Below are 57,671 nucleotides of genomic sequence, written 5' to 3'. Positions count from 1 at the left end.
TGAACAGCATATAATTACAAATTAGATTTTTCTATTATGGCCAAAGCCAAAACAGCATACTTCTGCCAGGAATGCGGGTATAATTCACCCAAATGGGTTGGAAGATGTCCATCTTGTGGAGAGTGGAATACTTTTGTTCAGGAGGTGATCGAAAAAGAGGACCCTAAGACAACTGTTGCCTGGAAATCTGTCAACCTCGCCAGCCGGCCGAGGGCAATCGCTGAAATTGAATACCAGAATGAGCCCAGGATAAAGACTTCCGATCATGAACTCAACCGTGTTTTAGGGGGCGGCATAGTACAGGGTTCTCTGGTTTTGATAGGTGGGGAGCCAGGGATAGGCAAGTCCACACTCATGCTGCAAATCGCATTGACGCTCTCTAATAAGAAAGTACTTTACGTTTCCGGCGAAGAATCCGACCAGCAAATAAAAATGCGCGCTGAGAGGATGTCAGCGAAAAGTGATAAATGTTTCATTTTAACCGAAACGCATACCCAGAATATCTTTCGTCAGATTGATGATTTTAAGCCAGACGTCCTGATCATCGATTCAATACAAACTATGCAATCGGCTTTTATCGAATCGGGGGCAGGCAGTGTTTCGCAGGTTCGGGAATGTACGGCCGAATTCATGAAGTATGCGAAGGAAATGGGTGTTCCTGTGTTCTTGATCGGACATATTACGAAAGACGGCTCAATTGCCGGACCGAAAGTGCTGGAACATATGGTCGACACCGTATTGCAGTTCGAGGGCGACAGACACAATACTTACCGTATTTTACGGACAGCCAAAAACCGTTTTGGAAGTACCTCGGAGCTCGGCATTTATGAAATGCACGGATCCGGTCTTCGCCAGGTGAGTAACCCCTCTGAAATATTGATCTCGCAGCGGGACGAGCCCGTTAGCGGCATTGCAATCGGTTCTATGATGGAAGGGAACCGGCCGCTTCTAATTGAAATACAATCACTTGTAAGCGTGGCAACATATGGAACTCCCCAGCGTAGCAGTACGGGCTATGATGCTAAAAGGCTTCAAATGCTACTAGCGGTGCTCGAAAAACGTGGTGGTTTCAGGTTGGGCACGCAGGATGTATTTTTGAATGTAGCAGGTGGACTGAAGGTAGAAGATCCGGCCATTGATCTCGCTGTGGTCGCGTCTATCGTTTCGTCCTATGAAGATAAATATATTCCACCATCCATATGTTTTGCAGCCGAAGTCGGTTTAGGAGGAGAGGTCCGGGCTGTGAACCGCATTGAAAACCGGATTTCAGAAGCGGAAAAACTAGGTTTTCGAAAAATTTATATTTCCAAGTACAATAGCAAAGGACTGGAACTTAACAGGAGCAGCATGGAAGTAATCCCGGTGGCACATTTAGATCAGCTGTTTATTTCACTTTTCCTGAATCAGGCTTAATATTTAGCATAGAAACTTTGCAGTTTGCTGGTTAACCTTTCATAAATCGGTTTACTAAACTCGATAAAAAGCTGTTGGGGGGGAGGAGGGAACAGCTCCTGACTTTTGCATTTGCGCAACTGCGCGGAAGTTAGGGCCCTTTCATCGCCGGTGAAACTGGCCCACTCGCAAGTCCAGTTATATTCTCCGTTAAACTTCTCCTCATTTGCTGTTTGTCTGGTGTTGAAATCTGTGATCCGCATATTCAGCAAGCCAGCTGAAAGTACCGTTTTGCGAACTTCTGTGAGTTTTGCAGATACCTTTCCATAGACCGGGACACGTGTCCGGCCGACCACTTTTTCTCCCGTTTTTACTGTGTCCTTACTTATAAAAGTCTCCGTAGTTTTCACTATCATAGTCTGCCCTACCACGAAATCGTCAAATTGGAGCGAAATGACCTGATCAGGTCTGATGCGATTTTTGACAGCCTCCTCCGGCATATAAAAACGGACAAATTTGTTAAGCCGCCCGCTTGTTTGAAGAAATTCATTTACTCTCTCCTGAAAATACGCGTTGCTGAGCTGATATTTTCCGGAGTTCACCAACACTTGCTCCACAATTACTTTGAAAGAGGCCAGCTCATAAGCAATTTCCAGCTTCTTTTTATTATCGTTAAAATCAGGAATGAGTGCTTCTACTTTTTCGAAATGCTGGTAGGCTTGTCTGGCATTCGTGCGATCACCAATGCTTAGGAAATTTGTACCTTCCTTATATCTGACGCTGGCAGCATTGTGCCTGGCCAGCTTTTCTTCCTTTTCAAATCCTTTTGGCGTCACTATTGTTATACACGCCTCACAGGAGTTGATTTCTTTAAAAAGCCGGTTGAGCTTCAAGTACGTTTCCAATAGAGCCTCCCACCGAAACAGGTCTTCTGAATGCTTTTTAGCTTCGATTTCGTTCAAATGCTGGTCAAGTGCGAGGGGATAGGCTTGCCTGAGTACGTCGAGGGAAGCAGCGTGCGTAGGATAGCTTTTTAATTTGACAGCTGCTCGGAGGACGGAGTCGTCAAAATCGCCTTCTTTGAACGATTTTTCTGCTGATTTACAGCCAAGTAGAATAGGGAGTAATATAGCTACAAGATAGCCGGCAGCCAATTTTCTTTTCATAAGGAGATAGCGGAACCGAGGAGCGTAATTTGCTATCAAATTATAAAAAAATCACCTCATTTTTGAGTGTTTCACCAAATAGGCCATCAGGATAGGATCGAAGCCTTTTGCAATATCTGCTTCTATGAAATCGATCTTATACTGACCGCATTTCAGTTTTAATTTGGTGTAAAAATCGCGCACAAACTCCTTGTAGGATTCCCGCACTTGCTCCGGCTGTACCTTGATCTTTTCACCCGTTTCCAGGTCAATAAATTCGTAAGGGCGGTTTTCAAAGGCAAAATCTTCTTCCGTTTTCCGATCGGTAACATGGAAGAGAAGTACCTCGTGCAGGTTGTGGCGTAAGTGCTGTAGTGCAGAGAAAATTTTGTCGGCATTTTCCAGATTGTCAAACATATCGCTGAAAATAACTACAAGCGAGCGTTTATGTATCTTTTCCGCAATCTGATGCAGCACTTCGGAAACGGAGGTTTTCAGAAGTGGCCGTTTCGCTGCCAGCTGGTTCTCCAGATCCAGCATGATCTTATGCACGTGTGAAGGTGTGGATTTGACCGCGGTCTGGATCTCTATATTTTCAGAAAATGTGCAAAGACTAACTGCATCTTTCTGTCTTTGAAGTAAATAGGTAAGACTTGCTGCGGCCATCACGCTGAAAGTCATTTTACCGTAGCTGTCTTCCGGGTAATACATGGAAGAAGAGGTGTCGAGCAAAATATGGCAGCGTAGATTGGTTTCTTCTTCATACCGCTTGACGTACAACCGGTCGGTTTTGGCAAATACTTTCCAATCTATATTGCGGGTAGATTCTCCTGTATTATACAGCTGGTGTTCCGCGAATTCGACTGAGAAACCGTGAAAAGGGGATTTATGTAAACCGGTGATAAATCCTTCAACAAGTTGTTTGGCCAGGAATTCAAGATTTCCAAATTCTCTGATTTTGGATAAATCAAGCTGCCGGTTACTCATTGAGGAAAGTCAGATTTTAAGGTTTGCTGCGCATCGCGATCACTTTGCCGGATTTTGGATCGATCTGTTCGTAAGATTCAAGCAATATCATGCCTTCCATCCCTACAACTCTTACCGAAACATTGGCGACTCCCTGGGCAACTATACCTAGTAGTCTGGCTGCCTCCTTACTTAAATCAATGATCCTGTTTTTGGCAAATGGGCCCCGGTCATTAACCCTTACTATTACTTTTTCGTCATTATTCAGATTCGTCACTTCCAGCATTGTATTAAGCGGATAACTTCTGTGGGCGGCAAGCAGTTCGGTACTTTTGTGTACTTCTCCGAAAGAAGTTTTCCTTCCGTTGAACCGGCTTGCGTAATAAGAGGCATTTCCGGTTTCTGTTTTGCCTAGCTTTACCTGGGCTATTGTTTCAGGCGCAGCAGCTGCAAGAGCTAACAAGATGAGAATCAGAATCCGACGATAAGTCATATCTCAGGATTTAAGTGAAACATAATAAGGAAAACCTTCCTTATGCGATACTCGTTACCGGGTTATTCGTGGGAATTGAAAACCACGGAATTTCAAAAGTAATATAAAATTTGAAGAACAGAACAATTGCTCTGGTGAAAGTGCAAACGAAATACAAAATAGTCTAAATCCGGGCGCGGCATCGCTAATATATTTGTGTTTTTTTGTTCGCAGCAATAAACTTTATATTTTAGCGTTTGAAAACCTATTTAAAACTAAACATAGTGGAAGACAGAGAGCAAATCTACTCCAAAAGGGTTAGGGCAGGAAAACGGACTTACTTCTTCGATGTTCGCTCTACGCGATCTAACGATTATTATCTCACCATTACAGAAAGCCGCCGGCACCCACAGGGAGACGGTTTTACGTACGAAAAACACAAGATGTTTTTGTACAAAGAAGATTTTGATAAGTTCGTAGATGCTTTGAAAGAAGCCGTTGACCATGTGAAAACAGAGCTGATGCCGGAAGTTGACTTCTCTCAGTTTGAAGCCAAGGCCGATGAGGTGGATGTAGTAGGGGAGTCGGATCTTAAGTGGGACTAACAAATTTACTTTAATAGAAAAAGCCTTCGGAAGCAATTACGAAGGCTTTTGGTTTTTGTATCAGCTAAATGGTAATTTTGCAAAAAATTTAATTTAGCAGCCAGGAATTCTTTGCATTTCCATAAGAAGAATGCCTGCTATTCACTGCATACTTCTAATATATGAGTCTTCAATGCGGGATCGTTGGATTGCCAAACGTTGGGAAATCCACTCTCTTTAATGCCATTTCTACCGGAAAAGCCGAAGCAGCAAACTATCCATTTTGTACGATTGAGCCTAATGTGGGAGTCGTAACTGTTCCGGATGAGCGCCTGGAAATTCTGACCGGCCTTGTTAAACCTCAGAAAGTGATTCCTACTATTATTGAGTTTGTCGATATAGCAGGCCTAGTAAAAGGGGCGAGTCAGGGTGCCGGACTAGGTAATAAGTTTTTGGCCAATATCCGTGAAGTTGACGCTATCGTGCATGTTGTCCGCTGTTTTCAGGACGAGAACGTAGTGCACGTGGAAGGGCGTGTTGACCCCGTTTTTGATAAAGAAATTATCGATGCGGAGCTTCAACTGAAAGATCTTGAGTCAGTTGATAAAAAAATCCAGCGTACTGAAAAAGGTGCTCGTGCCGGTGATGCCAAAGCGAAAGCAGAGCTGGAGTGGTTGAAAAAATATAAATCGACGCTAGAAGCCGGAAACAATGCACGAAGCCTCGAAATCGATGAAGAAACCAGGGAGGCTGTGATCGGCGACCTGCAATTGCTCACTGCCAAGCCGGTACTGTACGTAGCCAATGTGGACGAAGGTTCGATGCTGACTGGCAATGAATATTCTGAAAAGCTAAGAGAAACTGTTAAGAAAGAAGGCGCAGAAGTGATTGTGCTTTGCGCTGCTATTGAATCTCAGATTTCAGAAATTGAAGATCCCGAGGAGCATGAGATGTTTTTGGGTGAGTATGGTTTGAAGGAGTCAGGTTTAAGTAAGCTAATTAAGGCTTCTTATTCTTTGTTGAATCTCATTACCTACTTCACTGCGGGCGTAAAAGAAGTGCGGGCCTGGACGATCGAGAAGGGCTGGAAGGCGCCTCAGGCTGCAGGAGTGATCCATAGTGATTTTGAAAAGGGTTTTATTCGTGCAGAGGTGATTAAGATAGCCGATTATCAGCAGTATAAAACGGAAGCTGGTGTAAAGGAAGTTGGTAAAATGGCAGTAGAAGGGAAAGAATATGTGGTTGCCGACGGTGATATCATGCATTTCCGCTTTAATGTCTGACAAAGCGAATTTCAGTTATAAAGTAAGAAAAGCAGCCTTCTGGCTGCTTTTCTTACTTTATAACTGATCAATTTCGACATTATCTGCGCCGGTTCCACTCCACAGTCCGGTATCCGATCAGCAGATCAGCGCGGCCTGCCGGCGGGCGGTGATAGATCAGAATGTCATAATCATTTTCCGTCGCTGCATAATTTCCTTCGATCATTGATTCGTCTGCCTTATTGTCAACTTTGGAAACCGCGGTATAATCGTAATCGATCACTCCCTGTTTGATCAGGATTTCCACTTCGTAAGCCTGCCTGTCAGGATTATAGGTCATTCGGTTACGGTCGTTCAACTGCCAGAGATTGAATGCGCCATTAACGTAAAATGTAACATCCGGATTTTCTGCGGTCTTCAGAGTGAAAAGTACGGGAGTATAATCCGCCTCCACACTACCTCGTCCCGACTCGCGCTGGTCAACAATATATTGCCCGTTAAAATCGTCGACCTGAATATACGCGCCGACCGCCCGGGATTTGTCTGGGAAAAGCGAAAGGCTGGTATATTCATCCGAACGCTGGATTTCATTGACCCCATATCCTCGCCCGGTTAACGATCGGCTGTCGAAATAGCGAAATTCATTGCCTCCTGGAAAAGTATTTTCGAGATTAAAAAAGGTATACTCCAGAAGCTGATCAAATGGTCTCACGTTCGTAGGTTTGAAGCCTGATTTCATCTGATCAAACCTGAAATTTTTTCGGATGAAAACTTTCAGGTCGGTTTGCGGCGCGTTGAGCGGATAACCTTTGTACTCCACTGAGAAGTCGATTTGCTGGTCGGAAAACTGTTGCTGGATTCCCTGCGAAAAGCGCGCCTCGGCTTTCAGATTTATTCTCGACTCAAATAACATAAAGCGTCTGCTCAGAACCGGTTTCCTGTCCTTGTCGGAATAAACATACACCACATAATTCCCGGAGAGTTTCAGCTTCGGTAATTCAAGCCGATAGTGAAAATAAGGAACTTTGGTACTAAATGCCTGCTCCGAGGTAGTAATAGGGTATTCATTGAATTCGTACGTAAACTCAATATCGTTAAGGCCCGACTTGGTCCAGTCTGCATTGCAATGGATGATTTTAGCACGGTAACCCTCAAATTCACCCGACATATCATCGAATTCAAGCACAAGCGGCGAAGTACTGGCGAGCGGCTTTACGGGCGGGGTGAGTAACCTGGTCGGATTTTCAGGATTTTCAAGCGCCGGATAAAGCAGCACCGTCCTGATCTTTTCATTATAGATGTAATCTTCCAGCCGGATATTCTGAATCTGGGCCCGGGCGGCAAAAATGCAGAGCAAAAGACAAATGGAGAGGATAAAGCGCATCAGAAAAATTTTAAAACAATAACGTTACTTATCGAACCAAGGTACGTCTAAACAGGAAAAGGTCATTTGAAGATTATTAACTATTTTGTTTACACAACTATGACAGCACAACCTATCAAAATGTATTCAGCAGAAGCGTATCTCGAATTAGAAAGAGCCGCGGACTACAAAAGCGAATACTACGGTGGCGAAATTTTCGCAATGGCCAGTGTCGGACTAAATCATAACCGTATCAAGGAAAATTTGTCGGGAGAAATAGGTTTTTTTCTGAAAGGCAAATCGTGCCAAGGTTTTTCAAGTGATATGCGGGTGCATATTCCTGAAAATGCTTTTTACACATATCCTGATTTACTGATTTTGTGCGGCAAGCCGGAATTCCTGGATCGTAAGACGGATACCATACTTAATCCGTCCGTGATCATCGAGGTGCTGTCTCCAAGTATTGGTGAATACGATCGAGGTCAGAAATTTCACCTTTATAGAAGCATTTCCTCACTTGTCGAGTATGTATTAATCGATTCCCGCAAATTAATGGCAGAAGTATACCGAAAAGCAGATAACGGCTTGTGGGTACTCGCTTCCGAGGCATACGCAATTGACGGAGCCATTGAAATCGGTCATTCGGCATGCATTTGGAAATGCGTGACATCTATGCGCAAAACGAAGAGATTATTTAGCAGACAGCTCTTCGACTTCCATCATCAGATTTTCCCAATCCTCTGTTGTTTTTTCGAGCTTTTGCTTGATATCGGTATAGAAGCGGTTCATCTCCGCCAGTGCCACAGAATCATTATAAATCTTCGGGTCGCCCAACTTCGTTTCCGTCTCTGCCTTGCGTATTTCCAGATTGTTAATGGTTGATTCCAGTTCCTCAATCTGTTTTTGCGCTTTTTTCAGCTTGGCTGAATCTTCGCTCGAATGTGGCTTTGATACATTTTTTGCGGGACCCGAATTTTGCTGGCTTGCTTTCTGAGGCGGTGCGCTGCTCACTGTTACTTTCTCACTTACAGCAGATTGTAATCCTCTTTCCTCCACCCAAATTTCATATTCCTCGTAAGTTCCGGGATATTCTTTAATCTGATGATCTTCAATATACCAGATCTTGTTAGCAATGTTTTCAACAAAATACCGGTCGTGGGAAACCACAATGTAGCTGCCTTCATATTGCTGCAATGCCTGGATCAGGATATTGACAGACTGCATGTCCAGGTGGTTGGTAGGCTCATCGAGCAGCAGAAAGTTTGCTTGTGAAAGCAATACTTTTGCCAATGCAACCCGCGATTTTTCACCTCCGGACAGTACCTTAATCTTCTTGAAAACATCATCACCTGTAAACAAAAAGCATCCTAATACAGTCCTGAGTTCGGTTTCTGTTTTATTCGGATTCGCATATTTGAGCTCCTCAATCAGGTTATGGGCCACATTCAGGGATTCAAGCTGATGCTGTGCATAGAATGTGAAGGATACATTGTGTCCCAGCCTTCTTTTTCCCTCAATAGGCTCAGTACCAGCAACTACACGAAGTACGGTTGATTTTCCGCGTCCATTGGCGCCGATCAGCGCAATTTTATCTCCGCGTTCCATACTGATATTGGTACTATCGAGGATCACTTTTTCTCCGTAAGCTTTGGAAGCGTCTTCCAGCTGAAAAACGTGCCTTCCCGGCTGCGTAGTGAATTGAAATCGGAAATGGACCTTGGCATTTTCGTCAATTACAGCGTCCACTACATCCATTCTGTCCAGCGCTTTCACCCGGCTCTGTACCTGTCGGGATTTGGTAGCTTTTGCTTTAAAACGTTCGATAAAACGTTCGGTCTGCCGGATTTTCGCCTGCTGGTTTTCGTAAGCACCACGCTGGATTTCGTTGCGTTCTTCTTTTTCTTCGAGATAGTAGGAATAGTTTCCTGCGTAATAATTCAGTTTTCCACCAGATACTTCTACCGTCGTATCTATCGTGTTATCAAGGAACTGCCTGTCGTGGGAAACCACAATCACGGCGCCTTCGTACGATTGTACATATTTCTCAACCCATTGAATGGAAGGTAAGTCGAGGTGGTTGGTAGGCTCATCGAGCATGAGAAGTGAAGGTTTTTGCAGCAGCAATTTGGCCAGCATTACCCGCATTCTCCATCCTCCTGAAAACAGACGCAAAGGCTGCTGCAGATCGGCGGTTGAGAAACCCAGACCTTCCAGAATCGCCTCGGCTTTGGATTGTACGGTGTACCCGTCGAGCGCCTCAAATTCATCCTGCACTTTTGCGAGCTTGTCAACCAGCGCGTCGGTATAGTTGTGTTCCATGTCATGCAGGATCTTGTCGATCTGCACTTGCAGCATATTTTGTCTTTCAAATGCCTGCATTGCCACTGAAAGAATGGAATCATCGCTTTGGTAGGAGAGCAAATCCTGGTTCAGAAAGCCAATGGTACAGTCTCCTGCTTTGGAAATATTGCCGCCGTCGGGCTGGAATTCTCCGTTGATCATTCTCAGAAGCGTAGATTTTCCTGTTCCATTCAGGCCGATCAGCCCGATCTTTTGTTTAGGCTTTATATGAAGCGATGCACCGTCGTAAAGTGCCCGGTCGCCAAGAAAATAACTGAGGTTGGTAATTGCGATCATATTACAAAGTTACACGGAAGAAGCAGATAGTAAAAGTCCGATTGTTGGAATAGTTATAAATGAAACCTGACAGGCAGAATCAAAACATATTTTCTTGTAAATTTGATTATAAAGTTTTCATCTCAAACCTGCACAGTGAACAACCTCTTTCCAATTTTCATCAAACTTGAAAAACTGCACACGCTGATTGTTGGGGGCGGATATGTAGGCCTTGAAAAGATCACGGCGGTGCTTGATAATTCACCAGAAGCCAACATTACCCTGGTATCGCCGGAGATCAGGCAGGAAATTCTGGATCTGGCCCAACAAACCCCCCGCATTGTTTTGATTAAAAGAAAATTCAGTGACGAAGACCTGATTGCAAAGGACCTGGTGATCGTCGCCACGAATGATAAAGAAGAGAACAAGCGGATTTCTGTCGTTGCAAGGGCAAAGCATATTTTAACCAACGTGGCTGACACACCTGCTATTTGCGATTTTTACCTGTCTTCTGTTGTCAGAAAAGGGAATTTGAAAGTTGCGATCTCGACCAACGGAATGTCGCCCACACTGGCGAAACGTTTAAAGGAAGTACTTGGAGAAGCACTGCCCGACAATCTCGAAACCGCAATGGAACAGCTTAAAGCTGTCAGGGATATGTTAAAGGGTGATTTTGCATATAAAGTGGAGGAATTGAACCGCATTACTTCCGTGCTGACAACCGCGGGCAGACAACCTGAAAACGATCAGATTGAGGATTAAAAATCACAGGTAAATCTTACAATAAATTGCAGTGTAAATTGTTTTAATAAAGATATTTGCAACATATCACCCGCACCCCTCCACATCAGTCATTACTTCGGCTAATCCAGGCGATTGACCTTGAAACCTAAAATTCCTTTTAGCAATTGTGCTATGTAACCGGTAGCAATAAATTGTGTTCGCTTTTTATAGCTTTAATACGTATTATTGAAATAAGTATTAACCAAACCGATAACTCGGAAACCTATTCATTTTTGAGATAGACTTATACGTAAGCATATGGATCTTTTTTACCGGAACGGTGGCCAGTGTAGGCTTTCTTTGTTGTGTCTTGGTGCTGTTTTTCTTGCTTTCTCCATTTTTTCTGTTCCTTCCTTTTCCAGTAGCATTGCCATTGATATAAAGGGTGTCGTCAAAAGCAGCACCGGGGAAATATTGATCGGGTCAACTGTGCGGGTAAAGGGAACGCAGAAGGGGACTGTTACCAATGAAAAAGGCGAGTTTTTACTGACCGATGTCAACGAAGGCGCGACGCTGGTAGTGACAATGATCGGTTTTCTGGCAAAGGAAGTTCCTGCCGCGAAAAGTATGAGCATCGAGCTCGCCGAGGACGCGGTTGGTTTACAGGATGTGGTGGTAACTGGCTTTCAGAATATTGACAAGGATAAATTCACGGGTTCGGCTGTTACGCTAAAAACCGACGATGTCAAAATCGACGGCCTACCGGATGTAAGCAGGATGCTCGAAGGCCGTGCCGCCGGGGTTTCCATTCAAAACGTGTCAGGTACTTTCGGGGCAGCGCCCAAAATTCGTATTCGCGGAGCCACTTCTTTAAATGGTGATAATAAGCCACTTTGGGTGATCGACGGTGTTGTTCAGGAGGATATTGTCAATATTTCAAATGATCAGCTGTCGAGCGGCGACCCTACTACGCTACTGGGCTCGGCAGTCGCCGGACTCAACCCAAACGATATTGAAACTTTCGATATTCTGAAAGATGCCGCTGCGGCTGCATTATACGGTGCCCGCGCTATGAACGGTGTAATCGTGATTACGACCAAAAAAGGTAAAAGCGGAAAGCCTGTCATCACTTATTCGGGTAATTTCAGTACGCAGCTTACACCGTCTTACCGCAACTTCAACATTATGAACTCCGCCCAGCAAATGTCTGTGCTGGGAGAGCTGGAACGCAAGGGTTATCTGAATTCAGACATTTTGTCAAAGCCGGATTTTGGTGTTTACGGTAAATATTACAACTCGCTGAATGGTGACAATGAAGGTAATTTTCCACTTCCCAATACACAGGAGGCCAAGAGAAACTACCTGCTCAGATACGCAGGAGCAAATACGGACTGGTTTGATGTGCTTTTCAAACAAAACTTCATTCATGAGCATTCATTGAGTGTCTCGTTCGGAAGTGAAAAGTCAAGCTCCTATGCGTCTGTAAGTTACCTGGACGACAATGGATGGACGATCGCAGATAAAGTGAAGCGTTACACACTGAATTTTAACAATACCTACCAACTCTCAGACAAACTGAGCATAGGTTTGACCACCCTGGCGTCCGTTCGCAGGCAGCAGGCGCCCGGTTCGCTCAGTCGCCGCAGCAATCCGGTAGAAGGGAAATTTGACAGGGATTTTGATATTAACCCGTTCAGCTATGCCCTGAACACCAGCCGCACTTTAACCGCCTACGATGAAAATGGCGATCTTGAATATTTCAGGAGAAATTTTGCGCCATTCAATATCGTCTCGGAACTGGCTAATAACCGTATCAATCTTAACCTGGCGGACATTAAGTTGCAGGGAAATCTTTCCTACAAGATCACCGATCACATTACTTACGACTTTTTGGGCGCGCTGAGGTATATTCAAACCGGCCGTGAGCACATTATCACGGAGCACAGCAATATGGCCAACGCCTACCGCGCAGCCGACAATTCGACGATTGCTTTGGCCAATAAATACCTGTACACCGATCCCGACGTTCCCAATGCATATCCCGTTATAGTGCTGCCCAGCGGTGGTTTTTACAATACAAATGAGGATCAGATGCTTTTTTATAACATCCGTAATAACCTCAGATACAACAGGAAATTTGCCGACAGGCACCAGATTGATATCCTGGCTGGACAGGAAATCAAGTATACCAACCGCAAAAATTCCAACAATACCGGCTACGGATTTCAATATGACCAGGGCGGGACACCGTTTGTCGATTACCGGATCCTGAAGCAGACCATAGAAACCAACTTCCAGTATTATGGGATGCGAATGGACTACGAGCGGTTTGCGGCATTTTACGGAAGTGCAGGATATACACTGGACGATAAATATAATTTTACCGCTTACATCCGCTACGACGGATCGAATAGTTTCGGTAAATCCGCCATTGCCCGTTGGCTGCCGACGTATACAGTCGCGGGATCCTGGAATTTCGACAGGGAAAATTTTCTGAAAAACTCCAAATGGCTTAGCATGGGACGGCTTCGCGCGAGTTACGGACTTTCGGCCGATACAGGGCCGGCGACCAATTCTGCGGTTTTGTTCCAGAGTATTATTACCAGAAGACCATTTGCCGATGAAAAAGAATCTGCAATCGCATTGGCTTCACTTCAAAATACACAGTTGACCTGGGAGAAACTGTACAGCGGAAACCTTGGGCTCGACTTGGGATTATTTGCGAACCGGATCAATCTGACCGTCGACGGCTACATCAGAAATAGCTTCGATCTGATCGACGAAATCAAAACTTCAGGAATCGGTGGGCAGATATACAAAGTGGCCAATTATGCCGATATGCAGTCTTATGGAGTTGATTTCTCGATCGATGGTGTATTGTTTAAAAACAAAGACTGGGATTTCCGGTCACGCATTACGGTGGGCTATGCACAGACCCGCATTACCAATGTGGATAATAATCCGGGAATATTTGATCTCGTAAAAGCAGAAGGGGCAAATGTGACGGGACGGCCGGTCAGGAGCCTTTTTTCAATAGATTATCGTGCTTTAAATCCCAAAACGGGCGTCCCTATATTCCTGAACGAAAATGGAGAAGTGAGCTCTGATGTTTATTTACAAGATCAGAATGTATCCTATCTCAAATATGAAGGGCCGGTTGATCCGCCTGTAACAGGAGGTTTTAATAATACGCTGACTTACAAAGATCTTTCACTGAATGTGTTCTTTACCTATCAATATGGTAACAAGATCCGCCTTAATCCACTTTACAAAGGTGCATTCAGTGATTTGGACGCACTTCCGCGTGAGTTTCTGGACAGATGGGTGATTCCGGGTGAAGAAGCGGTTACGCCAGTGGCCTCTATTGCCGACAAGCTCGAAGCCCAGTACCTGGCTGGTACATATCCTTACAGTATTTACAATTATTCAACTGAAAGGGTAGCAAAAGGTGATTTTGTCAGGTTGAAATCGGTTTCGCTGTCTTACAGAGTGCCGCTAGCATTTTCGGGCAAATATGGTTTTAAAGCAGCGAGTATCCAGCTTTCTTCTATTAATCCCTGGCTGATTTATGCGGACAAAAAACTGAAAGGGCAGGACCCTGAGTTTTTCAACTCCGGCGGTGTTGCGCAGCCTATTCAAAAGCAATTCACAGTTGCGATCAAGCTGACTTTATAAATGTACGCTGAGACAAAGACATTGATCCAGAATAAACATGACAAGACTAAGTAACATAAAAAGCCTTCTGATTATCCCGCTGCTCCTGGTACTGGCTGGCTGTGAGGATTTTCTTTCCACCGAACCCGATAGTACCCGGGCAACGATCAATACACCCGGAAAGGTATCCCAGTTACTCACCACTGCTTATCCGCAGGGAAGCTACGTGCTGTTTGCCGAGTCTATGAGCGACAATGTTGCGGACAAAGGAATTGGGGAAGATGATAAGACCAACCGTTTTTCCTATCTGTTTGAAGAAGTCGAGGCGACGGTGGATGAGCAGGACTCGCCGGATCAATACTGGGCGGAATGCTACCGGGCGATTTCGGTTGCCAATGAGGCGCTTGACATTATCAGCAAAGTGGCCAATCCGGAAGAATATTCGGCGCAAAAAGGGGAGGCTTTGCTCGCGCGCGCCTATGCCCATTTTATGCTTGTCAACTTTTTCAGCAAATTTTTTGACGCTACACAAGCTAATCCAAGCCCGGGAATTCCTTATGTAACTGTTCCGGAAAAGGTGGTTTTGAAACAGTATGACCGCCGGACAGTCGATTTTGTTTACAGTATGATCGAAAAGGATTTGCTGGAAGGGCTTCCGTTGATTGCCGACGGCAGCTATACCGTACCTAAGTACCACTTCAATCGTGCCGCCGCGAATGCATTTGCCTGCCGGTTTTATCTGGTGAAAAGGGATTATGCAAAAGTGCTGCAATACGCGAATGCAGTGTTTCCCGGAGCGAATATAGGCGACAACCTTCGCCCCTGGAACACAACTTACGAAAGCTTGTCGCCTCAGGAATTGTACAATACCTATTCCCGCGCCAGTCAGAATGCCAATTTGCTCCTTGCTGAAACCTCTTCGACCTACGGCAGATATGTAGCGCAATACCGGTACGGAATGAATTACGGAAAATGGCTGGAAGTTTCGGAAGGCGAGGGGATCATCGCAGGTAACGCCAGTTGGGCCTATCCTTTGTATACCCAAGGCGATAATAACTATTTGATCCCGAAATTGAACGAATATTTTGTCAGGGAATCTGTAAATGCGGAAATTGGATTTCCGTATGTAATGGTGCCGCTGTTCACAGCTGAGGAGGTTTTGTTCAATAAAATTGAAGCAAATGCGTATCTGAATAATACGGCTGCGGCTATTGAAGATCTTAACTTGTTTGCCAGCAAGCGCGTTTCTAATTATAATCCTTCTACGCACAGGATTACTTCAAGCAGGATCACCAGCTTTTTTAATGGGATGAACCTCCGGTCGGGAATCGTGAATACGGTGTTGCTTTTTAAAAGAGTCGAATTTGTGCAGGAGGGAATGAGATGGTTTGATATGCAGCGTTACGGTATTCCTGTTCAGCACCAGACTTCCTCGGGACAGGTGATCTCGGTACCGGCGACCGACCCCCGCAGGGTTTTACAAATACCGCAAACGGCAACCTTGGCAGGGATTGAGCAAAACAGCAGATAATTGAAATGAATATGATAGCGAAATCAATTTCAAAAACCTTATTACTCGGAATGCTTGCTGCCAGCATGCTTTTGAGTTCATGTACGGAAGAAAAAATTGGCAAGGTGGAAGACATTCCAGGACTGGGCGGAGACACGTGGGTGCCCGGGCCGGTCGATAAATGGATCCTCGACAGCCTGACTACGCCGTACAATATTTCGGCGAAGTACAAATGGGACCAGTTTGAGTTTGGCAATATTACGAAAACACTGGTGCCGCCAGACGAAGCCCAGGTTATTCCATTGCTGAGCACAATCAAAAAAGCCTGGACAGTACCCTACGTACAGGAAGCCGGGAAAGTCTTTTACAATAAATTCTCTCCCAAGTTCTTTATTCTTTCCGGAAGCAATGAATACAATGCGGAAGGTTCAATTACGCTTGGTACTGCTGAGGGAGGTCGGAAAGTAGTTTTGTTCGGTGTTAATTTGTTTAAGATTAAGGGAATGCAGGGCTACGATGCGGCGAGAGATTCGGCCTTTGTAAAAGATTGGTTCCTGCATACGATACACCACGAATTCGGGCACATCCTGCACCAGACGGAGTTATATCCTGTTGAATACCGGAACATTACCAAGTCGCTTTATCAGGGAGGAAACTGGATCAACTGGTCGGATGCAGATGCCCGCCGCGATGGTTTCGTAACTGCATATAGTTCGCTGAACTTTGATGAAGACTTTGTGGAAATGATCGCCATGATGCTGACCGAAGGAAAAGCGGGATTCGACAAAATCGTAAATTCGATCCCGGAAGGTACCAGCCCAAGAGGCGTCACCAAAGCACAGGCGCAGTCGTCGCTCCGGCAAAAAGAGGCTATTGTGGTCGCCTATTATAAAAATACGTGGGATATAGATTTTTATAGCCTGCAAAAACGGGTTAGGGGATCGATGAACAAACTTTTTTAATTAAATGAAAAAAATCTTTCTCTATTTCCTGTTCGCTTCTTCCGCTTTTTTTTCCTGCGAGAATAGCGATGATACTTTGTTTGAAGAATCTGCGGATACCCGTTTGAATGCTGCATTGGCATCCTATGAAAAGCTGCTTGTTGAGGCCCCGCACGGCTGGAATGCAATCATTTACCCAAAAGGCGGCGGCAGCTATGGTTTTCACTTCAAATTCAATGATCAGAACAGGGTCGTCATGTACTCGGACTTTACAGCAGAGTCTGCAGCCAAACCGAAGGAAAGCAGCTACCGGTTGAAAGCCATGCAGACCCCTTCGCTGATATTCGATACCTATTCATACTTACACGTGTTGTCTGACCCGGACAATGAGGTAAATGGGGGCGTATTAGGGGAAGGGCTTCAATCGGATTTTGAGTTCAGTATTTTTCCCGACTCACTGAAAGAAGAAACGGTCACCTTCGTCGGCAGAAAAAACCAGAGCAGGCTTGTGCTCACCAAAGCAACGCAGGCACAGGCAGCGGCTTACGCCAGCGGAGATCTTGCAAAGGCGGTTCTCTTCAACAATATTTCCAAGTATCAGACCTATTTCAGGCGGATTACCCTCGGCAACGTTACTTATGAGATTACGCCCAACCAGTTGAATAGAACTATTAAACTAACCTGGCTGGAAGGCAATGTGCCCAAGACATTTACGACAGGGTATTATTTTGCGGGGGCGAGCCTCGTTTTCCTCAAACCGTTGGTAAATGGTTCACAAACCATCAATGGTTTTACCAACTTTACGTGGAATGCAAATTCAATGCAACTGAGGTTTTCGGGAGGAGGGGCCAATACTGTGGTGCAGGAAGCGATCAAACCAATTTCCGTTGATCTTGCAGCTGCAAGGAGATGGTGGCGAGAGCCCGTCGAATCGGGTGGCTACTGGCGCTCTCTCAACGGGTTTCACGTTAAGGGCGTCGATGATGCATTTGGAGTAAAAGATCTCAGTTACGAAGGAAACCCCTACTATCGTTATTTGTACCAGCCGGGAGGAGACACGAGTTATGAGATTTTTGCGCCCCTTTTTGTGGTCGATGACGCTTTGTCGCTTATCTACGGGCACCTTGGCGAGCCTCCTGTATTCACCGCCGATGGCAGGATCATATATACGGCCTACGCCACCACAGGTCCTGTCCCTATGAATGGCCCGGCAGTGAACTCGGCAAATCTGCTGTACGATAAAAGCGGGTTTTATCTGATCCAGACGTCAGAAACAACGTACGATATGGTGAGTGCCAAAGACGCGAAAGCCTGGATTTCCTGGCAATAGTTGCGTGCATTTTCTAAAGCAAAAAAACACTCCTGGCAAAAGGAGTGTTTTTTTGTAGGGGTTAAAATCATTGATAACCCTCATTTTGCACCAGGCTCTTGTTTACATCGATCTCGCGTTGTGGAATAGGCATGATCAGCTTCGGAGAATTGTAGGGGAATGTTCCTACATTCTTTTTGTTCCGCTTGATATCGTGCAACATGTGGCCTTCAAATGCAAGTTCGAGATGCCGCTCTTTGAGGATCGATTCCAGATTCACTGTTGTGACTGCTGTCAGGCCGGCCCGTGTGCGAATCCGGTTAATATCTGCAACAGGAGTAGCGCCCACTGACGTGCTGAGACGAAAATTGGCCTCTGCTCTCGTCAAATACATTTCGGCAGACCTGAACTGAAGCACGTTACCAAAAGTGTCCAGATGTTTTTGCGTATAGGTATTGAGCGTAGTAATAAAGAAATTCCCGCGTTCATCACCAGTTTCGTACAGGCTTCTGTGTTTGGGAAGTATGCGAACATCCCCTCTTCCTGAAGTCCCTGTGATATCCTCGATAGTCGCTCCGAAATAGGTGTTCATATCGTTCGCTCCGTCTTGCTGCGTTACGACCATCGAAAAAATGTATTCAGCCGGATTAGCTCCGTTGTTGCGCAGGAAAGTATAGTATAGTGAAGAAAAGTCAGCCACCAGCGGATACTTAGCTGACTGGATAACTTCATTAGCCTCATCCCTTGCAAGTGCAAAATTGGACTGCATCAGGTATACACGCGATAATTGGGCAGATGCAGCAAACTTATTAGCGTAAATAGCATTAACCTCCGGCAAAAGTGTTTTGGCTGCAGTCAAATCAGCCAGGACCTGTGTATATACCTCGGCTACCGAATTACGGGGGATATTATTGGCTTCAGTCACAACCCGCGTCGGCGTTAAAATGAGCGGAACGCCCGGATTTGCATTGTTATCCCCATCGCCCCAGGTTTTTGCATACATTCTGACCAGGTCAAAATAAATAGAACCCCTGATAAACCGCGCCTCACCTTCCACACGTTCCCTTTTATCCTCTTCCACGATATCCAGCGCTGACAATACATTATTACAGCGGTTGATTGCAACATACGAATCGCGCCAGGTCGCCAGGGCTGTTACATTCTGTGTGGTAATTTCTTTATTGTACATTTCGAGTAGGTTTTGGAAAGTCCCTCCAAAGCCCAGCTCGTCGCTGTTTCCCAATAATTCGGAGGTGTACTGGAATGCACCTCCATAAACGTCCACATCCTGTAATCCATCATAAGCACCTATCAGGGTTACCTCCACATCGCGCGAAGTGCTCAGCGCGGTGCTTTCTTCAATGCTTTGGGTAGGCGCAACATCCAGCTTGCTTGCACAGCCATTCACCATGAGCAGACCTGTCAACAGAGCCAGGGAGTGTATATATGTTCTCTTTTTCATATTTTTTTTCAATTAATGAGCTGAAATGAAATCAAAAACCTACGTTAATACCAACCAGTATTGTACGTGGCTGAGGTGGGGTATAAAAATCAGTTCCGGTTGCGAATTTGAGATCCCTCGCACTCAGGTCATCTGTGTTTACCTCGGGATCCCACCCTTTGTAGTTGGTGAAAGTTGCCAGGTTCAGTCCGGAAACATAAAGCCTCACGCGATCCATTTTGATTTTGCTGGTAATGTTTGATGGTAAATTGTAGCCCAGCGTCACAGTACGAAGGCGCAAATACGACCCGTCCATGATATACCGGCTCGATGCCTGATTTCCATTCCCGCGGTAAAACCGGGCCTCCGGAACATTTGTATTCGGATTTTCAGGAGTCCACGCATTGAGCTGATCGGTAGTCTGATTGTCTTCATAGATACCATTGGCAGATGCATATTGGCCTACCCCGTAGAAATTGATCTTATTGCCGGCGACTCCGTTGAAGAACACATTGAGGTCGAATCCTTTGAATGAAAAGGTATTGGTAATACCCCCTACAAGTTTAGGGTTCGGGTTGCCCGACACCACGCGCTGTGCACTGTTATATCCGCTGTTGGTGACCGTAGTCCTGCCTTCTGTCGGCGTATTTTTATAAAAAAGTGCATTCCCATTTGCAGGGTCAACTCCCGCGTATTCAACGGTATAGAAAACACCAACCGGCTGTCCTTCCATCACGCGGCTCATATTTGCGAGACCACCTTCGATAATCTGGTCCTGAATATCGGTAACCTTATTTCTGTTTGCAGCCAGGTTAAGAGAAGTGCTCCACTTGAATTTTCCGATCAGGTTTTGCGTATTCAGTACAAATTCGAAGCCTTTGTTTTCGAGCTTGCCTACATTGGCGACTTTGATCGAAAATCCTGTGGTGGCCGGTACATTTACTTCCAAAAGCAAACCGTCGGTCTTTTTCTCGTAATAGTCAATTTCACCATTGATCCGGTTGTTGAACAAACCAAAGTCAATTCCAAAATCTGCTTGTTTTGTCGTTTCCCATTTCAGGTCCGGGTTGGCTAGCTGGGAAGGCCGCTGGCCTGCTGCTCCCGCATAGCCCGCGTCTCCTGAGAACAAGCCAAGCTGCGGGAAATCGCCGATTTCGGAGTTGCCTGTCGAACCATAGCTTCCTCTTAGTTTAAGGAAGCTAAGCACATTGTTGTCTTTCAGGAAATTCTCTTCCGTGAGTACCCAACCCGCTGATACCGACGGAAAAAATCCATAACGGGAATTAACACCAAAACGCGACGATCCGTCGATCCTTGCACTGGCAGAAATCAGGTATTTCTCTGAAAACTTATAGTTAAACCTCAGGAAATAGGAGAGGAAGCGGAAATTGGTTTCCGACGAACTCCCGCCCGATTTCGTAGCAGCACTCGCGATCTTTTTGTATGAATTGGACGGGAACTGGGATCCTTCAATGAAACTTAGTTTGTTTTGAGATTGCTGGTACGACATCCCCAGCGTGGCACCGATACTGTGGTTGCCCATTGTCTTGTCGTAAGAAAAAAAGTTGTTTGTATTGTAATTTGTAATAAATGTGGCAAAATTCTCTCCCAGGCCACTACTTGCCGTGCTCACATTCCGTACGTTCTGCGTTTGGTAGTAGCTTTCTTCATTCTGATTGAGGAGATCAATGCCAAGCTCACTCCGGAACTTCAGTTCAGGTGTGAAGCTGATCTGCGCGTAAGCATTGGTCAGGTTCCTGAATGAAGTGGCTATAAAGCTGGCATACTTACTCGTGATCATCGGGTTGAAATAAAGCGGTACACCCACTTCTCCCGGCGGTGTTCCTGTGGGCAAGCCAGTTGAAGGATCGGTAAATGGGGTGAGTGGGGTAAGGGCGGCCATTTGTAATGGGTTGGAAAATGCATTATCACCTGGCAAACGCCTGTTAATGGTTCTCGCCAGTCCCATCGATAGCCCTACCTGCAACCACTTATAAGCCTGATGATCCAGGTTCATTCGGGCCGAAAGTCTGTTCAGCTTATTTCCTATTATTACTCCTTTTTGGTCCAGATATTGGCCGGAGATAAAGAATTTTGTCTTGTCACTTCCTCCGTTCAGCTGAAAATCCAGTTGTTGCATAGGCGCTTTCTGGAAAGCCTGGTCCTGCCACAAATATTCTTTCTGATCGGGTGTGCCAAACGTGCCAAGGCTGTAATCGTCCAGAAACCCTCCTTCTCCCAACAGGTACTGGGTGTAAGAGTCTGGATCACTCGGGTCTACATCGTCAATACGGTCGCGGTTGTTGGCCGCCATGGTATAAAATTTCACATATTGGTCTGCATTAAGGAAATCTACCCGACGGGTCGCTTCTGACGAGCCGAGCTGGTAGTTGATGCTGACATTGGTTTTGCCCGCTTTTCCGCGCTTGGTTGTGATCAAAACCACGCCATTTGCGGCGCGTGACCCATAAATTGCCCCCGCGGAAGCATCTTTCAGGATTTCGATGGATTCAATATCATTGGAATTAATATCCGCAAGCGGGTTGGTAGCGCCCCCTGTGCTGTTACTTACGTCCGCCGTCGTGATCGGCATTCCGTCAACGACATAAAGGGGCTGACTGCTCGCGCTGATCGAGGAATTTCCCCTGATCCGGACATTGATTGCCTGCCCGAGCTTGCCGCTGCCGCTGTTCACATACACGCCGGCTGCTCTTCCCTGTAAAGCCGCATCGACGCTCGCCACAGGCATATTCTGGATTTCGGTACCTTTTACCTGTGCGATATTGCCAGTCAGATCGCGCTTAATCTGAGAGCCGAAGCCAGTTACTACCACTTCGCTGAGGTTACGTGTGTCGCTTTTTAACTGCACATCGATGACACTCTGGCTACCCACCGTCAGTTCCTGGCTTGTCATCCCAACGAAACTGAAAATGAGTACGGATTCGGGGCCGGAAATATTGATAGTATAGTTTCCGTCTGCGTCTGTCTGCGTTCCTGTAGTTGTTCCTTTTAGTTGTACTGAGGCGCCGGGAAGGGGAGAGCCATCGTCACTTGATACTTTTCCAGTAATTCCTACTGCTTGTCCGTGTACAGACATCCAGGCAGCGACACTGAAAATAAATGCCAGAAGCAAAGTTTTTTTCATAGCTATTAGGTTTGGTTATTGTGCAATCTTTCAAAACAAAGATATGTTTATCCGAAATATAGCCAAATTTTATTGCGAACAAATTAGGAGTTGTATAGTATAATTTGTGGCATTTATGTAGGAGAGAAGATGTGTCAGATGTTACCTGATTTCCGCCATAGGAGTGTGCCTACCAGTATTTACCCCGCTGAGCCGCAAACAAGATGCCGCGCCAGACGATTTTCAGGTGACTGATCATCGTTGGAAGTAAGCCGAAATGTTTTTTTAGAACCTTGAACCTGTCTGCAAGGGAGCGACGGTGTTTTTTAACGGAAGTTCCTCCCAACAGATAACGGCAGAGCACAAACGGAATAAGCCGGATTGATCCTGCTCTTTTAAGACAATTGATTTCCCAGTCAATATCGGCGCTAAGATTAGTGATATCGTAGAAAGGCGCAATGTCTTTTTTCGCGATAAATGCCTGATGACATATTTTCATGCCAAGATTAAAATCTTTCCAGCTGATATTTTCGGATAAGGAATGTGGCGTAAACTGGCTCCTTAATCCCTGTTCTGCACCCGATTCATCGACCATCATCGCATCGCTGTAATGCACATCTGCTCCGCTTTCGAGGATTCCAAGCAGGTTTTTCATGACGTTTGGGGCGTATATTTCGTCGCCCGCATTCAGAAACCAAAGATATTTCCCGCGAGCCAGCGCAATTCCCTTGTTCATGGCGTCGTAAATACCTTTGTCTTTTTCGGAAATGATACGCGAAATCAGATCGGAATAACGTTCGCAAATCTCTATTGTACCATCTTTCGATTCTCCGTCAACAATCAGATATTCGACCAGCGCCGGATTTTCGACTGCTTCCATCGCTGCCCGGACACTTTTGAGCGTGCGCTCCACAAAGCGTTCTGCATTATAAGTAACGGTAATAATAGTGAGCCTCGGCTGATTATCCATTCAAAAGAGACTGATATAATTGTTGGTACTGATCTGCGATTATCTTTTCAGAATAACTTACCAAAACCTTCTCGCGTGCGCGGGCCGAGATTTCACCGTTTTGATTGTTTTCCAAAATCCACCTGATACCTTCAGTTAATGATATAGCCGACCGGGATCCGGCCACATAGCCATTCACTTTATGATCGATCATTTCCGGGATTCCGCCCGTTTCAAAACCCACGGCTGGCGTACCGCATGCCATTGCTTCCATGATCGTGTTTGGAAGATTGTCCTCCAGAGACGGAACAGCGATCAGGTCAGCCGCATTATATGCATCGACCATACCATCAGGTTCCGTAATTTTTCCAAGGTAATGGACCGTTACCGGAAAATCGCGCAGGTTGTTTTTATGAGCTTTTCCAAAAATCATCGCCTCAATATCCGGAAACTGTTTTTGCAATAACACCAGTGCTTCCTGAAAATATATAAACCCTTTCCGGATATCCTGAATATTTGCACCGGTAAAAAGCACCAGCTTTTTATCCGCAGGTAACCCGAGGGTTTTTCTGACCAAATGCTGCTCGCGCGGCTTAAAAAAAAGCGTATCGATACAATTTGGAATGCTTCCGGAAGTTTTCGCGGCCGTAAGAGGGGCTTGCTTCACCATTTGGTCGAGCCACTTGCTGGGAGAAATCAGTGCAAGTCTGGGCTGTGCATACAGCGCTTCTTTCAGCTCAAACTGAGAAAAAGAAATGTCGTACTGATCTGGTTTAGCGAGGTAAGGGCAATAGGAGCAGTGTGTTAAAAAACGATCGCAGCCGCGACTGTAATGGCAGCCGCCCGTAAATGTCCACATATCATGCAGGGTCCATACAATGGGTTTTCCAAGTTTAAACAGCTTTTGCAGCGAGCTGAGTGATAAAAAACCGAAATTTATCCAATGTATGTGGATTATGCCGGCCTGACGGACGAGTGGGTGTTCGGAGATATCGATACCGGCATCGGCTGGTGAAAAGGCAAATCGAACGGATGCATCTTTTTCGTGGGGGTAAAAGGCGAGACGCTCGGCGATAAAATGTCCCCAAATCCTGCGTTTTTGCCATTTGGTATGGGCTATTCCGGTCACATTTTGTTCTTCCCGGCTCAAAAACGGTGTTAATAAATGCGATTCAATCCCGGATTTCAGCAATGCCCTATGGAGCCTTACTGCCGCCACTCCTGCGCCTCCTTCCAAATGAAATGTACTTAAATGAAGTACCATGTAAATGTTTTGTGCTGATCCGGTTCCGCCGGCAATCGTTATAAGTGGTAAATTTAAACAGTTCCGGGGTTAAAAATTTTATTCGTTAATCTATCTTTATCGGGAAATAAGTAAACTGACGATCATGTCTAATGAAAAGCGCAGCCACGAGGCGCATTCGGAGTGGTACGATGTTCAGTATGCAACGAAGGAAGCGAAGGACCGTGCGATTGAGCTGTGGGAATATGATAACAAGCATAAAACCATCAATCACTGGATCCATCATCGCATGCTGGCGTTGGCAAATCCTTTCATGAACGAAAAGAAATCCTGGCTGACAGTTGGCGATGGGTATGGTTTCGATGCCAATTATTTTCACGAGCACGGCCTCGAAGTGACCGCGACGGACATTTCAGAAGCTTTTTTGCCGCTATCCAAATCAAGGGGATTTATTAATAATTACGCGGTTGAAAATGTAGAAAAGCTGACTTTCGCGGACCATAGTTTTGACTATGTTTTTTGCAAAGAAGCTTACCATCACTTTCCACGGCCGTATTTGGGCGTATACGAAATGCTGCGCGTTGCCAGAGAAGGTATTATTCTGATCGAGCCGCACGATCCTATTTCAAAAATGCCTTTTTTACTTGCACTAAGGAACATTTTTGACCGCTTTGATACGACTTTGTTACAGAAATACTGGAAAAACAGGTATTCGTTTGAAGAAGTCGGGAATTACGTTTTTAAGCTGTCTGAGCGCGAAATGGACAAACTTGCAAATGGAATGGGCCTTCCGATGGTCGCTTTCAAAGGCATTAACAACAATTATTATCATCCTTCATACAGTCAGGAAAAAGCGGACGATTCCTCATTGGCTTTTCGGAAAATAAAGCGCAAACTCGCATTTCACGACTTTTTGACAAGAGCTTCCTTAATGCCTTCACAGGTATTGTGCGCGGTGATTTTCAAGAAGGTACCTTCTCAGCAAACCCTGGAAGCTATGCGAAAAGACGGTTTCCAGATCCACACTTTCCCGCCCAATCCCTACGCGCGCTGATCACTCACCCGGCCGGAACCCGATCGGCGACCTGTCCTGATTTGGCGGATTGAGCAGATAAGTAAGTGCTTCATGAATGTCTTTGAATTTGATCTCCATTTCATTTTCAAGTGCATCAATTCTGACTTTCAACTCTTTGGAATCGAGGTAAAATTGCCGCATCGTCACGAAGGCGCGCATAATGGTAATATTCACCTGCAATGCTTTCTTACTTTTCAGGACACTGGATAACATAGCCACACCTTGCTCGGTGAATGCAAATGGGAGGTATCTATTGCCGCCCCATGATGAGGTCACATTTTGTGACCTCAAAATTGCCAATTCTGCCTGTGTCATCTCAAACATGAAATCAGCCGGGAAGCGATCTGCATTTCTTCTGACGGCCTGCTTTAATGCTTTTGTCTCAACTCCATACATTTCTGCCAGATCAAAATCCAGAATCACTTTGAACCCGCGCAGATTGAAAACCTTGTTTTGAATGATATCCAGTTCCATAAAATCTTTTGAATGTTTGTTGTCCATTTGTATCAATACGCGGCGATTCGACTTTGGTAACAGGTAAAACTGAAATTTTTTGGTAGGTTGAAATATGCATAGTTTTATGCCCTGTAAATAATCAAGAGTTAATGCTTCCGGACTTAAAAGAGAAAATCGCCGTGATTGGCCTGGGGTATGTGGGGCTACCGCTGGCAGTGGCGTTTAGTGATAAGTACGATGTTTTAGGATTCGATATTAACCGGCAGCGCATTTCGGAATTGCTTCGACACGTGGATGCAACCCGGGAAATTTCCCGGCAGGAGCTTGAAGCAGCAGCGAGTCTCCGCTTTTCCGATAAAGAATCTGATCTGGAATCTGCCAATATTTACATTGTCACGGTACCCACTCCCGTAGATCATCGCAAGAAGCCCAACCTGATTCCGTTGCTTGATGCCAGCAGAATGATCGGGAAATACCTGCGAAAAGGTGATATCGTGATCTACGAATCAACAGTTTATCCCGGTTGTACGGAGGAAGATTGCGTGCCGGTACTGGAAGAAGCCAGCGGGCTGAAATACAATGTAGATTTCTTCTGCGGCTATTCCCCGGAGCGCATTAATCCGGGAGACAAAGTGCGCACTTTTACTAAAATCAAAAAGGTAACTTCCGGCTCTACACCTGAGATTGCAGCTTTCGTCGACAGGCTGTATGCTTCAATTATTACCGCCGGAACGCATTTGGCGCCCAGCATTAAAGTAGCAGAAGCATCCAAAGCGATAGAAAATGCGCAGCGCGACGTGAATATCTCCTTTATCAATGAACTGGCGCTGATTTTTGACAGAATGGGGATTGACACCACGGAGGTACTCGAAGCCGCAGGCACCAAATGGAATTTCCTTCAATACAAACCCGGGCTTGTGGGTGGGCATTGTATCGGCGTAGACCCTTATTATCTCGCTTATAAGGCGGAGTCACTGGGTTACTATCCGCAGGTTATCCTGTCGGGGCGGGATGTGAATGATACGATGGGTATTTTCGTAGCGAATAAGCTGGCCAAGTTGCTGACCGGAAAAGGGCACAGACTGGATCAAAGCCGCGTTTTAATTCTCGGAATTACATTTAAGGAAAATTGCGCAGATATGCGGAATACAAGGGTAGTTGATGTGTACCGGGAGCTGTGTGACTTCGGCTTGCAGGTGGATATTTATGATCCATGGGCATCACCTGAGCTCGCGTTGGCAGAATATGGAATTAAATTGGTTTCCAATCCGAACCGGCAATATGAAGGAGTTGTATTAACTGTGGCGCACGATCTGTTCAGAAAGCTGGATTTTAAAGACTTTACGCGTCCCGAATCTGTGATTTATGATCTTAAATCGGTATTACCGAGGGAGATGGTCGATGCCAGGTTGTGAGGGTTACTCGCGCCAGCCGAATATATTGAGTTGCAGGTCCATCACATCATTACCACGATAGCGGCGATTAGTAAATGGTCTTTGCCGGTGCTGATTGGTATCTACATAATATCTGAAACCATTTTCTTCGAATATCCGGATCACGTCGGCAAGTCCCTGGGGATTGTTAAAGTAGGAGTGGAATTCTACAAAAAAGTTGCTGACGTGCTGCAAATCGTACCGGCAATCGTCCAATACTTCTTTTTCCGCACCTTCAATATCCATTTTCAGGAAATCAATGTGCTTTTCCGCCAGGATGAAATCTTTCAAACGAACTGAGGCGATCTTCTTTTTTTCGGACTGGGAGTAAATAGAAGAAGAGTCAGCGGATTCGCTGCCAAACCAGATCCCTTCCGAATCTTTCCAAACAGCTTTATCAATTACCTCGACACCCTGTACTGCATTCGCAGTCAAATTCTTTTTCAGCAGTGAAGCAATTTCAGGTTCCGCCTCAAATGCGACTATCCGCGCATTTGGATACAGGTTTTTAAAATACAAAACACTCATCCCCACATTCGCCCCGCAATCAAAAATGACGGGCTGCGGATTCTTAGTTTCGAAATGATAGAACTCATCTGCAAAAATCTCCTTATGCTGCCAGAGAAAAGACATCGCGTCGGGAACCGTCAGTTTATATTTTCCGAAAGCTACGTCCGTCAATTTGTAGCGCGGGCTATTGCCGTATTTCAATAATAAACCCACAAATTCGCGCCCCGCGGCAGTGTTCAGCGCATTGTATGGTTCTTTAAGCAGGTATCGCAGCCAGTACATAGTGTCGGGGATCAGATTCGGTACTTGACCCAGTTTTTTATTTTTACAGAAAATGGTAAGTCGTAATATTCCCGGAAATGCCGGATAACGTGCTCGTCAGGTTTCAGATCGTGGCGCATTTCAACCGTCCCGGTATTCATTTCCTGACCATAATCGCCAGATTTGAAAGTAAAATTAGTGCCGCTTCCGTCTGTTCCTATGTTTTTTATTTTGGAATGAACAGGATATAAACCAAAAGCCTGATGCTGCGACTGAGTATAGGTCCAGCGGATCGCCCAGGAATCTATTACGCCGCGCTGCTGCTTGACCAGCATGGGCCAAAGGTCGCTACCACCTTTTTCCAGGGTTGCACGGGCCTGGGCGACATCTTTTGAATCCGTGAGATTTGTCGCATTCCAATCGGCTTTTCGCCATTTATCAACCCAGGTACCCCAGCCCCAGGAGCTTGCCCGAGGCGCGAGGTAAACATCATGTTTATAGTTTTTAGGGACAGAAATCGGGGGCGTATAGGCAGTTACAGAGAAGATATCACTTCGTGAACTGTACACATTCAATGCCTCATTCATGTAATCCAGAAAATCCGGCGTAGTAAGCATATCGTCTTCCAGCACGATCACTTTACGATATTGAGAAATCACTTGGCTTACTCCTTTTATCACAGAAGCCGCCAGCCCCAGATTTGTTTCCGATTGTGTGATGTTTATTTTTTTAAATCCTTTCAGTTCAGAGAGATAAACGTGTATCTCTGCAATCGCTGCTCGGTCTGATTCCTTTTTAGGACCGTCAGAATAAATGTATAATTCGCTTTCCGCAGCTAATGCATTGGCCTGCAGATATTCCAGTGTCTGGCGCAGATGCGCAGGCCGGTTGTAGCAGAATAACACGATTGGAGCGAGCGGTTCCGACGGGCTCATCAGTTTTTATAAGCGTCAATGATCAGAGAAGTATAGCCGAGCTTGCCGCCTTTATTGCGATCGTCGTGGTCGACTGACCGACGCACCATGCCGTCTTCGATCCGCCACGGATTTTGATGGAATTGACCGTTTTCATCAAAATATTCCAGCGGCTTCACCTTAAAACCAATCTCTTCCAGAAAACCGGACATAATCTGATAATTGTACAGGATTTTATGATCGTCGGCGCCTTCACCCGTTCCGCCGGGTTTGACGTAGTTGATGTAATCTTCGCTTGTATGGTAACCGTCCGGTACTGCTACCCGCAAAAATCCACCCGGTTTCAAATACATATAACAATGCCTGAAAGCGAGCTTCCCTTCCTCGGGAGTAAGGTGTTCCCAAACGTGCTCGGCAAGTATACGGTCAATGCTGTTTTCATCGAAATACTTAGCCCAGTCGCTTTGTTTCAGTAAGTTAAGTGTTTCAATGTCGGAGTGGATCCAGCCTTTGTACACCGAATACATAGAGCCGACAACCATATTGATCGGTTTGGTTCGGTCATAAGTGGTCAACTGGAAAAGGCTGAACGGTTCTTTGAGAAGGCCGGCTACTATTTTTTGTTTTAATGACATCGATCAGACTGATATTTAAATACTTTCCGGAACACAGGAAGTTTTTACCCAAAGATAATAAAGTTAAAAAGAGTTGCGCCCCTGTCAGTCGACTGCATTTTCGCCAAATGGGCGGCAAAAACTATTTATGTTTCAGCAAACTGGTCTTAAAAAACTGCCATCCCAAACTAAATCCGGCAGAGATATCCTCTGAAACTTTCCAAACCAAAATGCCGCCCCCGAATATTGCTGTAACCAAAACCGACCGAAGTAAAATATCGAACAGCACATTGCTCAATACCTTCGATTCAGCCGGAGCCGGAATGAAGTAAACCGAGAAATAGGCAAGCGCAGCCAGAATCGCTACCTTGAAAGTGCCGAGGGTAAATGGCTGAATGCCCATTTTATGTTTAATAAAAAAGAGTTTCACCAGGTTATAGGTGATCGTCGAGAATAAAGCAGCCGCGGCTGCCCCGTTGTACCCATATAACGGGATCAGTAACTGGTTGCTCAGCAGTAACATTACCGTAAAAAACAGCATGAATACGATATCGTAACGGTAGAATTTCGAGTTGGTCAGAATTTCGGTATTCAGCCCGGTCGCCATATCTGTGATCCTGGAAATCCCCACCATAAATACTACCCATTTTCCCTGCGAGTAAATGTCTGATTTAGGTATAATTCCAAAAATAGAATCGATGTTACACCAGATGCCAAGGAATAGGAACGTGCCGATAATGAACAGGTTAAGGGATGATTTTTTGTAAATATTATCAATTTGTGCAATATCATTTTTGGCGTAAGCTTCCGAAATGATCGGCGCACTGATCATAACGATGCTATTGCGGGGAATGGAAATGACCAGCGCGATCCGGGAGGCAATATCGAAAATGGCGGTGTTGCCCAAACCGCCTTCAAAAGCAGGCAGTAGCACTTTTTCAATGTGAGGAAGCAATGCCGCACTGGCACCGCCGAGCAGAACCCAAAGTCCGTAGCGGTACATCTCCTTGAATGCGGGATGTTTGATAAAACCGAAATCCAGCGAAGTATACAATCTTTTTTGAAAATGAAGGTAGATCAGCATCGCCGTGATCGCCAATGCATAACTGAGAACCGTAAGCCAGACGAGGGTATCAAATGAAATGATCTTGAACCCAAAAAGAATAACCAGCAGGCTATTCAGCAGACGTAAACCTACTTCACGGATCAGGGAGGGAACTGCAATGCGAAGGTTAATGCGAGAATACGATTCCAACGCCAGTAAATAAACCATCCCTACCGTTAGGGGAATGAAAACGTAATAGTACTTGACCAGCAAAGGAGAATGGTCGAGGTAGAACTTTAAATAGAGAGGCTTGAAAAGCAGATAAAGGGAAACAAATGCAGCCAGCCCGACAAGCGGGGTTACGATGATAAAGGTAAAAAGCTGCCTTCGTGAAGTATCGTCCTGAAACCGGCTGTGGAACCGCACCGCCACCGAGGGTACTCCAAGCAGTGCGAAAGACATGTAAATAACCGGGAAGGTAAGCAGGGTAGAGGCGTACAAACCCAGCTGCTCCTGGGTCATAAACTGGTTATAGAGTATCAGAATATTGAAAGTCCCTATGATTACTCCTATGTAGGAAACAATAGAGCTTTTAAATCCCTGACGAACAATAATCCCCATTGAGTGAACTTGATTGGCGGGACGAAATACGATAAAAAGGATTAGATACCCTAAAAGAATCCACGTTTTGAAAATTCTCAGCATTGTCGGTGCACGCCCGAATTTTGTAAAGATAGCCCCGCTTCACCGGGCGTTCTCGGCTTATCCTGATATTGAATCGAAGATTGTGCACACCGGTCAGCATCACGATTTTATAATGTCGGGAATATTCTTTAAGCAATTGCAAATTCCCAGGCCGGATCATTTTTTAGGTATAAATGGTGGCACACATACCCAGCAGACCGCGCAGATTATGCTGGCTTTTGAAGAGGTAGTATTACGTGAAAATCCGGATCTGATCATCGTGGTTGGCGATGTCAACTCGACGCTTGCCTGCGCGCTGGTGGCTGTCAAAATGCATATCCCCGTCGCGCATGTGGAAGCCGGGCTCCGGAGCGGCGACCGGACTATGCCGGAGGAGATCAACCGGATTATGACAGATTCTATTTCCGACCTGCTATTTGTGACCGAGCAGTCGGCGGTGCAGAATTTGTTGCGTGAAAATGTGCCTTCCTGTAAGATCCACCTTGCCGGAAATGTGATGATCGATTCGCTGGTTTACTGCCAGCAATATGCGGACAACCTGAATATTGATTCAAAGCTTGGTGTACCGGTAAATGGGTATATGGTCATTACAATGCATCGTCCCGCGAATGTTGACAGTATAGCCGGGCTGACAAAGCTGCTTGAAGTGTTAAAAAGCCTTACCGTGATCCGGCCCGTGATCTTTCCCGTGCATCCCCGCACGCTGAAAAACATCCATTCATTTCAATTGTTTAACGATTTTTCAGTGGTTCAAAACCTGAAATTGATTCCCGCATTGGGTTATCTCGAATTTATCAGTCTTGTCAAAAATGCAGCGCTGGTTATAACGGATTCGGGTGGAGTCCAGGAAGAGACTACTTATTTGCAAATACCCTGCATTACTTTACGCAGCAACACTGAGCGTCCTGTCACGATTCTGGAAGGCACCAATCACCTGCTGCCCGACTTTACAGTTGATTCAGTCATGCAGCTGACGCGTGAAATTTTATCTAATAAAACGAAAAACAGCAATATTCCTCCCTGCTGGGATGGAAATGCGGCAGTGCGCATTGCGTCGATCCTGAGAGAAAAGTACATTAATTCGTAGGTTTGTGACTGATCATGTCCAGGGAACAATACAATGTTGAAACAAATCAAAAACAGTGCGTGGGGTTTGCTTAATAAAATAGGTCTGGGTGGCAGCGTTCAGCTCTACCTCGACGGTGCTTTGAAGCAATATGGTTGGTTTAAAAGCTTTCACTCGAAACAGTCTGTCGACGCCAGCGGAAACCCGCTTCCCTGGTATACTTACCCTTTTATTTTGTTTCTGAAACCGCGGTTAAAGCCTGATTTTGTGGTTTTTGAATACGGCTCCGGCAATTCGACGATCTGGTATGCGAGCCAGGTGCGCTACATTACTGCTGTGGAGCATGAATCCGGGTGGATCAAACAAATTGCCCCGAAACTTCCCTCCAATACTATTTTGCTGGAAAAGCCGCTGGGAGAAACCTATATCAGAGCAGTGCAATCGACCGGCGACTTATATCATATAGTTGTGGTTGACGGCCGGAACAGGGTAAAATGCGCAATTTTTGCATCCGATTTTCTGACTGACGACGGAGTAATCATTCTTGATAATTCGGAAAGACCGTGGTACACAGCTGCAAAAGAGTATCTGGCCGCCAAAGGTTTCAGGAGGCTGGATTTTATCGGCATGACACCAATTGTGGGGATCGAAACCTGTACCAGTGTTTTTTATCGGGATGGAAATTGCCTCGGAATATGATTCAGAAGGTAAGGTGATACGTGATTTTCGGGCATATTAAGCCGCCCAGGTTACTTTTAAAGCGGCTCAGAGATTCCTTTGGTGCTCCGAGATGGTTCTGTGATGTTCCAAGGTCCAGTATCTTGAATCCATTTTGCTGGGCGAACTCATAGATTGTCTGAACCAATAACACGATGGGGCTAAACGACCCGTAATCCGGCAGGTAAGACGATAGAAAATTATATAATATCGATTTGCTGACCTTTACTGTGATTATCATTGCGATCACTGATGCACCGCTGGTAACTGTAAAAATCAAAAAGTTCTCCGGAAATTTTTGCATAAGCATGTGGAGTTCATCTTCTGAAACCGGCATTGAATAACCGTTATGCACCCTGCATTCTTTCAGGAAATGATAAGCCTCCCGGCTGGAAATTTTAGGTTCTAAGCCGGCCTGGAACCCGGCGTTCAGGCTTTTTCTAAGTCGCCTCTTTTCGGATAAATGAATTTGTTTGTAAAAATCGGTCGCAGAAATGGGAATATAGTGGTTGGGAAGGGTACTAATCTCGCAAAAGTGAGTATTCATGTAGGCCAGATGTAGTAGCTTTTGTATTTTAGGGTCGTAACAGGTTGGGGCTGTTTTGATTATCAGATTTTGCCCGGAATTTAATTTGATCCACTCTTTAATAGTATTGAGGAAAAGCGTAAGCTCTGCATTCGTGCATTTTTCGCGTACATGTATCCCGCCGAATGGAGCTCGCGGAGGTGAAACCCAGCCGTCGGATTTTTCTGCGTTGCAATGAAATTCTGCTAAGGGACTGGAAATGCAGTTTCTGAATAAAAAGAATGAAAAAATTTTGTGATCGCTTTGAGTCACAAGATGAGCAGGGGTGAAGAAAAGGCAGGCTTCTTCGGAGCTCTCATTCAAACAAGGAGGGTATTTGTCGAACACAAATACGACACTTCCGCTATTTTCTAAGGAAAATAAGGCAGCTTTTTGTAAATCGTGTGTAAGCAAGTGTGTGTAATTGTAATTATGAATATAAATGGTATACTAATTTGATATTTTTTATGTTTAATACAATGCAGATTGCTAAATTTGTTAATTATTCAAACAGTCCGGATTGAGTGTATGATAATAGCACTGGTTGGTAATCAAGTCTTTGAAGCTTTTCCAGGCTTAGCAAAGATGAAAGCTTAACATTAATTTAACCAGAGTTTATACATTTTATTGGCCCCAGCCCATTCATGAAACACATACTTATTGCCGAAGATCACGCAGTAGTGAGAATTGGTACAAAACACCTCCTCAAATCCCTTATTCCGGATTCTACTATTTCGGATGTTGACGATTTTGATAAAATTCTTCAGGAGCTTGAAGTAAAAGCATATGACCTTTTGATTCTCGACATCAACATTCCTGGCGGAAACACAACTAAAATGGTTGAAACGATCCGCCAGAAATCACCGGGTGTCAGAATACTGATGTTTTCAAGTTACGACGAACAGCTGTATGGGTTGATGTACCTGCAAGCCGGTGCCGATGGTTATCTGTCGAAAGATGCGCCTGAAGAAGAGTTCAAAACGGCCGTTATGAGCGTTTTGAATAATAAAAAGTACATGAGCGAAGATATGCAGCAGATGAATATCAATCGCCTCATCAATCCGAAGGAATATCTTCCGGACCCGATCGTTAGCCTATCACCGCGTGAAACCGACGTGATGAACTTGCTTAAAGAAGGGTTGGGTACCGCAAAAATTGCGGAGAAACTGAATTTGCAGCTTTCGACCGTAAGTACTTATAAAGCACGTATTTTCGAAAAGCTTGGCGTGAAGAATATCGTCGAGCTGATTACGAAAATCAAATAACCGATTACAATCATTTGAAAGGCTCCTGGATCAAATTCAGGGGCCTTTTTGGTTTATTGATAGCAAGCCGACGAGCCGGCACTAGTGATAAAGAATATGCGAAAATTAGAAGTAGATGAAATGAACCGCCTGAGTGTCGAGCAGTTCAGGGAAGCTGAGAAATTTCCCTTTGTGATTGTACTCGATAACATCAGAAGCCTTAACAATGTCGGCTCCTTTTTCAGAACGGCGGATGCTTTCAGAGCGGAGAAAATATATCTGTGTGGCTACACCCAGCAACCTCCTCACCGGGAAATCACAAGAAGCGCGCTTGGAGCCGAGCTGGCGGTGAGCTGGGAAAAATTTGAAAACACATCAAGTCTGGTGAAACAACTGAAAATCCAGGGTTATCAGATATGGTGCGTTGAGCAGGCAGAGGGAAGCACATCGTTGCAAAACTTTGAACCCGCGCCAGAAAAACCCTGTGCTTTTGTATTCGGGAATGAGGTGGAAGGCGTATCCGACGAGGTGATTGCTGAAAGTAACGGATGTGTCGAGATCCCGCAATTCGGGACAAAGCATTCATTTAATGTTTCCGTTTCGGCTGGAATCGTGCTTTGGGAATTTCTACGCAAAAAAATAACATAAATATAATATACGAAATTTGGTCTTTATCGATTAATAAACTGTAATTGCAAGTTCCAGCATTGTTCGTTGTACTCAGAAAATCAGATTATGAAATCCGCTACAAAAAGATTATCCACCGAAATTGCAGAAACTATCTCAGGTAAGATCGAATCGGTTTCAGCAGGTTCAAAAAAAATAAAAAAATCGATCGAAAAAGCTGCTGAGAAGCTCGCGAAGAAAGTGGCCAAGTTCGAGAAGGAGACTTTGAAGAAGAAAGAAAAAGAAGCAAAAAATGCTGAGAAAAAAATAAAGGGTAAAGCAAAAGACAAGAAGGAAAATAAGAAGAGCAAGGTTGAAAAAACTGAGAAGGTAGCGGCACTTGTTGCGGCGGCATCTTCAAAAGCGCCGGTTGCAACTCCTGTTAAGCCGGTTGTGAATAAGGTAGCAGCTGTAAAACAGGTCGCTCCCAAAACCAGGGTTTCCAAGCCAGCGGCTCCGAAACGGGTCTCAGTTACTCCGGAGCCTTCCCCAGCAGAACAGCAATAAGTCATTTGCAACAAAGCCAGCCTTCGGGGGCTGGCTTTGTTGCGCTACAAATCTGGAAAGTAGCCAATTGTCGCCAGCAGCCGGCCGGTCATGCCATTTTCAAAACGATACGAAAAATAGTCTTCGTTGTTTAAAACCGTAGAGTAAGGGGAGGTCTCAATGTTCTTCGGTAGCAGGCCAGCTGCCGCAAGCTGCTCACGGTTGGCTTTTTTTAAATCCACAAAATACTTCTCCTTTTCTGCATCCCAGCGTTTGGTGCCAGCTTCGAAATGCTGCGCTACATCTTCGCCTACCTCAAACGAGCATTTATCGATACAGGTACCAATGTAAGCCAGGCAACTTTTTGGATCCGTTCCGAATGCATTTTGCATTTCAGCCATCGTTCTGCTTGCTATCTGGCTTACGGTTCCCCGCCAACCGGCGTGAATGGCTGCGGAAGCATTTTTAACAGGATCGAAAATGAGGATAGGCGTACAGTCGGCAACGGTAACTGCCAGTTGAATGCCGGGTATGCCGGTTATCAATGCATCAAAGCCCTCGAAACGACCGGGCGTTTTTACATCGATGATCTCGCGCCCGTGTACCTGATGTGATTTGGCGACCTGCGGGAAGGGAACCCCAAGTGCGGAGAAAAATATGTGATTGTTTGCCAGAATATTTTCCCGTGAATCCTGCGAACCGCCCAGATTAAGGGATGCGAAAGGTGCGGGACTTATTCCGCCGTGCCTGGTACTTTCAGCAGCAATAAGGTGATCGAAGCGTGTGAAAATAGCTGGTCTGCGAAACAAAGGCTTTTTGCCTGAAGTAGCCTGGTCGGTCATTTTTCAAATAAATGTATTTTCCAAAAGTAGGCGAATAAGTTTTGCGGCGGAAAATCTCCTGAATTTATTTTACTCAAGAATGGTTTGCCCATTGGGTAAAAGGTTTCGTCAGACAATTGCTGCGATCCTATCCAAGTCAGAAATTCATAAATAAATGAATTAAATTTGCCCGGAGCGAAATCAATGCATGAGTGATATGATAAAAGTGAGTGTCTGCGTAGTTACCTATAACCACGAGAAATTTGTAGCAAAAACGCTGGATTCTATTTTAATGCAGCAAACTACCTTTCCGTTTGAAATTGTGGTAGGCGACGATAACTCCAAAGACAATACTGCTGCGATCCTGAAAGAATACCAGCAGCGATATCCTGACAAGATCAGGCTTCTCCTTCATCCCAGAAATATGGGCCTGAATGGTAAATTCAATGCCTTATCCACATTTGCGGCCGCAAAAGGTGAATATATCGCACAGTTTGACGGTGACGATTACCTGACTTCCCCGCACAAATTACAGAAGCAGGTCGAAATGCTTGACGCCAATCCGCATTACTCCGCATGCTATCACAACGCGCGCGTCATTTTTGACGATAATGCTGCGCCTCCTTATCTGGTCAACACGCTGAATAAGCCGGAGGTTACTGTCGATGATCTGATCGGGGAGGATGAACTCTGTTTTATAGCAACTTCGAGCCTGATGTTCAGAAGAGAGGATTTTGCGAAACATCCTGATCCTGAGTGGACTAATCTTTCTACCAGCGGTGATATTCCGCGCAATATCATGCTGGCGACACGCGGCCCGATCGGATATATTAACGAAGAAATGTCCGTATACCGCAAGAACCGGGGCGGTGCAAGTTTTGCAGACAACCACTATGGTGCCGATTTCCTCTTCAACCGGATTCAAATGTATTCCAATATCAACAAAGAGCTGGGGTACAAATATGATGACCGGATCAAAAAGAACATTTCCATTTATTATTACAAATTGCTGTTTTCCAAAGAATATGGGCATACTTACTGGCCACGGCTGAAATACGCGCTCAAATATCTTTCTCTGGGAAATCCCGCGCCGGAGCGCCGGAAAGAAGTGATCAGGGACTTTGTAATCCCGGGTTTTGTCATGAAATTTTACAGCTTCCTCGCTCTGAACATTTATAATCTGAAATCAAAAGCGAAAGCATAGTATAGCAAAAAGGGCCGGTTTGGCCCTTTTTCATGTTACAGCAATTTCTCCTTTGGCGGCGTGGCTCCTTTCAGCCGAATGTAAACTGTGGTTTGTCCGCGATGGTGTGTCTGGTGCTCGAAAGCTTTTTCAAAGGCATTTTCCATTGTCATTTCAAAACCGAAAACCTTCACGTTTTTCTTCCATTCTGCTTCTGTCATTCCTTTTAATGCAGCAATTACAAAATCATAACTTTCCAATACCACTTTTGTCACAGCTGCTTTTGACTGGTCGGTCATTTTCTCTGCTGAGCCTTCGATCGGACTTTTCTTTCCGGTCGCACTTGAAACAAAAGCCAGGTTTGCGTCTGCAAGGTGATACATCTGGCTGGCAAACGAGCGGATCTCAGGAGTCGGTTTGAATGCATATCCATCTTCCGGCATAGCTTCGAGGTATTCTTTCGTATACTCTCTGGCACGTTCCCATTCTTTAACATACCTCGAAAAGCTGGTTTGAGCAGTGACTGCGTTACACACAAGCAGCATTACACAGATAATAGCAATTTTTTTCATCTGATCTGTTAGTTAAAATTTTTTGCGGAAAGGTAATGGTATCACAAATGATTTTCAACTCCTAAAATGCCAGCGGCCTGTATGGATGTTCAAACGATAAAATGACTCAATCTGCCGGGATTTGCCTGATAATTGTTTTATTGCGAAACATCCTTTGACCCGCCTCTCTGGCAATATATTTTTAGAGCAAGCCATATTTCAATAGTGCTGATCATTTATGCCTGAATCTCCCAAAGAAAGAGCTGAAAAATACCTGGATCTAGGTCACAGCGAAGCTGAAAACCACGCTAAGACACAGCTGGACCTGTATGAGAAACGTGTAAAAGACACGGCGTCGGCGAACAATGTAATTTCTGAGTTCTTCAAAACCAATCTGATTGATTTTGCATGGCATTATATACGCAGTCGCTTTGGCCCGCGGCATCCTTACCAGGCATATCCGCGAAATGGCGATACTGGCATTTATAATATGCAATCTTCCATTCCGACCCGCGCAGAGATAAGCATAGCGTTGCTTTCCGACTGGGCAAGCGATACCGCCGAGGCAGACAAGGTGGCCAATCTGGTTTCCAGACATGCACCCGATTACACTATTCACATGGGCGATATTTACTTCGTGGGTACACCGAAAGAAGTGGAGGAAAACTTTACAGCGCCGTATGCTTCCTGGTATTACGGCGCATCGGGTAGCCTTGCATTGTCGGGAAATCATGAAATGTATTCAAACGGAAATGCTTACTTCCAGCATTTACTGCCGGCAATGTATGCGATGGATGGAGAAGTGAAAAAAACACAGCAAGCCGGTTTCTTTTGTCTTGAAAACTCAGATTGGCGGATTATAGGCATTGACACGGCATATACTTCTGTGGGCCGCCCGCTGCTTGAGATTATTTCTCCCCCGGATTGCCACCTTAAAAAAGAGCAGGTTGAGTGGCTGCGTGATGTTGTAAAACTGGGAGATCCCGAAGATAAAAGAGGCCTTGTTTTTTTAAGTCATCATCCTTATTTATCCGCATTCCGGGAGGAGTATCCTAAGCCTGGTGAGCAGATCAGGGAATTGCTGGGCGAAGCCGACAGGCCGGTAGTATGGATCTGGGGGCATGATCACCGGCTTGTCATCTATGATATGGTCAAAAATGGGAAAGGGCCGGTTGTTTATGGCAGATGCATTGGGCACGGCGGGTTACCGGTTGAGATCAAAATGCCGGACGCTGCGGATATTGGCAAGATCAAATATTACGACAGGCGTGTAAGGACTGTAATTAAAAGACATCCATTAGGTTACAATGGCTTTGCAAGGGTGCTGATCCAGGGCAGGGAATTGAAGATTGAATACCGGGATTTGGAAGATACATCTGTTTATGAAGAATCCTGGGAGGTCGACAAACAAACTGGCCAGCTTTCATGGAAGGTTATTCACGCAATTCCAGAGCTGGCCATTCGGTAACATCCGGCTGATTGCCAGCCGGCAAATATATCAATGGTGATCGTCGTGGCTGTTATCCCGGTAAAATGCTGCAAATGTGACGATCAAACCTACGGTTCCCAATATAAAAGTGAACAAATCAGCAAATACTGCCAGGATGGTGAACAGGATCACGAATACGGCTATATAAGCAAAGCTTGATAATTCGGTAGATTCGGTATGAGGCGTTTCAGACATTTCTATATATCGATAATGAGATTGTTTCCTGCGCGAAAATAACAATTACTCACCAAGTTTCCGGTTTTTCACGCCGTTTTTTTAACGCATGATCCTAAAATCCATACATTTGTTTTACTATAATTTACGGTGCTGCAAGGTAAGTGACTGCACCTTTGCCGCGGCTTAAACATGTTCCAATGCCCTATTTGATCGGTTGTGATATCGGCACAACAAATGCAAAATCCGTCGCTTTTGATTCTGTTTCCGGTGATATACTGGTTTCTCACAGTGAAGGTTACGAAATGAACCACCCCAGGCCCGACTGGAGTGAAGAGGATCCCGAAGAGATTTTTCAGGCGGTTTGTAAGACACTTCAGAAAGTGGTTGCCGAGCTGGATGGCAGTGAACTGCTGGGAGTAAGTTTCAGCGCCGCCATGCATGGTGTGCTGGCACTCGATAAAAATGGAAAGAAGCTGACAGAATTGGTGATCTGGGCCGATAACCGCAGTTCTGATATTGCTGTTAAACTACGTGCTTCACAGGTGGGCAAGAAGATATACAACAATAACGGTACGCCAATCCACGCCATGACGCCGATTTGTAAGCTACTCTGGTTCAAAAAGCACGAGCCAGATCTGTACAAGAAAACCAGCCGGTTTATCGGGATCAAGGAATATGTGATTTACAGACTGACCGGGCAGTACCTAGTCGATTATTCTATCGCGTCGGCAACCGGCATGTTTAATATCAGGGAGTTGCAGTGGGACCCCTATACATTAAAAAAGCTGGGCTTAAAGTCGGAAAAGCTTTCGAAGGCAGTATCCCCGTATCACATTGAAAAGGTTCCGGCGGAAAATGAAGCAAAGCTACCCGCAGGGACGCCACTGATTATGGGCGCCAGCGACGGTTGTCTTGCCAATCTCGGAAGCGGTGCGATCCGCACGGGCTCGATGGCGGTGACGATCGGGACCAGTGCGGCGGTGCGAATCTGTTCCGATAAACCCTATTCCGACCCGCTGATGCAGACTTTTTGCTATGTGCTCGACGAGCATACCTATATTGTCGGCGGTCCTTCCAACAACGGTGCCGTGATTTTTGAGTGGCTGGTCAATACATTTTTTCCAAACGAAGAATTCGATACCGTTTTTGAAGAAGCTTCAAAAATTGACCCTGGGGCCGAAGGGTTGCAGTTTTATCCTTACTTGCTCGGAGAGCGTGCCCCGCTATGGAGTTCGTTGGTGCGGGGCGGCTTTTCGGGGCTGGATATCAGACATACCCGCGCGCATTTCGCCCGCGCCGTCATGGAGGGCATTATGCTTAACTTGTACAGCATTGGAAAGATTTTGCTGGAAATGCAGCAAATTGATACGATTTATGCCAATGGAGGATTTGCCCGAAGTCCGATCTGGGTGCAAATGCTCGCTGATATTTTTGGTATAAAAATCAAACTGAACGAAACCGTCGAAACCGGGGCGGTAGGTGCTGCAATGATGGGATTGAAAGCGCTTGGGATCAACAGGCATTTTTCAGAAATGGCCTCATTCACGACAGTAGGGCAAGAATTTGACCCAAAAGATACAGTGCACAAGACTTACGATTCCTTACAGGAAAAATTCAGTAAAGGGGCGCAGTTAATGCTCTCTCACGCGATCTGATCTTTTATCAATACACAAAAAATGCCCGGATTAATCAGTCCGGGCATTTTTTGTGTATACAGTCAATTGAAACTAGAACTTGTAAGCAATGCTCAAACGGTAATTTCTCGGAGGTTCTGCCTGCCAGTAATAGGATGTAATCGGGTCGCCGGCGTCGGTAGTAAAATTGTAAGTTCCGCCACTGTACAGGTATTTATCCAGGATGTTGAATACATTGACCGTCAGGCGAATTTTGTCTTTTTCCCAAAACAGTCCACCATCCAATTTGAAATAATCCGGCAGGTTGTAAGTATCATCGGTATTGCTCCATGTAGAAGTGGCGCGATCTCCCTGGTAGGTGAATCCGCCGGAGATGCCCGCGCCTTTTAACGCTCCCTTTTGAACTTTATAGCTTAGCCAGCCATTGGCAGTATGTTTTGCAAAACCCGGAACCGGATCGCCTACTTTCGCTACCTCTACTCCCTCTGTAACCTTGGTCACTTCGGAGTTGGTGTAAGCATAATTTGCAGTCAGGTTCAGGCCGGGCAGGATCGTGCCGCGAACGTCGAACTCAATTCCCTGTGCCCGTTTTTGGCCCAGTTCCACACTGAAACCGGAGTTGGCAGGCCGGGTTGGATCACCGGTGAGCTCATTGTTTTTAAGAATGCGGTAAAATGCCAGGGTTGTATTCCAGCGTCCCTCCGCCCAGTCTCTCTTTAAACCAAATTCGGTATTGTTACCTGTAATCGGCTGCACCTTTCCGCCGCTGCTCAAACGTCCCGATTGGGGCAGGAAAGCCTGATCGTATAAAGCATATACCGACGTGTTTTTGTCGATCGAAACGCTGAGGCCGAGGCGGGGAGTAAAGTGGTTTGCCTTGTCCGGCGCAGCGCCCCATTGTGCCTGGCTCAGATTGGTATAGCGTCCGGCGATCGTCAGTCTGATTTTGTTGTCCACAAATCCGAGTTCATCCTGCAGATAAAGGCCTGTATATTTCTGGTCCATCAAACCACCTGCATTGACTGCACGGGCTTCCAGGTTGAGCGTACGGTCAAAAACGGGATAACCGTTGTTGGGTGTGCCGTAAAACGGAGCCTTCGGATTAAAAAGGCCACCCAATGTGTCTAGTGGTGATGATTGTGCCCAGTCGGCGTAGTATTCTTTTGTACCCACATCGATACCTCCCAGAAGGCGATGTACAACGCCGCCAGTGGTTACCTTACCATTCACAAACACCTGTCCAAGCGTCATTTCGCTCTTCGCATCCCAAATGCCTACACCCCGCTGCATGGTCGCGTCAGCGTTGACCAGCCACGGCCACTGGCTGCTGCCTGCCATTTTGTAATTCAGGTAAGCAAGCTGACCGGTTATCTTCCAGTCTTTACTGAACTCGTGTTGCAGATTAACGAAAATGCTGTGATCTGTGATCTTGGTTGGAGCGAGTCCCGCAGGCGTGGAGGTATAATCTCTCGGGAAGGTAGCGTATCCTTCGGGCGAGAAAGCATAATAGGAACCAACGTCCGCCATTTTGGCATATTGCAGCGAATACTCGGCGGTCAGTTTTGTTTTTTTGTCGATCTGATAAGTAATGACCGGCGCAATGCTGTAACGGTTATTGTACTCGTTCGGGCGGAAAGAACCTTTGTTTTGTCCTGCCAGGTTGAGCCGGTAGAGGAACTTTCCATCTTTGCTAAGCTTGCCATCCAGGTCAAGCGTGGCGCGGTACAGGTCGAAACTGCCTATTGTAAAGCTCGCCTCACCTTTGGTTTCGCCGGTTGGTTTTTTGGTAACTACGTTATAAAGTCCACTTGGGTCACCATTTGCCAGCATAAAACCAGCCGGACCTTTTACAAATTCAATGTGATCTACAAAGCTCATATCCTCGGTTAAAGGTCCCCAGAATGAGTTTACTACATTGAAACCATTTCGGAAAGCCTGGATCTGCGACCCACGCATACTGATATTGGTATACATATCTCCCCAGTGCTCGAGGCGGGTAGCGCCGCTTACGTTGCGGATCAAACCGTCGCTCATACTGATAATCTGCTGATCTTCCAATGCTTTTGAAGTTACGACCTGTACATTCTGAGGCGTTTCAAGAATTGGTGTCAGCAATTTGAGGCTTGGGGAGAGCTTCTCGTTGTTGTATAAATTTCCTCCTTTTACAATTACTTCCTGTAATTGATTAGCACTTTCCAGAAGCGTAATGGAAACCTCGGCAGTTTCGCCGGCAATCACGTCTACCGGTTTTTCCAAAGTTTCCGAGCCAACAAAGCTGACGAGCAAAACATAGGCGCCTGCTTTCAACCGCTCAATTGTGAATTTTCCTTGAGAGTCGGAAATGTCACCTTTTGAAGATCCTTTAATACCTACCGAAACTGACTGGGCCGGCTGCCCATCAGAACTCAATATCTGCCCTGTAACTCTGCCAGTTTGCGCGAAGGCCGAAGCAGTCGTCACGAGCAACAGAAGGAGTGAATAAATTTTTTTCATTTTTATGAATTGGACTTTGGAGTTAATAGCGCGCAAATATCAACTGCGTATTTTTGCGATACAAGCTTTTATTTAGATTTATTTAAAATAGTGTTTATTGGTTTGCCTTACTGAGTTATAAAAAGGCAAAAGAAAAGCCGCACAATCCAGGATTGCGCGGCTTTCAAATTTGAGAGGGGAATGCTATTTCTTTTCTTCCACAGCTTCCACCATTTTCTCGGTTACCATTTTCTTCTCAGAAGAGTTGCCCCATGAGTTCATAATGTAATTCATCACATCGGCGATCTCGTCATTTCCCAGTCCGGGATTGGGCATCATATTGTCATAGTCAACACCGTTCACCTTGACTTTGCCCATCAATCCGAATTTGACGGCTTTGATCCCGTTTTCCGGGTTTTCCATGAAATAATCAGATTTGGCCAGAGGTGGAAAAGTAGCTGTGACACCCTCGCCCGTGCCCATGTGACAACTAATGCAGTTTTCCGAATAAACCATTTTGCCGCGTTCTATGCTTTTGGCAAGCTCTTCGTCCTGAACCGGAAAAACGGCGGAGCAAAAGACAATTCCGGAAAGTAAAAACAAAATTGATTTCATGTATTAATTAGCTTTTTGGGCTGATACGCACCACTTTACCTGAGTTTTCAAGTACTACATAAATGTTGCCGTCCCAACCCTGTCGCACGTCGCGGACGCGGCCGATCTTGTCAAAAATTACCTCGCGCTTGGTCACCTTATTCCCTTTAATAGTAAGGTGTTGCAGCTGCATGAACTTCAATGAACCTACGATCAGGTCGCCTTTCCAGTCTTTGAATTTGTCGCTCGAAACGAAAGTCATTCCGCAAGGCGCGATAGAAGGTCTCCAATAAATCACCGGCTGTTCCAAACCTGCCTTTGCAGTATCTTTTGAAATAATACTGTTGTCATAATCGATCCCAAAAGTGATCAGCGGCCAGCCGTAGTTCTTGCCTTTTTCTACGATATTCAACTCGTCTCCGCCTTGTGGACCGTGCTCATGTTCCCAGATCACGCCGGTAGTCGGGTGGATTACCATTCCCTGCGGGTTACGGTGACCATAAGTCCAGATCTCAGGTTTTGCACCTGCTGTTTTTACAAATGGATTATCAGTAGGGATTTTTCCGTCTTCAAATAGCCTTACCACTTTTCCCTGGTCTTTGCTCAGGTTCTGCGAATTTTCCTTCTGGCCTCTTTCTCCCAAAGAAAGAAATACGTAGCCTTTTTTATCAAAAACAATGCGACCGCCAAAGTGGACATTCCCTTTTACATTCGGCAGCGCCTTGAACAAATGCTGAATATCGGTCAGCTCTTTGCCTTTCAATTTTGCGCGCATCAATGCCGTATTTGCGCCGCCATCGTCGCCTTCTTCACCATCCTTTTTAGGAGAAGAATAGCTGATATAGATCCAGCCATTTGTCTTATAATCCGGGTGCAGCGCAATATCCAGCAAGCCGCCTTGCCCTTTATACCAAACTTCCGGGATACCTGAAACAGGCGTAGCATCTAGCTGGCCTTTCGAAACCAGGCGCAATTTTCCACCACGTTCAGTTACTAAAATATCGCCGTTAGGAAGCAATGCAGAAGCCCAGGGCATGGTCAGGCCAGTTGCCACTGTATCCACTTTCAGGTCGGATTCTGCCAGAAAACTTTTGCCTGGACCGTTTGAAGGGGTGTTGTAGCTCATCAATCCGACGGAGGCAGACAATAATAAACCTCCCAGCGCGAGCGGAAGGTATTTCTTGAAAACAGAAGAATTTTTGTTCATAGATTACGGTGAATAAAAGCTTGATTTAATTTTAGAAAGTGTATTGAGCTTGTAAAAAGAAAGCGCCCCTGGTTTGCGGCGCGCTTTTCCCATTATTTAACTAATTCCAGCTGATTTAAGTGTGTTGTGATCGTATTGATTTCGTCTACGCTCAGCGAAATATCAATTGCGGCAGCATTTTCAAGGGCCTGTTTAGAATCCCTGGCGCCTGCCAGCGCGATCGTAATACCAGGTTGCTCCACAGTCCAGCGCAAAACCAGTTGTCCGAGCGTCGCATTCTTTTCGTCGGCAATCGGTTTTATTATAGCAAGAAAGTCATTAACCCTTTTCAGGTTTTCGTCTTTAAAAAAATACAGAGAAGCGCGGTGATCGTCTGCTGCAAATTGATGCCCCGGCTTCATTTTGCCAGTTAACAAGCCACGTTCCATCGGACTATATGCCAGGATAGATTTCTCGTGTTCAATGCAATAGGGTACCAGTTCTTTTTCAATACCTCTTTTCACCATACTGTAAGGCACCTGATCGGAAACGAGATTAATGTATTGGGAAGCTTCACGCATTAAGGCTGCGTCGTAGTTACACACACCAGCGAATCGAACTTTTCCCTGTTTTATGAGCAGGCTCACGGCTTCCATCGTTTCTTCGATCGGCGTGGTTTTATCGTGCCAGTGGATTTGATAAAGGTCGATATAATCCGTGCCGAGGCGTTTCAGGCTGTCTTCGCATTCCTTGATAATGCTGTCTTTCGCGGCATATTTGTAAATATCAATTTCCTGGCCTTCATTGTTTTTGCTATGCATTGCAAAATCGCCGGTCGTGACGTCCCAGCGCATGCCATACTTGGTCAGGATCTGGACTTTATCGCGGGAAATATCTTTAATCGCCTCACCTACAATTTCCTCACTCAATCCCTGCCCGTACACCGGCGCGGTATCAATGGAAGTCACGCCCGCATCGTACGAATCACGGATCGCATTCACGGCTTCACTTCTTTCCGATCCTCCCCACATCCATCCCCCGGCAGCCCAGGCGCCGAAGGTGATCACAGATAGTTCAAGATCAGGTTTCTCAGGGTGGTCGGAATTACCTACTTTTCGGTATTGCATGGTTTTAAGTTTTAGGCTGTAAGCTATTGGCTTTTAGCTATTGGCTTTTAGTTTGATGTATTTTAAAATGTTGTTCAGGAACTTCAAAGTAAACGCTGTGATTACTTTAACAGCTAACAGCTAACAGCTAACAGCTAACAGCTAACAGCTAACAGCTAACAGCTAACAGCTAACAGCTAACAGCCAGCCCCTACTTGCTCAACGAAAACGGCGCTGCTTCTGGCTTGGTTCCCCAGGTTTTGGAAGGTTTGCTGCCCATATTAAACTGCACCGTGCCTCCTTTTTGAATATCTGCGTGTTCGAGGTATGTATTTCCGTAGCTTTTTCCGTTCAGGTTAGCTGCCTGGATGTACATATTTATATCGCTGTTGCCAGGGGCCTGTACTACAAATTTCTTGCCATTCTCCATCGTCAGCGTCGCTTTCTTGAAAAGTGGCGAGCCAATCACGTACTGCGTTGTTCCCGGGGTAACCGGATAGAAACCCAGCGAGGAAAACACGTACCAGGCGGAAGTCTGTCCATTGTCTTCGTCGCCGCAATAACCGTCTGGTGTAGGCTGATACAATCTGCGCATTACCTGTCTCGACCAATATTGTGCCTTATCCGGCGCACCAGCGTAGTTGTACAGGTAAATCATGTGCTGGATCGGCTGGTTTCCATGCGCGTAGTTACCCATATTCATAATCTGCATTTCGCGGATTTCGTGGATCGGGAAACCGTAGTAGCTATCGTCGAAGATCGGCGGCAATTTGAAAACGGTATCGAGTTTCTGAACAAATGCCTCTCGTCCGCCCATCAATCCAATCAAACCTTTAACATCCTGAAAGACAGACCAGGTATAGTGAATGCTGTTTCCTTCCGTAAATGCATCACCCCACTTGAATGGATTGAATGGTTTTTGAAACTGCCCGTCCTTGTTTTTGCCGCGCATCCATTTGGTTTCAGGGTCAAAAAGGTTGCGGTAGTTCTGGCTTCTTTTCAGGTAAAGGTCGACTTCCTTTTGCGGTTTTTTTAATTCTTTGCCCAGCTGCGCGATACAGAAATCGGCATACGCATATTCCAACGTTCTGGCGGCGTTTTCATTCACTTTTACATCATAAGGCACATAGCCCAGCTCGTTATAATATTCGTGACCAAAACGGCCCACTGAGCTCACTGGCCCCGCATTCTCTGTGTTTTTCAGTATTGCTTCGTACAGTTTATTGATATCGTAGCCGCGGATTCCTTTTACGTAAGAATCGGCGATGAGTGACGCTGAATTGGAACCGATCATACAGTCTCGATGTCCCGGACTCGCCCACTCAGGCAGGAAGCCACTTTCATCGTAAGCATTCGCCAAACCTTCCATAATCTGCCCGTTCAAAGTCGGGTACATTAAGGTGAAGAATGGGAAAACTGCGCGGAAAGTATCCCAGAAACCATTGTCGGTGAACATATATCCCGGCAGCACTTCGCCATTGTAGGGACTGTAATGGACTATTTTATTCGCTTTATCAAATTCATAAAACTTCCTCGGGAATAATAGCACGCGGTAAAGGCAGGAGTAAAAAGTGCGGATCTGATCGATATTGTCGCCTTCCACCTGAATGCGGGAGAGCTCCTGGTTCCAGGCCTTCTCACCTTTGTCTTTCGTAACATCAAAACTGTCAGTACCCAGCTCACGTTGCAGGTTCAGCTCAGCCTGTTCGGGACTGATAAATGAAGAGGCTACTTTCAATCCAACTTTTTCGCCCCGTTTTGTTTTAAAACCAATCACCGCACCCACATGATTTGCCTTCAGTTCCAAAGTATCTTTCGCCAGTTGCTTACCTCTGAATGCCGAGTTGAATGTGAATGCTTTATCGAAGATCAGCACAAAATAGTTTTTAAAATTAGCCGGTACACCACCACTGTTTTTGGTAGTGTAGCCGATGATCTTGCGTTCTGCCGGGATAATTTTGACGTAAGAACCTCTGTCAAATGCATCAAGCAGTACAAATGAACTGTCGGATTCTGGAAATGTGAAACGGAACTGGGCCGCTCTTTCGGTAGGCGCGATCTCTGTCGTAACGTCGTAATCTGCCAGGTATACCTTATAATAATGTGGTTTGGCAGTTTCGGCTTTGTGGGAAAACCAGCTGGCGCGCGCCTCTTCATCGATCTTCAATTTTCCTGTGACCGGCATAATGGAAAACTGGCCGTAATCATTTATCCAGGGGCTAGGCTGGTGGGTCTGCTTGAAGCCGCGGATCTTCTCTGCGTCGTACATATAACTCCATCCGTCACCCATTTTTCCGGTTTGCGGCATCCAGAAATTCATGCCCCAGGGTAATGCAATAGCCGGGTAAGTATTGCCCGCCGACAAACTGAATTTCGATTGCGTCCCCATCAAAGGGTTTACATAGTCAACCAGTTTTGGCTTTTCCGCCGTTTGAGCAAATACAATAGCGCTATTTAAAAGGAATAGTATCAGACAGAAGTAACTTTTTTTCATTGAACCGAAGCAGATATAGGTCAGAGAATTGTGTAATCGCGACAAATGTAATGCAAGGGGATGGAAGAAGGATCAATTCCGGAAATAAATGCAAACGGTTGCAGTATGACATTTTGTACCGGCATAGTTCTTTTCGGATAAGACCTGAAATGCATTCATTTCCTGAAAGATCATTATTAAAAAGACCTGCTATTTCGTTTTTGACAGAATGCAGGTTTGAAACACATATTATTTTACCTATTGATATAACATACGATGACTGAACACTTAAATCGCCTGACCCCCCGCCAAATCGTTTTTGAGCTTGACCAATACATAATCGGACAAAATGACGCGAAACGGAATGTCGCGATCGCCTTGCGGAACAGGTGGAGAAGAATGAACAGCCCCGCAGACATTCAGAAAGAGATTATTCCGAATAACATATTGATGATCGGCGCAACCGGCGTTGGAAAAACAGAAATAGCCCGTCGCCTTGCCAAAATTGCAGATGCACCATTTGTGAAAGTGGAGGCTTCTAAATTTACGGAAGTAGGTTACGTGGGCCGAGATGTGGAAAGTATGGTGCGCGATTTAGTAGAGCAGGCTGTGGGAATGGTGCGAATGCAGAAGAAAGAGGAAGTGAAAATCAAGGCCGAACAGGCTGTGGAGGATATTATTCTGGACGCATTGATCCCGCCTGTGCACGGTTCAGGCGTTCCACGCACAAAAACTGAGAATGGAACTGACGAAATGCCGGAAGATGACGGTGAGCTGAACCAGCGTACCAGGGAGCGTTTTCGGGAAAAAATAAGAAATGGAGAGCTGGATAGTCGTAAAATTGAAATCGAAGTGCAGCAAAATCAAATGCCGAATGTCGGTATGATCGGTGGCGCTGTGGACGATGTTTCGATGATGAATATCCAGGAAATGATCGGCAATATGATGCCGAGGCGTGGAAAGAAGAGGAAGGTGACCGTTGAAGAAGCGAGAAAGATATTGCTGGATGAAGAAGCTTCCAAGCTGATCGACATGGACGAAGTGAAGGTGGAGGCAATCAAAAAAGCGGAGAATCTGGGGATCATTTTTATTGATGAAATTGATAAAGTGGCGTCCAGCCGATCGGGCGGAAGCGGCGGGCCGGATGTGAGCCGCGAAGGTGTGCAGCGCGATTTGCTACCTATTGTGGAAGGTAGCGCCGTCAATACAAAACATGGCGTGATCAATACAGACCATATTCTTTTCGTAGCCGCCGGGGCTTTCCATGTCTCGAAGCCTTCCGATTTAATCCCCGAGTTGCAGGGGCGTTTCCCGATCCGGGTAGAGCTGAACAGTCTGACCGAGTCGGACTTTTATCAGATACTAAAAACCCCAAAAAACGCACTGACCAAGCAATACGAAGCGATGATGGAAGCGGAAGGGGTGGAGCTGACGTTTGAAGACGGCGCACTCCAGGAAATGGCGAAGATCGCTTTTGAAGTCAATAGCGAAGTTGAAAATATTGGTGCAAGGCGTTTACAAACGGTTATGAGTCTGCTATTGAATGACTTCATGTTCGATATCCCCGATGTGATCGGAGCGGATTCGCAAATCACGGTGACCGCGGAAATGGTATCAGAGAAGCTGTCTCATCTAGTGAAAAACCGGGATTTGAGTCAGTATATATTGTAGAGGAAGGAAAATGAAAAAGGGAAGAGGAGCAGATACTTCTGCATTCTTCCCTTTTTCATTTTCCTTCGTCCCTTTCTCCGTTCCTCCCTTCCTCCCTATTTAAAAAAACAACCATTTCAAAGCAACCGGAAACTCCTTGCTCCATTGCTTTTCTGAATGCTGGCCTTTTGGGTCAATGTTGGTTTTGATCTGAACACGATCGTAGCCAAATCGCTGTGTTTCGAGCGATTCGGTCAATTTTTCGAAGTTTGGCAGCATATTGGCACCTTCTTTCCCTCCTGCGTATAAATAGATCCGTGTTTCAAAAGGCTCGAAAAAGTGTATCACATCGAAATAGATGCGTTGGGAAACCCAGAGAGAAGGCGAAAATGCCATGATCCGGCCAAACACCTGGGGGAACATTAACGCCGCATATATGCTCAAAAGTCCGCCGACCGAGCTACCACCGATTCCGGTGTTAAGCCGGTCAGTTTTGGTACGGTATGTTTCATCCATATAGGGTTTGAGGGTTTCAGAAATGAACCTTAAAAAATGCTCACCTCTCCCTTTACCCAGCTTCGCATTAGCATAAGGGGAAAGCTCCTCGATCCTTTCTTCATCTCCATGATCAATCGCCACGATGATTACTCCGGATTTCCCTTCTGTCGCCAGCTTTTTGAGGCTTTGATCGATTTTCCAGTTTCCATATTCAGAGCCCTCGCCAAAAAGATTCTGGCCGTCTGTCATATAAAGGACTGGAAAGCTTAAATCAGGCCTGTCGTAATAATCGTGCGGGAGCAGCACTTGTATTTTTCTCGTTCTGCCAAATTGTGGGATATCGAAATTCTCAGAGACAAGCTCTATAATAGGGGACAGGTCGGTTTTTTTTAAGACATCAGTTTGCCAGCGTGTCACAACATCCTGAACTACAATATCCTTTTCGATGATCACCCGATTGGCATACGGATTGCCAAATTGATCCAGCTCCACCTGGTCCCATCCCCCCCGGGTGTATTTGTATTCGAGCGGGAACGTAAGTTCTGCATCTTCGGGAAATTGAAAAACGTACTGCCCGGGTTCTACGAGTGTCATTCGGAATTCTTCCAGGTCGGGAAGCCATTTACAGAAACTCCCGGTAATGTAAACCGGACGTTTGTCTGCAGGTGTGGTGCTTAATTCGATAGTAAGGGTTTCAACTACAATTTGCATTCTTAAATAGAGTCACTTTGGGTTACGTCAATGCAAAAGTACTTAATTGTCAGCTTTTCTAGAGTAATTTACAAAGTCGAATTTAAAAGAATGTCTCTCGTCGTGTTCGTGCACACTGCGCTCCGTCTCCTTCCACAGTGCTGGTTCAGCGATCTGAAAGTACGTATCTCCGTCAATCTCGGTATGCACTTCGGTTACATATAACCTGTCTGCAATTTCCTGCGCCTGCCGGTATAATTCACCGCCGCCAATAATGAAAATTTCATCCGTTTCGATTTGCCGCGCAGCTTCTATGGCTGATTCCAGAGAATGGGTTGTAACCACACCCTCGTGACTGAAATCTGCATTGCGCGTTACCACAATCGATGTACGGCCCGGCAAAGGTTTTCCGATCGATTCAAATGTCTTCCTTCCCATAATCATCGGGTGACCCAACGTCAATTGTTTAAAACGCTTTAAATCATCCGGCAACCGCCACAACAACTGATTGTCTTTGCCGATAACACCGTTATCGGATACTGCTACTATGATTGATACATTCATATATGCTACATATTTTTCATCCCTCTGGGATTTATTTTTTGTGAATGGTTTGGGACTGCGATGCGTTTCTGGATTCTAGTTAAAAAATCGCGTAGCGATGTAACAATGGTAAGCGCAAACTGAACTAAACAAAAATCGCGTAGCGATGTAATCTCGGTAACACGTCTGCTCTGACGTCTCTAAATCGCGTAGCGATGTAACCTGGGTGCGCAGGTGCCACAGTGTTCGCAATCTTATTTCGGCTTTTCAAAAATGTATGCTTCGTTGTAATCAATTGCGAATTCTTTTAGGATTGTCACGTATTCGTCTAAAAATTCGACTTTCCTGTGGTGCTCTTTTTGATTTAAAATATAGCGGATCACGTTATTTACGGCCGACTTACTATATGAGAATACACCGTAGCCGGCCTGCCATTCAAATCTCGAATCACAATATCCGCGACTGTTGATCCACTGCAATGAATCGGCTTTCACATCCTGCATCAAACTTGCAATACTCTGTGTCGTCTGAAATCCGATTAACATATGAACGTGGTCAGCTGTACCGTTAATCGCCAGCATTTTGTGTTTGTTCTTCTGCACTATGCCTGTGATATACTTGTATAAATCAACTTCCCAGGCCGGATCGATGAGCGCAGCGCGATATTTTGGGGTAAAAACAAATTGCAGGTGGACTTGCGAATATGTGTTAGCCATATTTTCGATCGTATAGTGTGTAAAATTTGAGTTGACTCAGAGTCTGTATCCCCGCAGGAAATCTCCGACTGTCATCCTCTTCTTTCCTTCCATTTGCAAAACTTCTACCGCAACCCAGCCGTCACCGGTCTTAAAGTGAAGAAACGATTTTTGGTCAGTATTAAATTCTCCCGGCGAACCTTTCTCGCTCAAATCGAGGGGCCGAGTCTTAAAGATTTTACATGAAAATCCGTTCAGCGTTGTCCAGGCTGCGGGATAAGGGGATAGGCCTCTTACAAAATTATGTATTTCAATCGAGGGACGTGTCCAATCAATTTCGCAGGTTTCCCGGAAAATCTTGGGGGCCAATTTAATCTCCTTCGATTCGTCCTGCGCTTCCTGGGGATATTCGTCCGCTTCGATTGCCTGAACCGTTTTAACTACGAGTCTGGCGCCTCTTTCCATCAGCCTGTCGTGCAAGGTACCTGCATCATCTTCCCACGAAATTGGTTCTTTGTCTTGAAAAATAATCTTACCCGTGTCAATTTCCTTTTCTATGAAAAAAGTGGTGACGCCCGTTTCTGTTTCTCCATTGATAACCGCCCAGTTGATTGGAGCCGCGCCCCGATATTGTGGCAAAAGGGAGCTATGCAAATTGAATGTACCTTTCGGAGGCATATTCCAGACCACCTCCGGCAACATGCGGAACGCCACTACTACCTGCAAATCTGCCTGGAACGATTTGAGTTGTTCCAGAAACGCAGGATCCCGTAATTTTTCAGGTTGTAAGACAGGTATTCCCTGTGATTCAGCATAGATTTTCACCTGCGAAGCAGTCTGCTTCTGCCCCCTTCCCGAGGGCTTGTCAGGCACGGTTACAACGGCCACAACATTAGAATTGCTTTCGACCAGACTTTGTAAACTTGGGACCGCAAACTCGGGGGTTCCCATGAAGATTATCCTGAATGTATTTGACATAGGCACTTGACGGCTTTTCCACAAATATGGTGTTACCATTCGCAAATATTATTATTTTTGTCGTTCTTAAACGCAAATTATGTTGAACTCTAAGTTACACAGCAACCGAAAAGACGAGGTCTTCTAACCTTTTTCTACGAGTGTAGTTACTCTTGTAGAGCGGTCTTAGAGCCGTTCTTTTTTTTTATCTGGAAATCAAAAAATTTATAAGACTTAAAACCAACAATTAAGGTCATGGCTAAAATTTCATACTATACGGAGGAAGGATTAACAAAGCTGAGAAATGAGCTGAATGATATGAAAACCAAAGGCCGCACGGAGATTGCACGACAGATTGCAGAAGCGCGGGACAAAGGGGATTTGAGCGAAAACGCAGAATATGACGCGGCTAAAGATGCACAGGGGATGCATGAAATGAAAATCGCAAAGCTGGAAGAAATTCTTTCCACTGCCCGTGTGATCGACGAGTCGTCTATTGATAATTCCCAGGTTTCTGTTCTTTCAAAAGTGAAGATCAAAAACCGCAAAAATGGAATGGAAGTAACATATACACTGGTTTCCGAAGAGGAGGCTGACCTGAAAACCGGTAAAATATCAGTGGGTTCCCCGATTGGAAAAGGTTTGTTGGGTAAGAAAATAGGTGATACAACCGAGATTAAAGTGCCTGCCGGGGTGATGGAGTTCGAAGTACTGGATATCAGCCGTTTCAGCGAATAGATATTATTTATTAAAAATTGGATCGTGCGGCCGGAATGGCAGTTACGATCCAATTTTTTTGCTTAATTACCGACAATGTTGGTGTCAGCCCGCCGTTGGTCGCCATTGTCGATGTTGTCCCCGACCATGCCATTGTTGGTGTTGTCACCAACAACATGGCACTATGCAATTGAAATAGGCTGTATTCTGTATGCAATACATCTATGTGAGAATTGAGAGTAATTGCGCTGTGCGGCAAAATGCTGGTGACAACACCAGCAAAGGCGATCAAGAAATGCTGGTGTTGTCACCAGCAAAGGCAATAATGCTTAGGGCCTAATGCATACTGCTTAAAGCCCAAAGGCACATAAACAAAGCTTCCTGCAAAATGAAAATCAAAGGCTTCATACTTAGCACTTCATTCCTCTGGGTGGAAGGTATGGCCGTTTTTCCTTTTATTTTCCTGAAATCAAAAAAACCCAGCCGCTTCCTGATCAATCATGAAAGGATCCATTTAAAACAACAGCTTGAACTCGGGTTGATTGTTTTCTACGCATGGTATTTTATCGAATATATAATCCGGCTCGTTCAATACAGAAAACATTATTTAGCCTATCTTCATATTTCGTTTGAACGCGAAGCTTTCCAAAATCAGGCGGATCTGGAATACCTTAAGAAACGTCCATTCTGGGCTTTTTTGAGATATTTGAAAAGGTAGTTAAGCTGAATAGGAAAGTTTTATCCATATCATTTTCAGTACTTTTTAAATTGGTTTATGGCAGACAAGAACACAGAATTTCTTTATAAGTATTTAAATAATGCATCGCCTACCGGCTTCGAATCCACTGGCCAGCAGATCTGGCTGGACTACATCAGGCCTTATATCGAAGAGGAAATTATCGACACTTATGGTACGGCCGTCGGGGTAATAGGCCCGGGACAGGATTACAAAGTGGTGATCGAAGCACATTCCGACGAAATTTCATGGTTTGTCAATTACATTTCTGACGATGGTTACATTCACGTCCGCCGTAATGGTGGTTCCGATGCGGCAATTGCACCTTCCATGCGGGTTAACCTGCACACAGCGAAAGGTGTTGTAAAAGGGGTATTCGGCTGGCCCGCGATCCACGTTCGTGAGGTGGCAAAAGATCAGGTGCCCAAAGTGCACGAGCTATTTATAGATGTAGGAGCGGCCAAAAAAGATGAAGTTTTCGAAATGGGTATCCACGTCGGAACGGTGGTTACTTTCGCAGACGGCCTGGATGAACTGAATGAAAAATACTACATCGGTCGCGCGCTGGACAACAGGATGGGCGGTTATATGATTGCTGAGGTTGCCCGCATGCTGCATGAAAACAATGTGCGTTTGCCGTTTACATTATACGTAGTCAATGCGGTTCAGGAGGAAATTGGGCTGCGGGGGGCGGAAATGATAGCGAGACGGCTGAGACCCGATCTGGCGATCTGTACCGATGTTACCCACGATACACAATCTCCGATGTACAATAAAAAGGAGCAGGGCGATTTGAAAGCAGGTAATGGTCCGGTGATTTGTTACGGTCCGGCCGTGCAGAACAATGTACGTGATCTCCTGATCCACGTGGCCGACGAAAAGAAAATCCCTTTCCAGCGCCAGGCAGTAAGCCGGTCGACAGGAACTGATACTGATTCGTTTGCTTACTCGACAGAAGGAATTGCTTCGGCATTGATCTCTCTTCCACTGAAATACATGCATACAACCGTGGAAATGGTACATAAGGAAGACGTTCAAAACGTGATCC

Annotated in this window: 49 protein-coding genes and 1 pseudogene (1 of these 50 only partly in view); 23 read left to right on the top strand and 27 right to left on the bottom strand. The window is 45.5% G+C overall.

What is annotated here, in order from left to right; translation table 11 throughout:
* Positions 1–36 precede the first annotated feature (36 nt).
* On the top strand, positions 37–1,413 hold the full coding sequence (radA, locus tag FXO21_RS05635; protein ID WP_149639181.1) for a DNA repair protein RadA: 1,377 nt from the start codon (positions 37–39) through the stop codon (positions 1,411–1,413).
* Here radA and FXO21_RS05630 read toward each other — a convergent pair.
* The 3 genes from FXO21_RS05630 to FXO21_RS05620 are packed head-to-tail and all read right to left on the bottom strand — an operon-like array spanning position 1,410 to position 3,996.
* Positions 1,410–2,558, bottom strand: coding sequence for a hypothetical protein (locus FXO21_RS05630; protein ID WP_149639180.1), 1,149 nt, complete (start codon positions 2,556–2,558; stop codon positions 1,410–1,412). The genes radA and FXO21_RS05630 overlap by 4 nt on opposite strands.
* Positions 2,559–2,609: 51 nt before the next feature.
* Positions 2,610–3,524 (bottom strand): DUF58 domain-containing protein, encoded by a 915-nt coding sequence (locus FXO21_RS05625; RefSeq protein ID WP_149639179.1) that lies wholly within the window; start codon positions 3,522–3,524, stop codon positions 2,610–2,612.
* 16 nt (positions 3,525–3,540) lie between these two features.
* Complete coding sequence (locus tag FXO21_RS05620; RefSeq protein ID WP_149639178.1) at positions 3,541–3,996, bottom strand: septal ring lytic transglycosylase RlpA family protein; 456 nt, start codon at positions 3,994–3,996, stop codon at positions 3,541–3,543.
* A 236-nt stretch (positions 3,997–4,232) separates the two neighbouring features.
* Between FXO21_RS05620 and FXO21_RS05615 the strand changes: the two genes are divergently transcribed.
* Entirely contained in the window at positions 4,233–4,580 is a 348-nt protein-coding gene (locus FXO21_RS05615; protein WP_149639177.1) for a DUF3276 family protein, read from the top strand.
* A gap of 161 nt (positions 4,581–4,741) precedes the next feature.
* The gene (ychF, locus tag FXO21_RS05610) at positions 4,742–5,842 is read left to right on the top strand and encodes a redox-regulated ATPase YchF (protein ID WP_149639176.1); all 1,101 of its coding nucleotides are present in this window, start codon (positions 4,742–4,744) and stop codon (positions 5,840–5,842) included.
* A 79-nt stretch (positions 5,843–5,921) separates the two neighbouring features.
* On the opposite strand, the gene FXO21_RS05605 is transcribed toward ychF, so the two are convergent.
* On the bottom strand, positions 5,922–7,205 hold the full coding sequence (locus tag FXO21_RS05605) for a type IX secretion system plug protein (RefSeq protein WP_149639175.1): 1,284 nt from the start codon (positions 7,203–7,205) through the stop codon (positions 5,922–5,924).
* 99 nt (positions 7,206–7,304) lie between these two features.
* Here FXO21_RS05605 and FXO21_RS05600 point away from each other — a divergent pair.
* Positions 7,305–7,721: pseudogene (locus FXO21_RS05600) on the top strand (Uma2 family endonuclease); the annotation flags it as partial.
* Positions 7,722–7,874: 153 nt separating this feature from the next.
* Here FXO21_RS05600 and FXO21_RS05595 read toward each other — a convergent pair.
* On the bottom strand, positions 7,875–9,821 hold the full coding sequence (locus FXO21_RS05595) for an ABC-F family ATP-binding cassette domain-containing protein (RefSeq protein WP_149639174.1): 1,947 nt from the start codon (positions 9,819–9,821) through the stop codon (positions 7,875–7,877).
* Positions 9,822–9,956: 135 nt separating this feature from the next.
* Here FXO21_RS05595 and FXO21_RS05590 point away from each other — a divergent pair, with 135 nt between their 5' ends.
* The 5 genes from FXO21_RS05590 (at position 9,957) to FXO21_RS05570 (ending at position 17,958) form a co-directional block, all read left to right on the top strand.
* Positions 9,957–10,562 (top strand): precorrin-2 dehydrogenase/sirohydrochlorin ferrochelatase family protein, encoded by a 606-nt coding sequence (locus FXO21_RS05590; RefSeq protein ID WP_149639173.1) that lies wholly within the window; start codon positions 9,957–9,959, stop codon positions 10,560–10,562.
* A gap of 279 nt (positions 10,563–10,841) precedes the next feature.
* Positions 10,842–14,198 carry a SusC/RagA family TonB-linked outer membrane protein gene (locus FXO21_RS05585; protein WP_149639172.1) on the top strand — a complete coding sequence of 1,119 codons (3,357 nt, stop codon included), beginning with the start codon at positions 10,842–10,844 and terminating at the stop codon, positions 14,196–14,198.
* 37 nt (positions 14,199–14,235) lie between these two features.
* A complete protein-coding gene (locus FXO21_RS05580) occupies positions 14,236–15,708 on the top strand; it encodes a RagB/SusD family nutrient uptake outer membrane protein (RefSeq protein WP_149639171.1) in 1,473 nt (490 codons plus the stop codon).
* 11 nt (positions 15,709–15,719) lie between these two features.
* The gene (locus tag FXO21_RS05575) at positions 15,720–16,649 is read left to right on the top strand and encodes a zinc-binding metallopeptidase (RefSeq protein ID WP_225865579.1); all 930 of its coding nucleotides are present in this window, start codon (positions 15,720–15,722) and stop codon (positions 16,647–16,649) included.
* 4 nt (positions 16,650–16,653) lie between these two features.
* On the top strand, positions 16,654–17,958 hold the full coding sequence (locus tag FXO21_RS05570) for a DUF4302 domain-containing protein (protein WP_149639169.1): 1,305 nt from the start codon (positions 16,654–16,656) through the stop codon (positions 17,956–17,958).
* A 67-nt stretch (positions 17,959–18,025) separates the two neighbouring features.
* On the opposite strand, the gene FXO21_RS05565 is transcribed toward FXO21_RS05570, so the two are convergent.
* From FXO21_RS05565 to FXO21_RS05550, 4 genes are all read right to left on the bottom strand, one after another.
* Positions 18,026–19,399 carry a RagB/SusD family nutrient uptake outer membrane protein gene (locus FXO21_RS05565; protein ID WP_149639168.1) on the bottom strand — a complete coding sequence of 458 codons (1,374 nt, stop codon included), beginning with the start codon at positions 19,397–19,399 and terminating at the stop codon, positions 18,026–18,028.
* A gap of 31 nt (positions 19,400–19,430) precedes the next feature.
* Positions 19,431–22,523, bottom strand: a complete 3,093-nt coding sequence (locus tag FXO21_RS05560; protein WP_149639167.1) for a SusC/RagA family TonB-linked outer membrane protein — start codon at positions 22,521–22,523, stop codon at positions 19,431–19,433.
* Positions 22,524–22,692: 169 nt separating this feature from the next.
* A complete protein-coding gene (locus FXO21_RS05555) occupies positions 22,693–23,472 on the bottom strand; it encodes a glycosyltransferase family 2 protein (RefSeq protein ID WP_149639166.1) in 780 nt (259 codons plus the stop codon).
* Positions 23,465–24,715, bottom strand: a complete 1,251-nt coding sequence (locus FXO21_RS05550; RefSeq protein ID WP_149639165.1) for a glycosyltransferase family 4 protein — start codon at positions 24,713–24,715, stop codon at positions 23,465–23,467. The genes FXO21_RS05555 and FXO21_RS05550 overlap by 8 nt, the downstream gene beginning before the upstream one ends.
* A gap of 124 nt (positions 24,716–24,839) precedes the next feature.
* On the opposite strand from FXO21_RS05550, the gene FXO21_RS05545 reads away from it, so the two are divergent.
* Positions 24,840–25,748, top strand: a complete 909-nt coding sequence (locus FXO21_RS05545) for a class I SAM-dependent methyltransferase (RefSeq protein ID WP_149639164.1) — start codon at positions 24,840–24,842, stop codon at positions 25,746–25,748.
* Here FXO21_RS05545 and FXO21_RS05540 read toward each other — a convergent pair whose 3' ends face one another.
* Positions 25,749–26,270, bottom strand: a complete 522-nt coding sequence (locus FXO21_RS05540; protein ID WP_225865578.1) for an ORF6N domain-containing protein — start codon at positions 26,268–26,270, stop codon at positions 25,749–25,751.
* Between the two features lie 104 nt (positions 26,271–26,374).
* Here FXO21_RS05540 and FXO21_RS05535 point away from each other — a divergent pair, with 104 nt between their 5' ends.
* Complete coding sequence (locus FXO21_RS05535; RefSeq protein WP_149639163.1) at positions 26,375–27,640, top strand: nucleotide sugar dehydrogenase; 1,266 nt, start codon at positions 26,375–26,377, stop codon at positions 27,638–27,640.
* Between the two features lie 3 nt (positions 27,641–27,643).
* On the opposite strand, the gene FXO21_RS05530 is transcribed toward FXO21_RS05535, so the two are convergent.
* The 4 genes from FXO21_RS05530 to FXO21_RS05515 form a co-directional block, all read right to left on the bottom strand.
* Positions 27,644–28,450, bottom strand: a complete 807-nt coding sequence (locus FXO21_RS05530; RefSeq protein ID WP_149639162.1) for an FkbM family methyltransferase — start codon at positions 28,448–28,450, stop codon at positions 27,644–27,646.
* 11 nt (positions 28,451–28,461) lie between these two features.
* Entirely contained in the window at positions 28,462–29,364 is a 903-nt protein-coding gene (locus FXO21_RS05525; RefSeq protein WP_149639161.1) for a glycosyltransferase, read from the bottom strand.
* Positions 29,364–29,978, bottom strand: coding sequence for a class I SAM-dependent methyltransferase (locus tag FXO21_RS05520; RefSeq protein ID WP_149639160.1), 615 nt, complete (start codon positions 29,976–29,978; stop codon positions 29,364–29,366). The genes FXO21_RS05525 and FXO21_RS05520 overlap by 1 nt, the downstream gene beginning before the upstream one ends.
* Before the next feature lie 121 nt (positions 29,979–30,099).
* A complete protein-coding gene (locus tag FXO21_RS05515; RefSeq protein WP_192579167.1) occupies positions 30,100–31,623 on the bottom strand; it encodes a lipopolysaccharide biosynthesis protein in 1,524 nt (507 codons plus the stop codon).
* 67 nt (positions 31,624–31,690) lie between these two features.
* On the opposite strand from FXO21_RS05515, the gene wecB reads away from it, so the two are divergent.
* Positions 31,691–32,794 (top strand): non-hydrolyzing UDP-N-acetylglucosamine 2-epimerase, encoded by a 1,104-nt coding sequence (gene wecB, locus FXO21_RS05510; RefSeq protein ID WP_149639158.1) that lies wholly within the window; start codon positions 31,691–31,693, stop codon positions 32,792–32,794.
* 33 nt (positions 32,795–32,827) lie between these two features.
* Positions 32,828–33,472 (top strand): FkbM family methyltransferase, encoded by a 645-nt coding sequence (locus FXO21_RS05505; RefSeq protein ID WP_149639157.1) that lies wholly within the window; start codon positions 32,828–32,830, stop codon positions 33,470–33,472.
* Between the two features lies 1 nt (position 33,473).
* Here the strand turns inward: FXO21_RS05505 and FXO21_RS05500 are convergent, their stop codons facing one another.
* Positions 33,474–34,037, bottom strand: coding sequence for a GNAT family N-acetyltransferase (locus FXO21_RS05500; protein WP_149639156.1), 564 nt, complete (start codon positions 34,035–34,037; stop codon positions 33,474–33,476).
* Positions 34,038–34,699: 662 nt separating this feature from the next.
* On the opposite strand from FXO21_RS05500, the gene FXO21_RS05495 reads away from it, so the two are divergent.
* The 3 genes from FXO21_RS05495 (at position 34,700) to FXO21_RS05485 (ending at position 36,472) form a co-directional block, all read left to right on the top strand.
* Entirely contained in the window at positions 34,700–35,320 is a 621-nt protein-coding gene (locus tag FXO21_RS05495) for a response regulator transcription factor (protein WP_149639155.1), read from the top strand.
* Between the two features lie 96 nt (positions 35,321–35,416).
* Positions 35,417–35,947 (top strand): RNA methyltransferase, encoded by a 531-nt coding sequence (locus FXO21_RS05490; RefSeq protein ID WP_192579166.1) that lies wholly within the window; start codon positions 35,417–35,419, stop codon positions 35,945–35,947.
* A gap of 87 nt (positions 35,948–36,034) precedes the next feature.
* The gene (locus tag FXO21_RS05485; RefSeq protein WP_149639153.1) at positions 36,035–36,472 is read left to right on the top strand and encodes a histone H1/H5 family protein, HCT subfamily; all 438 of its coding nucleotides are present in this window, start codon (positions 36,035–36,037) and stop codon (positions 36,470–36,472) included.
* A 44-nt stretch (positions 36,473–36,516) separates the two neighbouring features.
* Here FXO21_RS05485 and pgeF read toward each other — a convergent pair whose 3' ends face one another.
* Positions 36,517–37,293 carry a peptidoglycan editing factor PgeF gene (gene pgeF / locus FXO21_RS05480; protein ID WP_149639152.1) on the bottom strand — a complete coding sequence of 259 codons (777 nt, stop codon included), beginning with the start codon at positions 37,291–37,293 and terminating at the stop codon, positions 36,517–36,519.
* A gap of 187 nt (positions 37,294–37,480) precedes the next feature.
* Here pgeF and FXO21_RS05475 point away from each other — a divergent pair, with 187 nt between their 5' ends.
* The gene (locus FXO21_RS05475; protein ID WP_310586890.1) at positions 37,481–38,476 is read left to right on the top strand and encodes a glycosyltransferase family 2 protein; all 996 of its coding nucleotides are present in this window, start codon (positions 37,481–37,483) and stop codon (positions 38,474–38,476) included.
* Positions 38,477–38,511: 35 nt separating this feature from the next.
* Here the strand turns inward: FXO21_RS05475 and FXO21_RS05470 are convergent, their stop codons facing one another.
* Positions 38,512–39,027, bottom strand: coding sequence for a DinB family protein (locus tag FXO21_RS05470; RefSeq protein ID WP_149639151.1), 516 nt, complete (start codon positions 39,025–39,027; stop codon positions 38,512–38,514).
* Between the two features lie 217 nt (positions 39,028–39,244).
* On the opposite strand from FXO21_RS05470, the gene FXO21_RS05465 reads away from it, so the two are divergent.
* Positions 39,245–40,474 carry a metallophosphoesterase family protein gene (locus tag FXO21_RS05465; RefSeq protein ID WP_149639150.1) on the top strand — a complete coding sequence of 410 codons (1,230 nt, stop codon included), beginning with the start codon at positions 39,245–39,247 and terminating at the stop codon, positions 40,472–40,474.
* A gap of 30 nt (positions 40,475–40,504) precedes the next feature.
* On the opposite strand, the gene FXO21_RS05460 is transcribed toward FXO21_RS05465, so the two are convergent.
* Entirely contained in the window at positions 40,505–40,690 is a 186-nt protein-coding gene (locus FXO21_RS05460; RefSeq protein WP_149639149.1) for a hypothetical protein, read from the bottom strand.
* 179 nt (positions 40,691–40,869) lie between these two features.
* Here FXO21_RS05460 and FXO21_RS05455 point away from each other — a divergent pair, with 179 nt between their 5' ends.
* Positions 40,870–42,327: a gluconokinase gene (locus tag FXO21_RS05455; RefSeq protein WP_149639148.1), complete on the top strand. Its 1,458-nt coding sequence runs from the start codon at positions 40,870–40,872 to the stop codon at positions 42,325–42,327.
* A gap of 72 nt (positions 42,328–42,399) precedes the next feature.
* Here the strand turns inward: FXO21_RS05455 and FXO21_RS05450 are convergent, their stop codons facing one another.
* The 5 genes from FXO21_RS05450 to FXO21_RS05430 all read right to left on the bottom strand — a co-directional run bounded on the left by FXO21_RS05450 (position 42,400) and on the right by FXO21_RS05430 (position 50,158).
* Positions 42,400–44,799 (bottom strand): TonB-dependent receptor, encoded by a 2,400-nt coding sequence (locus FXO21_RS05450; protein WP_149639147.1) that lies wholly within the window; start codon positions 44,797–44,799, stop codon positions 42,400–42,402.
* A 183-nt stretch (positions 44,800–44,982) separates the two neighbouring features.
* Complete coding sequence (locus FXO21_RS05445; RefSeq protein WP_149639146.1) at positions 44,983–45,393, bottom strand: c-type cytochrome; 411 nt, start codon at positions 45,391–45,393, stop codon at positions 44,983–44,985.
* A gap of 7 nt (positions 45,394–45,400) precedes the next feature.
* Positions 45,401–46,579, bottom strand: a complete 1,179-nt coding sequence (locus FXO21_RS05440; protein WP_149639145.1) for a PQQ-dependent sugar dehydrogenase — start codon at positions 46,577–46,579, stop codon at positions 45,401–45,403.
* Positions 46,580–46,671: 92 nt separating this feature from the next.
* Positions 46,672–47,685 (bottom strand): aldo/keto reductase, encoded by a 1,014-nt coding sequence (locus FXO21_RS05435; protein WP_149639144.1) that lies wholly within the window; start codon positions 47,683–47,685, stop codon positions 46,672–46,674.
* Between the two features lie 190 nt (positions 47,686–47,875).
* A complete protein-coding gene (locus FXO21_RS05430) occupies positions 47,876–50,158 on the bottom strand; it encodes a GH92 family glycosyl hydrolase (protein ID WP_149639143.1) in 2,283 nt (760 codons plus the stop codon).
* Positions 50,159–50,413: 255 nt separating this feature from the next.
* Here FXO21_RS05430 and hslU point away from each other — a divergent pair, with 255 nt between their 5' ends.
* Positions 50,414–51,808: an ATP-dependent protease ATPase subunit HslU gene (gene hslU / locus FXO21_RS05425; RefSeq protein WP_149639142.1), complete on the top strand. Its 1,395-nt coding sequence runs from the start codon at positions 50,414–50,416 to the stop codon at positions 51,806–51,808.
* Between the two features lie 99 nt (positions 51,809–51,907).
* Here the strand turns inward: hslU and FXO21_RS05420 are convergent, their stop codons facing one another.
* The 4 genes from FXO21_RS05420 to fmt all read right to left on the bottom strand — a co-directional run bounded on the left by FXO21_RS05420 (position 51,908) and on the right by fmt (position 55,191).
* Entirely contained in the window at positions 51,908–52,996 is a 1,089-nt protein-coding gene (locus FXO21_RS05420; protein ID WP_149639141.1) for an alpha/beta hydrolase, read from the bottom strand.
* A 42-nt stretch (positions 52,997–53,038) separates the two neighbouring features.
* Positions 53,039–53,539: a dihydrofolate reductase gene (locus FXO21_RS05415; RefSeq protein WP_149639140.1), complete on the bottom strand. Its 501-nt coding sequence runs from the start codon at positions 53,537–53,539 to the stop codon at positions 53,039–53,041.
* 233 nt (positions 53,540–53,772) lie between these two features.
* Positions 53,773–54,234 (bottom strand): IS200/IS605 family transposase, encoded by a 462-nt coding sequence (gene tnpA, locus FXO21_RS05410; RefSeq protein WP_149639139.1) that lies wholly within the window; start codon positions 54,232–54,234, stop codon positions 53,773–53,775.
* Positions 54,235–54,270: 36 nt separating this feature from the next.
* On the bottom strand, positions 54,271–55,191 hold the full coding sequence (gene fmt / locus FXO21_RS05405; RefSeq protein ID WP_225865577.1) for a methionyl-tRNA formyltransferase: 921 nt from the start codon (positions 55,189–55,191) through the stop codon (positions 54,271–54,273).
* Positions 55,192–55,425: 234 nt separating this feature from the next.
* On the opposite strand from fmt, the gene greA reads away from it, so the two are divergent.
* The 3 genes from greA to FXO21_RS05390 form a co-directional block, all read left to right on the top strand.
* Positions 55,426–55,908 carry a transcription elongation factor GreA gene (gene greA, locus FXO21_RS05400; RefSeq protein ID WP_149639138.1) on the top strand — a complete coding sequence of 161 codons (483 nt, stop codon included), beginning with the start codon at positions 55,426–55,428 and terminating at the stop codon, positions 55,906–55,908.
* 367 nt (positions 55,909–56,275) lie between these two features.
* Positions 56,276–56,605, top strand: a complete 330-nt coding sequence (locus FXO21_RS05395; protein WP_149639137.1) for a hypothetical protein — start codon at positions 56,276–56,278, stop codon at positions 56,603–56,605.
* A gap of 57 nt (positions 56,606–56,662) precedes the next feature.
* Positions 56,663–57,671, top strand: partial view of a M20/M25/M40 family metallo-hydrolase gene (locus tag FXO21_RS05390; protein ID WP_149639136.1) — the 5' portion only. It continues 62 nt past the right edge of the window; only the first 1,009 of its 1,071 coding nucleotides appear in the window; it begins with the start codon at positions 56,663–56,665; its stop codon lies off the right edge, out of view.

The sequence above is a fragment of the Dyadobacter sp. UC 10 genome, from assembly GCF_008369915.1.
Lineage (GTDB): Bacteria > Bacteroidota > Bacteroidia > Cytophagales > Spirosomataceae > Dyadobacter.
Note: the sequence above shows the minus strand (reverse complement) of the source record. Positions and strands in the feature narration are given on the sequence as shown.

Excerpts from the sequence above, each read along its gene's own strand:
- radA (WP_149639181.1), top strand. The coding sequence starts at position 37 with ATGGCCAAAGCCAAAACAGCATACTTCTGCCAGGAATGCGGGTATAAT.
- FXO21_RS05630 (WP_149639180.1), bottom strand. The coding sequence starts at position 2,558 with ATGAAAAGAAAATTGGCTGCCGGCTATCTTGTAGCTATATTACTCCCT.
- FXO21_RS05625 (WP_149639179.1), bottom strand. The coding sequence starts at position 3,524 with ATGAGTAACCGGCAGCTTGATTTATCCAAAATCAGAGAATTTGGAAAT.
- FXO21_RS05620 (WP_149639178.1), bottom strand. The coding sequence starts at position 3,996 with ATGACTTATCGTCGGATTCTGATTCTCATCTTGTTAGCTCTTGCAGCT.
- ychF (WP_149639176.1), top strand. The coding sequence starts at position 4,742 with ATGAGTCTTCAATGCGGGATCGTTGGATTGCCAAACGTTGGGAAATCC.
- FXO21_RS05605 (WP_149639175.1), bottom strand. The coding sequence starts at position 7,205 with ATGCGCTTTATCCTCTCCATTTGTCTTTTGCTCTGCATTTTTGCCGCC.
- FXO21_RS05595 (WP_149639174.1), bottom strand. The coding sequence starts at position 9,821 with ATGATCGCAATTACCAACCTCAGTTATTTTCTTGGCGACCGGGCACTT.
- FXO21_RS05585 (WP_149639172.1), top strand. The coding sequence starts at position 10,842 with ATGGATCTTTTTTACCGGAACGGTGGCCAGTGTAGGCTTTCTTTGTTG.
- FXO21_RS05580 (WP_149639171.1), top strand. The coding sequence starts at position 14,236 with ATGACAAGACTAAGTAACATAAAAAGCCTTCTGATTATCCCGCTGCTC.
- FXO21_RS05575 (WP_225865579.1), top strand. The coding sequence starts at position 15,720 with ATGATAGCGAAATCAATTTCAAAAACCTTATTACTCGGAATGCTTGCT.
- FXO21_RS05570 (WP_149639169.1), top strand. The coding sequence starts at position 16,654 with ATGAAAAAAATCTTTCTCTATTTCCTGTTCGCTTCTTCCGCTTTTTTT.
- FXO21_RS05565 (WP_149639168.1), bottom strand. The coding sequence starts at position 19,399 with ATGAAAAAGAGAACATATATACACTCCCTGGCTCTGTTGACAGGTCTG.
- FXO21_RS05560 (WP_149639167.1), bottom strand. The coding sequence starts at position 22,523 with ATGAAAAAAACTTTGCTTCTGGCATTTATTTTCAGTGTCGCTGCCTGG.
- FXO21_RS05555 (WP_149639166.1), bottom strand. The coding sequence starts at position 23,472 with ATGGATAATCAGCCGAGGCTCACTATTATTACCGTTACTTATAATGCA.
- FXO21_RS05550 (WP_149639165.1), bottom strand. The coding sequence starts at position 24,715 with ATGGTACTTCATTTAAGTACATTTCATTTGGAAGGAGGCGCAGGAGTG.
- FXO21_RS05545 (WP_149639164.1), top strand. The coding sequence starts at position 24,840 with ATGTCTAATGAAAAGCGCAGCCACGAGGCGCATTCGGAGTGGTACGAT.
- FXO21_RS05540 (WP_225865578.1), bottom strand. The coding sequence starts at position 26,270 with ATGGACAACAAACATTCAAAAGATTTTATGGAACTGGATATCATTCAA.
- FXO21_RS05535 (WP_149639163.1), top strand. The coding sequence starts at position 26,375 with ATGCTTCCGGACTTAAAAGAGAAAATCGCCGTGATTGGCCTGGGGTAT.
- FXO21_RS05530 (WP_149639162.1), bottom strand. The coding sequence starts at position 28,450 with ATGTACTGGCTGCGATACCTGCTTAAAGAACCATACAATGCGCTGAAC.
- FXO21_RS05525 (WP_149639161.1), bottom strand. The coding sequence starts at position 29,364 with ATGAGCCCGTCGGAACCGCTCGCTCCAATCGTGTTATTCTGCTACAAC.
- FXO21_RS05520 (WP_149639160.1), bottom strand. The coding sequence starts at position 29,978 with ATGTCATTAAAACAAAAAATAGTAGCCGGCCTTCTCAAAGAACCGTTC.
- FXO21_RS05515 (WP_192579167.1), bottom strand. The coding sequence starts at position 31,623 with ATGGGGATTATTGTTCGTCAGGGATTTAAAAGCTCTATTGTTTCCTAC.
- FXO21_RS05505 (WP_149639157.1), top strand. The coding sequence starts at position 32,828 with ATGTTGAAACAAATCAAAAACAGTGCGTGGGGTTTGCTTAATAAAATA.
- FXO21_RS05500 (WP_149639156.1), bottom strand. The coding sequence starts at position 34,037 with ATGAATACTCACTTTTGCGAGATTAGTACCCTTCCCAACCACTATATT.
- FXO21_RS05495 (WP_149639155.1), top strand. The coding sequence starts at position 34,700 with ATGAAACACATACTTATTGCCGAAGATCACGCAGTAGTGAGAATTGGT.
- FXO21_RS05490 (WP_192579166.1), top strand. The coding sequence starts at position 35,417 with ATGCGAAAATTAGAAGTAGATGAAATGAACCGCCTGAGTGTCGAGCAG.
- FXO21_RS05485 (WP_149639153.1), top strand. The coding sequence starts at position 36,035 with ATGAAATCCGCTACAAAAAGATTATCCACCGAAATTGCAGAAACTATC.
- pgeF (WP_149639152.1), bottom strand. The coding sequence starts at position 37,293 with ATGACCGACCAGGCTACTTCAGGCAAAAAGCCTTTGTTTCGCAGACCA.
- FXO21_RS05475 (WP_310586890.1), top strand. The coding sequence starts at position 37,481 with ATGAGTGATATGATAAAAGTGAGTGTCTGCGTAGTTACCTATAACCAC.
- FXO21_RS05470 (WP_149639151.1), bottom strand. The coding sequence starts at position 39,027 with ATGAAAAAAATTGCTATTATCTGTGTAATGCTGCTTGTGTGTAACGCA.
- FXO21_RS05465 (WP_149639150.1), top strand. The coding sequence starts at position 39,245 with ATGCCTGAATCTCCCAAAGAAAGAGCTGAAAAATACCTGGATCTAGGT.
- FXO21_RS05460 (WP_149639149.1), bottom strand. The coding sequence starts at position 40,690 with ATGTCTGAAACGCCTCATACCGAATCTACCGAATTATCAAGCTTTGCT.
- FXO21_RS05455 (WP_149639148.1), top strand. The coding sequence starts at position 40,870 with ATGCCCTATTTGATCGGTTGTGATATCGGCACAACAAATGCAAAATCC.
- FXO21_RS05450 (WP_149639147.1), bottom strand. The coding sequence starts at position 44,799 with ATGAAAAAAATTTATTCACTCCTTCTGTTGCTCGTGACGACTGCTTCG.
- FXO21_RS05445 (WP_149639146.1), bottom strand. The coding sequence starts at position 45,393 with ATGAAATCAATTTTGTTTTTACTTTCCGGAATTGTCTTTTGCTCCGCC.
- FXO21_RS05440 (WP_149639145.1), bottom strand. The coding sequence starts at position 46,579 with ATGAACAAAAATTCTTCTGTTTTCAAGAAATACCTTCCGCTCGCGCTG.
- FXO21_RS05435 (WP_149639144.1), bottom strand. The coding sequence starts at position 47,685 with ATGCAATACCGAAAAGTAGGTAATTCCGACCACCCTGAGAAACCTGAT.
- FXO21_RS05430 (WP_149639143.1), bottom strand. The coding sequence starts at position 50,158 with ATGAAAAAAAGTTACTTCTGTCTGATACTATTCCTTTTAAATAGCGCT.
- hslU (WP_149639142.1), top strand. The coding sequence starts at position 50,414 with ATGACTGAACACTTAAATCGCCTGACCCCCCGCCAAATCGTTTTTGAG.
- FXO21_RS05420 (WP_149639141.1), bottom strand. The coding sequence starts at position 52,996 with ATGCAAATTGTAGTTGAAACCCTTACTATCGAATTAAGCACCACACCT.
- FXO21_RS05415 (WP_149639140.1), bottom strand. The coding sequence starts at position 53,539 with ATGAATGTATCAATCATAGTAGCAGTATCCGATAACGGTGTTATCGGC.
- tnpA (WP_149639139.1), bottom strand. The coding sequence starts at position 54,234 with ATGGCTAACACATATTCGCAAGTCCACCTGCAATTTGTTTTTACCCCA.
- fmt (WP_225865577.1), bottom strand. The coding sequence starts at position 55,191 with ATGTCAAATACATTCAGGATAATCTTCATGGGAACCCCCGAGTTTGCG.
- greA (WP_149639138.1), top strand. The coding sequence starts at position 55,426 with ATGGCTAAAATTTCATACTATACGGAGGAAGGATTAACAAAGCTGAGA.
- FXO21_RS05395 (WP_149639137.1), top strand. The coding sequence starts at position 56,276 with ATGAAAATCAAAGGCTTCATACTTAGCACTTCATTCCTCTGGGTGGAA.